The 57,671-nt window shown below is 46.0% G+C and carries 55 protein-coding genes and 1 pseudogene (1 of these 56 only partly in view); 15 read left to right on the forward strand and 41 right to left on the reverse strand.

The genetic code is table 11. The features are described from left to right. Positions 1–432: 432 nt before the first annotated feature. Entirely contained in the window at positions 433–870 is a 438-nt protein-coding gene (locus DW922_RS06035; protein ID WP_118542925.1) for a JAB domain-containing protein, read from the forward strand. 279 nt (positions 871–1,149) lie between these two features. Here the strand turns inward: DW922_RS06035 and DW922_RS06040 are convergent, their stop codons facing one another. Beyond that, a complete protein-coding gene (locus DW922_RS06040) occupies positions 1,150–1,410 on the reverse strand; it encodes a hypothetical protein (RefSeq protein WP_118542924.1) in 261 nt (86 codons plus the stop codon). Between the two features lie 127 nt (positions 1,411–1,537). Between DW922_RS06040 and DW922_RS06045 the strand changes: the two genes are divergently transcribed. Both DW922_RS06045 and DW922_RS06050 read left to right on the forward strand, forming a co-directional pair. Beyond that, positions 1,538–1,765, forward strand: coding sequence for a hypothetical protein (locus DW922_RS06045; RefSeq protein WP_118542923.1), 228 nt, complete (start codon positions 1,538–1,540; stop codon positions 1,763–1,765). A 4-nt stretch (positions 1,766–1,769) separates the two neighbouring features. Then, complete coding sequence (locus DW922_RS06050) at positions 1,770–2,048, forward strand: hypothetical protein (RefSeq protein WP_118542922.1); 279 nt, start codon at positions 1,770–1,772, stop codon at positions 2,046–2,048. Positions 2,049–2,245: 197 nt separating this feature from the next. On the opposite strand, the gene DW922_RS06055 is transcribed toward DW922_RS06050, so the two are convergent. The 8 genes from DW922_RS06055 to DW922_RS06090 form a co-directional block, all read right to left on the reverse strand. After that, a complete protein-coding gene (locus DW922_RS06055) occupies positions 2,246–2,581 on the reverse strand; it encodes a hypothetical protein (protein WP_118542921.1) in 336 nt (111 codons plus the stop codon). 246 nt (positions 2,582–2,827) lie between these two features. Continuing rightward, positions 2,828–3,529 carry an MgtC/SapB family protein gene (locus DW922_RS06060; RefSeq protein WP_243032081.1) on the reverse strand — a complete coding sequence of 234 codons (702 nt, stop codon included), beginning with the start codon at positions 3,527–3,529 and terminating at the stop codon, positions 2,828–2,830. A 10-nt stretch (positions 3,530–3,539) separates the two neighbouring features. Then, positions 3,540–4,610, reverse strand: a complete 1,071-nt coding sequence (locus DW922_RS06065; RefSeq protein WP_118542920.1) for an ABC transporter ATP-binding protein — start codon at positions 4,608–4,610, stop codon at positions 3,540–3,542. A 12-nt stretch (positions 4,611–4,622) separates the two neighbouring features. Next, complete coding sequence (locus DW922_RS06070; RefSeq protein ID WP_118542919.1) at positions 4,623–6,302, reverse strand: iron ABC transporter permease; 1,680 nt, start codon at positions 6,300–6,302, stop codon at positions 4,623–4,625. A gap of 79 nt (positions 6,303–6,381) precedes the next feature. Then, positions 6,382–7,503 carry an ABC transporter substrate-binding protein gene (locus DW922_RS06075; RefSeq protein WP_118542918.1) on the reverse strand — a complete coding sequence of 374 codons (1,122 nt, stop codon included), beginning with the start codon at positions 7,501–7,503 and terminating at the stop codon, positions 6,382–6,384. 126 nt (positions 7,504–7,629) lie between these two features. Further along, positions 7,630–8,403 carry a response regulator gene (locus tag DW922_RS06080; protein ID WP_118542917.1) on the reverse strand — a complete coding sequence of 258 codons (774 nt, stop codon included), beginning with the start codon at positions 8,401–8,403 and terminating at the stop codon, positions 7,630–7,632. Between the two features lie 25 nt (positions 8,404–8,428). Then, positions 8,429–10,144 carry a histidine kinase gene (locus DW922_RS06085; protein ID WP_182431709.1) on the reverse strand — a complete coding sequence of 572 codons (1,716 nt, stop codon included), beginning with the start codon at positions 10,142–10,144 and terminating at the stop codon, positions 8,429–8,431. Next, positions 10,128–11,198 carry an extracellular solute-binding protein gene (locus DW922_RS06090; RefSeq protein ID WP_118542915.1) on the reverse strand — a complete coding sequence of 357 codons (1,071 nt, stop codon included), beginning with the start codon at positions 11,196–11,198 and terminating at the stop codon, positions 10,128–10,130. The genes DW922_RS06085 and DW922_RS06090 overlap by 17 nt, the downstream gene beginning before the upstream one ends. A 733-nt stretch (positions 11,199–11,931) precedes the next feature. Between DW922_RS06090 and DW922_RS17955 the strand changes: the two genes are divergently transcribed. Next, on the forward strand, positions 11,932–12,600 hold the full coding sequence (locus DW922_RS17955) for a hypothetical protein (protein WP_243032082.1): 669 nt from the start codon (positions 11,932–11,934) through the stop codon (positions 12,598–12,600). 122 nt (positions 12,601–12,722) lie between these two features. On the opposite strand, the gene DW922_RS06100 is transcribed toward DW922_RS17955, so the two are convergent. Continuing rightward, the gene (locus DW922_RS06100) at positions 12,723–13,193 is read right to left on the reverse strand and encodes a methylglyoxal synthase (RefSeq protein WP_118542914.1); all 471 of its coding nucleotides are present in this window, start codon (positions 13,191–13,193) and stop codon (positions 12,723–12,725) included. 867 nt (positions 13,194–14,060) lie between these two features. On the opposite strand from DW922_RS06100, the pseudogene DW922_RS17960 reads away from it, so the two are divergent. Continuing rightward, positions 14,061–14,315, forward strand: a pseudogene (locus DW922_RS17960) (Trk family potassium uptake protein); the annotation flags it as partial. A gap of 319 nt (positions 14,316–14,634) precedes the next feature. Here DW922_RS17960 and DW922_RS06120 read toward each other — a convergent pair. Together DW922_RS06120 and DW922_RS06125 are read right to left on the reverse strand one after the other, a co-directional pair. Beyond that, a complete protein-coding gene (locus DW922_RS06120; protein WP_243032083.1) occupies positions 14,635–15,036 on the reverse strand; it encodes a DUF1344 domain-containing protein in 402 nt (133 codons plus the stop codon). Positions 15,037–15,282: 246 nt separating this feature from the next. After that, complete coding sequence (locus DW922_RS06125; RefSeq protein WP_118542912.1) at positions 15,283–16,041, reverse strand: SDR family NAD(P)-dependent oxidoreductase; 759 nt, start codon at positions 16,039–16,041, stop codon at positions 15,283–15,285. 118 nt (positions 16,042–16,159) lie between these two features. On the opposite strand from DW922_RS06125, the gene DW922_RS06130 reads away from it, so the two are divergent. The 3 genes from DW922_RS06130 (at position 16,160) to DW922_RS06140 (ending at position 19,322) form a co-directional block, all read left to right on the forward strand. Next, the gene (locus tag DW922_RS06130; protein ID WP_182431707.1) at positions 16,160–17,326 is read left to right on the forward strand and encodes a helix-turn-helix domain-containing protein; all 1,167 of its coding nucleotides are present in this window, start codon (positions 16,160–16,162) and stop codon (positions 17,324–17,326) included. 116 nt (positions 17,327–17,442) lie between these two features. Beyond that, positions 17,443–18,648 (forward strand): ATP-binding protein, encoded by a 1,206-nt coding sequence (locus DW922_RS06135; RefSeq protein ID WP_118542910.1) that lies wholly within the window; start codon positions 17,443–17,445, stop codon positions 18,646–18,648. Beyond that, positions 18,645–19,322 (forward strand): RloB family protein, encoded by a 678-nt coding sequence (locus DW922_RS06140; RefSeq protein WP_118542909.1) that lies wholly within the window; start codon positions 18,645–18,647, stop codon positions 19,320–19,322. Before DW922_RS06135 ends, DW922_RS06140 begins: the two co-directional genes overlap by 4 nt. A 48-nt stretch (positions 19,323–19,370) precedes the next feature. Here the strand turns inward: DW922_RS06140 and DW922_RS06145 are convergent, their stop codons facing one another. The 3 genes from DW922_RS06145 to tnpA form a co-directional block, all read right to left on the reverse strand. Further along, on the reverse strand, positions 19,371–20,483 hold the full coding sequence (locus DW922_RS06145; RefSeq protein ID WP_118542908.1) for a GGDEF domain-containing protein: 1,113 nt from the start codon (positions 20,481–20,483) through the stop codon (positions 19,371–19,373). A 114-nt stretch (positions 20,484–20,597) separates the two neighbouring features. After that, positions 20,598–21,854: a transposase gene (locus DW922_RS06150; RefSeq protein ID WP_243107315.1), complete on the reverse strand. Its 1,257-nt coding sequence runs from the start codon at positions 21,852–21,854 to the stop codon at positions 20,598–20,600. 54 nt (positions 21,855–21,908) lie between these two features. Continuing rightward, entirely contained in the window at positions 21,909–22,325 is a 417-nt protein-coding gene (tnpA, locus tag DW922_RS06155; RefSeq protein ID WP_118542937.1) for an IS200/IS605 family transposase, read from the reverse strand. A gap of 335 nt (positions 22,326–22,660) precedes the next feature. Here tnpA and DW922_RS06160 point away from each other — a divergent pair, with 335 nt between their 5' ends. Beyond that, the gene (locus DW922_RS06160; protein WP_118542907.1) at positions 22,661–23,422 is read left to right on the forward strand and encodes a P-loop NTPase; all 762 of its coding nucleotides are present in this window, start codon (positions 22,661–22,663) and stop codon (positions 23,420–23,422) included. Further along, the gene (locus tag DW922_RS06165) at positions 23,423–24,025 is read left to right on the forward strand and encodes a hypothetical protein (RefSeq protein WP_118542906.1); all 603 of its coding nucleotides are present in this window, start codon (positions 23,423–23,425) and stop codon (positions 24,023–24,025) included. Positions 24,026–24,080: 55 nt separating this feature from the next. Here the strand turns inward: DW922_RS06165 and DW922_RS06170 are convergent, their stop codons facing one another. Continuing rightward, on the reverse strand, positions 24,081–24,707 hold the full coding sequence (locus tag DW922_RS06170; RefSeq protein ID WP_118542905.1) for an L-2-amino-thiazoline-4-carboxylic acid hydrolase: 627 nt from the start codon (positions 24,705–24,707) through the stop codon (positions 24,081–24,083). A gap of 404 nt (positions 24,708–25,111) precedes the next feature. Between DW922_RS06170 and DW922_RS06175 the strand changes: the two genes are divergently transcribed. After that, positions 25,112–26,005 (forward strand): LysR family transcriptional regulator, encoded by an 894-nt coding sequence (locus DW922_RS06175; RefSeq protein ID WP_118726124.1) that lies wholly within the window; start codon positions 25,112–25,114, stop codon positions 26,003–26,005. Positions 26,006–26,246: 241 nt separating this feature from the next. Further along, positions 26,247–27,134 (forward strand): LysR family transcriptional regulator, encoded by an 888-nt coding sequence (locus DW922_RS06180; protein WP_118542903.1) that lies wholly within the window; start codon positions 26,247–26,249, stop codon positions 27,132–27,134. Positions 27,135–27,137: 3 nt separating this feature from the next. Here the strand turns inward: DW922_RS06180 and DW922_RS06185 are convergent, their stop codons facing one another. The 9 genes from DW922_RS06185 to DW922_RS06225 form a co-directional block, all read right to left on the reverse strand. Next, positions 27,138–28,439 (reverse strand): GntP family permease, encoded by a 1,302-nt coding sequence (locus tag DW922_RS06185; RefSeq protein ID WP_118542902.1) that lies wholly within the window; start codon positions 28,437–28,439, stop codon positions 27,138–27,140. A gap of 27 nt (positions 28,440–28,466) precedes the next feature. Then, positions 28,467–29,759 carry a hypothetical protein gene (locus DW922_RS17965; RefSeq protein ID WP_243032084.1) on the reverse strand — a complete coding sequence of 431 codons (1,293 nt, stop codon included), beginning with the start codon at positions 29,757–29,759 and terminating at the stop codon, positions 28,467–28,469. Between the two features lie 82 nt (positions 29,760–29,841). Beyond that, positions 29,842–30,393 (reverse strand): hypothetical protein, encoded by a 552-nt coding sequence (locus DW922_RS06195; RefSeq protein ID WP_118542935.1) that lies wholly within the window; start codon positions 30,391–30,393, stop codon positions 29,842–29,844. 5 nt (positions 30,394–30,398) lie between these two features. Further along, entirely contained in the window at positions 30,399–32,036 is a 1,638-nt protein-coding gene (gene fadK, locus DW922_RS06200; RefSeq protein WP_118542901.1) for a medium-chain fatty-acid--CoA ligase, read from the reverse strand. A gap of 137 nt (positions 32,037–32,173) precedes the next feature. Further along, on the reverse strand, positions 32,174–33,184 hold the full coding sequence (locus DW922_RS06205; RefSeq protein WP_118542900.1) for an electron transfer flavoprotein subunit alpha/FixB family protein: 1,011 nt from the start codon (positions 33,182–33,184) through the stop codon (positions 32,174–32,176). 21 nt (positions 33,185–33,205) lie between these two features. Continuing rightward, the gene (locus tag DW922_RS06210; RefSeq protein WP_118542899.1) at positions 33,206–33,994 is read right to left on the reverse strand and encodes an electron transfer flavoprotein subunit beta/FixA family protein; all 789 of its coding nucleotides are present in this window, start codon (positions 33,992–33,994) and stop codon (positions 33,206–33,208) included. 24 nt (positions 33,995–34,018) lie between these two features. Next, a complete protein-coding gene (locus DW922_RS06215; RefSeq protein WP_118542898.1) occupies positions 34,019–35,161 on the reverse strand; it encodes an acyl-CoA dehydrogenase family protein in 1,143 nt (380 codons plus the stop codon). A gap of 34 nt (positions 35,162–35,195) precedes the next feature. Then, complete coding sequence (locus DW922_RS06220) at positions 35,196–36,431, reverse strand: CoA transferase (protein WP_118542934.1); 1,236 nt, start codon at positions 36,429–36,431, stop codon at positions 35,196–35,198. A gap of 181 nt (positions 36,432–36,612) precedes the next feature. Beyond that, the gene (locus tag DW922_RS06225; RefSeq protein WP_118542897.1) at positions 36,613–37,797 is read right to left on the reverse strand and encodes an acyl-CoA dehydrogenase family protein; all 1,185 of its coding nucleotides are present in this window, start codon (positions 37,795–37,797) and stop codon (positions 36,613–36,615) included. A gap of 381 nt (positions 37,798–38,178) precedes the next feature. On the opposite strand from DW922_RS06225, the gene DW922_RS06230 reads away from it, so the two are divergent. Next, positions 38,179–38,583: a PaaI family thioesterase gene (locus DW922_RS06230; RefSeq protein WP_118542896.1), complete on the forward strand. Its 405-nt coding sequence runs from the start codon at positions 38,179–38,181 to the stop codon at positions 38,581–38,583. A gap of 525 nt (positions 38,584–39,108) precedes the next feature. On the opposite strand, the gene DW922_RS06235 is transcribed toward DW922_RS06230, so the two are convergent. The 5 genes from DW922_RS06235 to DW922_RS17610 form a co-directional block, all read right to left on the reverse strand. Beyond that, positions 39,109–39,867 carry a tRNA threonylcarbamoyladenosine dehydratase gene (locus tag DW922_RS06235; protein WP_118542895.1) on the reverse strand — a complete coding sequence of 253 codons (759 nt, stop codon included), beginning with the start codon at positions 39,865–39,867 and terminating at the stop codon, positions 39,109–39,111. An 82-nt stretch (positions 39,868–39,949) separates the two neighbouring features. Next, entirely contained in the window at positions 39,950–40,273 is a 324-nt protein-coding gene (locus DW922_RS06240) for an AzlD domain-containing protein (protein WP_118542894.1), read from the reverse strand. A gap of 13 nt (positions 40,274–40,286) precedes the next feature. Beyond that, entirely contained in the window at positions 40,287–41,054 is a 768-nt protein-coding gene (locus tag DW922_RS06245; protein ID WP_118726149.1) for an AzlC family ABC transporter permease, read from the reverse strand. A gap of 138 nt (positions 41,055–41,192) precedes the next feature. Beyond that, positions 41,193–41,378, reverse strand: a complete 186-nt coding sequence (locus DW922_RS06250) for a DUF401 family protein (RefSeq protein ID WP_207664503.1) — start codon at positions 41,376–41,378, stop codon at positions 41,193–41,195. Then, positions 41,366–41,626, reverse strand: a complete 261-nt coding sequence (locus DW922_RS17610; RefSeq protein WP_182431710.1) for a hypothetical protein — start codon at positions 41,624–41,626, stop codon at positions 41,366–41,368. Before DW922_RS17610 ends, DW922_RS06250 begins: the two co-directional genes overlap by 13 nt. Before the next feature lie 257 nt (positions 41,627–41,883). Between DW922_RS17610 and DW922_RS06255 the strand changes: the two genes are divergently transcribed. After that, a complete protein-coding gene (locus DW922_RS06255) occupies positions 41,884–42,441 on the forward strand; it encodes a manganese efflux pump MntP family protein (protein ID WP_118542892.1) in 558 nt (185 codons plus the stop codon). A 121-nt stretch (positions 42,442–42,562) separates the two neighbouring features. Continuing rightward, the gene (locus DW922_RS06260) at positions 42,563–43,960 is read left to right on the forward strand and encodes a sodium:alanine symporter family protein (protein WP_118542891.1); all 1,398 of its coding nucleotides are present in this window, start codon (positions 42,563–42,565) and stop codon (positions 43,958–43,960) included. Between the two features lie 60 nt (positions 43,961–44,020). Here DW922_RS06260 and DW922_RS06265 read toward each other — a convergent pair whose 3' ends face one another. The 11 genes from DW922_RS06265 to DW922_RS06310 form a co-directional block, all read right to left on the reverse strand. After that, entirely contained in the window at positions 44,021–44,836 is an 816-nt protein-coding gene (locus DW922_RS06265) for a histidinol-phosphatase (RefSeq protein ID WP_118542890.1), read from the reverse strand. Between the two features lie 50 nt (positions 44,837–44,886). Then, positions 44,887–46,524, reverse strand: coding sequence for a DUF3298 and DUF4163 domain-containing protein (locus DW922_RS06270; RefSeq protein ID WP_118542889.1), 1,638 nt, complete (start codon positions 46,522–46,524; stop codon positions 44,887–44,889). Positions 46,525–46,664: 140 nt separating this feature from the next. Beyond that, positions 46,665–47,339, reverse strand: coding sequence for a hypothetical protein (locus tag DW922_RS06275; RefSeq protein ID WP_118542888.1), 675 nt, complete (start codon positions 47,337–47,339; stop codon positions 46,665–46,667). Beyond that, entirely contained in the window at positions 47,323–47,484 is a 162-nt protein-coding gene (locus DW922_RS17465; protein WP_154106745.1) for a hypothetical protein, read from the reverse strand. The genes DW922_RS06275 and DW922_RS17465 overlap by 17 nt, the downstream gene beginning before the upstream one ends. A 36-nt stretch (positions 47,485–47,520) precedes the next feature. Then, complete coding sequence (locus DW922_RS06280; RefSeq protein ID WP_118542887.1) at positions 47,521–48,297, reverse strand: HAD family hydrolase; 777 nt, start codon at positions 48,295–48,297, stop codon at positions 47,521–47,523. Between the two features lie 517 nt (positions 48,298–48,814). After that, positions 48,815–51,073 (reverse strand): NlpC/P60 family protein, encoded by a 2,259-nt coding sequence (locus DW922_RS06285; protein ID WP_195715015.1) that lies wholly within the window; start codon positions 51,071–51,073, stop codon positions 48,815–48,817. A gap of 69 nt (positions 51,074–51,142) precedes the next feature. Next, the gene (locus DW922_RS06290) at positions 51,143–51,886 is read right to left on the reverse strand and encodes a class B sortase (RefSeq protein WP_118585064.1); all 744 of its coding nucleotides are present in this window, start codon (positions 51,884–51,886) and stop codon (positions 51,143–51,145) included. Then, complete coding sequence (locus DW922_RS06295; protein ID WP_147353365.1) at positions 51,879–53,819, reverse strand: hypothetical protein; 1,941 nt, start codon at positions 53,817–53,819, stop codon at positions 51,879–51,881. The genes DW922_RS06290 and DW922_RS06295 overlap by 8 nt, the downstream gene beginning before the upstream one ends. A 290-nt stretch (positions 53,820–54,109) precedes the next feature. Beyond that, a complete protein-coding gene (locus DW922_RS06300) occupies positions 54,110–56,320 on the reverse strand; it encodes a hypothetical protein (RefSeq protein ID WP_118726127.1) in 2,211 nt (736 codons plus the stop codon). 23 nt (positions 56,321–56,343) lie between these two features. Further along, positions 56,344–57,375 carry a hypothetical protein gene (locus DW922_RS06305; RefSeq protein ID WP_118726128.1) on the reverse strand — a complete coding sequence of 344 codons (1,032 nt, stop codon included), beginning with the start codon at positions 57,373–57,375 and terminating at the stop codon, positions 56,344–56,346. A gap of 67 nt (positions 57,376–57,442) precedes the next feature. Further along, positions 57,443–57,671 carry the 3' portion of a hypothetical protein gene (locus DW922_RS06310; RefSeq protein WP_118726129.1) on the reverse strand. Its footprint extends 917 nt past the window's final position, so only the last 229 of its 1,146 coding nucleotides appear in the window; its start codon lies off the right edge, out of view; it ends in the stop codon at positions 57,443–57,445.

Here is a 57,671-nt window from a genome sequence, read left to right on the forward strand (position 1 = left end):
CAATAGTTCGTGATATATCGTGTCATCTAAAGAACTGAATGTAAATAATGTTTACGTTTACTTAGTAAACGTAAACATTATATGGAAAATATTCTACGAATACAGAAAAATGACCATAAAGTTAGAAAAAGATTGGAAAAAACATGTAATCTGCCTATAATATAATTATAAGTGAAAGCATACGCATGAATACAAGCAGTTCCATCCATATTCCTGATCATCATTGTTGGAAGATTATTTTCCTACAGATAATAGACAATCACTTATGAAGATGATAAGACATGAGCTATGAAATGCAGAAATAGCTACAGTTGGAAAGAATGATGCTTGCTAAAACATAATGGGGAGAAGAGGCGACGAAGGGGAAAAAGCAAAAAAAATACACAGAGAATCAGTCTATACAGGGTCCGGCTGGAAAAAGATCGTGATTTAATGAAAGAGCGCAGAGTGACCGGCATTGCAGCTCCGGAAGAAATTGTGGAAGTAATAAAGCCGGTTTTTGATGGGCTGGACCGAGAACAGTTTGTGGTTCTGTATCTCAATATGAAGCTGCATCCGATTGGTGTGGAAATTATAGCAATCGGGGGAAGCTATGAATGCAATGTAGAGATCAAGAACGTATTCAAAGGTGCGATTGTGGCCAATGCGGTGGCCATCGCGGTTGCGCATAATCATCCAAGCGGAGTACCAAAACCGTCGGACGGAGATTTTACATTAACACGCCAGATTGCATGGGACGGGGAAATATTAGGAATCTGCTTAATGGATCATGTAATCATCGGTGAGGATACATTTTACAGCATGAAAAAGGAAAACCCAGGTGTATCGTTAATCGACATAGGTTTAGATCAGGAAGAAATGGATGCGTAAAGCAAACTGCAGAAAACTGAAAAGTTGTGAATAACTGTGAAGCCTGGATGAATCAGGATGATCGGAAATCTTTTTGACGGATTTTTGCTGTGTTAGGAAGTTACCTACATTGACATACCCAAAATCACGATAGGATAGTGGTTCATAACTATTCGCTAAACACTGGTTTAACGAATAGTTGGAAGTAGAGAGGGGTTATCCGCATTTAAACTGACCTCTCTATGTGGTGCAATCACTGTGACATCTGGATTTTCACCTTCTCTTGTTTTATCACATGTTCTACTTGGCTTTAAGACTTTCGATTAAGTCTACTGGTTTTGCAACGATACTTTCTGTCACTTCCAGATTATCACTAAGAATATTAATGTGCCAGGAAGAAGTAAATTCATCATATTCAATACCGGTTACATGTTCCGCAAGTATCTGTCGGCGTTCCTCTGCTTTTTTCTTCAGCACACTAAGCATATCTTTTTCTGTTCCACAAAATGAATAGAATGAAACGATGCAGTCACAATCTGCAACGATAATAATATAGTTCATCAAATATTCCTCCTGACATTTAAAATTTAGGATTTCCACCACTTTGGAAATTATAATCATATTCCCGGCAGGTGAATTTCTGCCTGCGACATAAGAATTCAAACATTCAGAAAGAAAGGCGGTAAATATGGCACGTGAAATAAACGCAGAACTGCTGGATACTAAAATTGAAAAAGCACAGCAGGATCTGGTGAAAGCAAAACAGCGATATGATGTTGCGGCAGCAACATTAAAAGATCTGTTAGATAAGCGGGATGCACTTCGTCAGAAAAAGCTATTGGATGCCATAGCACAGAGCGGACGGAGCTATGAAGAAATCATGCAATACCTGCACAGTAAACCTGAAGAGGAGTGATCAAATGTTAGCGGAATACTATTTTGCAGTCAGGTATGGAGATATCATTATTCTTCTCTATCATGAAGATATGATGTCTGTACGGGAATTATTATTTAAGAACAGCCATAAGGAAAAGACAATGAAAAGATTTTTAGAATACTGCTATATGATAGATGTAAAAGTAGCATTCGAAGGTTTGAAAGGAGAAAAAACCAAAGGGTTAAAGGGAGCTCTTAAATTTGCGAAAGAACATGATATGTGTATGACTGAAGCACAGATTCAAGGTGCCAATAACATGTAAATTTCCAGCCTGAGATGCATTTAGGGCTATTTCAGGCTGGAAATTAAGGGATTTTTTCCAGCACCTTTATCTGCGTGATTCCCTAACTCGCCAGAAGCCCAATCATGCCTGCTGTGATTATTTTCACCCTTTTGCAGCACAATCTGTCCTTTGGCAATGTCTTCCCCTGCAAAACAGTAATTCTGGTATTCTTTCAATTATTGAAACACAGCAACGGTATGTACTCCGGTTACCGAAGTATCTTCCTGGCGCACTACACAGTCGGCACCTTCCGGGATCGGCGCTCCAGTCATGATCCGCACCGCCTGTCCGGGCGCTACTGTATATTGCGGTGGGTCACCGGCACATACGCAGCCAATTACCTGCAACACCGCCGGATTGTCTTTCCCCGCCAGTTCCAGATCCTGATGCCGTACCGCGTAGCCATCCAGCGGAGAGCGGGAAAATGGCGGCTGGTTCATCGGCGCAGCGATCGTGTCCGCACTGATTCTGCCCAGTGCTTTTAAAATTGGGATCCATTCTGTTCTCTGCATTTTGGTGGACCGCCTGTTCCAGCGTATGACTGCCTGCCATGTTCTTTCTCTCCTATTTCACAGCTTGGATTTGTCTATTTTTTCATTTTCTCACTCAGCTATATTTTATGAAACCTAGTATAGCACACTTTCTAATCTGTCTCCATTCTTTCACGATAATACTGACAACCATTTTGTCAACGAACACAAAAAAGCCACCGCACTGTAGAAAATACCGCCAGTGCAATGTCTTTTTATTGGTACAGGTCACACCAGCCGGCCTTTCACCTCCAGTGACAGAATCCAGCTTTCCTTAAGTGCCGGAATATCAATCACATTCCTGCCCTTCAGCGGAGTAACCAGAAGGGAAGCCTTAATGGGTTCTCCCTCTTTTTGTGTAAATTCAAAACGCCGAACCTTAAAATTCTGGGCTTCAATTTTTTCTTTCAGGGCAGACAGTTCTGCCTGATCTCCGGAAATTTCCGCGGTAATGCGGGTCACATTCGGTCCTGATGGAGAGAAACGGATACTCCGCCCCAGAAATAGTTCTACGAGTAGGATCATTCCCGTCGCAACGACTCCCAGAAAAAGCTGTCCGGAACCAATGGCCAGACCAACCCCTACGGTGGCCCAGATTCCGGCCGATGTCGTGATACCGCTGACGGTCTTATTCCTGGTAAGAATCACGCCGGATCCGAGAAATCCTACCGCGGTGACCACGCTGGCCGCTACACGGGACGGATCCACGTTGATATGATTCGCCAGAACATCATAAAATCCATATTTTGAAATGATGATCATCAGGGAAGATGCTACGCCAATGATCACATGGGTACGGAGTCCTGCCGGTTTCTGCCGGTTTTCACGTTCATATCCAATCACACCACCGCAAAAACCCGCCAGAAAAAGTCTCAGCACCATCGTCGGGCCGGAAATAGTTCCCAGAGAGCCAAATGTCAAAAATCCCATAGGCGCCTCCTTAGGTCAAGATCTTGTTAAAATCCTCATCTCCATCATCCGGATAAACCAGGAAATCCTGAAGAACCAGGCCCACATCTGCTCCCGCCTGCAGCGTGTCGTAGGTCATGGAATCCGCAGTCACGCGCAGCTCCGTATTGCCAATATCCACACGGCAGTCATTCACATCACCCAGATAGAACATGGACGCAAGCTTTCCTCTCAGGTGTCCTTCTGCCTCTGTCAGCTGGATATTTTCCGGCCGGATTGCCACGATCACATCCCCGGTCAGCGGACCGTTGTAACTTAAGGACTGGTCGATTCCTTTTAAACGCACTATGCCGCGCTCTGCTGTTCCTTTTACAAAATTTACCTTGCCTACAAAGTCTGCCACAAACTGGTTCGCCGGATGACGGTAAATCTCCAGCGGAGTGCCAACCTGCTGAACAATTCCCCGGTTAATGATAAATACCCGGTCTGACATTGTCATGGCCTCGATCTGGTCATGTGTTACATAGACTACCGTAATATGCAGTTTTTTCTGGATTTCCTTAATCTCATAACGCATGCTTTCACGCAGCTTTGCATCCAGGTTGGAAAGCGGCTCATCCAGTAGAAGCAGCTTCGGCTCTGCAACCAGGGCACGACCCAGGGCCACGCGCTGCTGCTGGCCGCCGGAAAGCTGTGCCGGCATCCGGTCTGCATACTGTTTCAGATGCACGGTTTCAAGGACTTTCTCCACTCTGGTTTTTATTTCATCCTTGGGAACCTTCTGGATCTTTAACGGATAAGCCACATTATCAAACACATTCATATGGGGCCATACTGCATAGGACTGGAATACCATGCCGATTCCGCGTTTTTCCGGTGGAACGAATACATCTTTGGAACTGACTACCTTTCCATCAATGCTGACAGATCCGGTGGTCGGTTTTTCAAATCCTGCAATAATGCGCAGCATCGTCGTTTTTCCACAGCCGGACGGGCCAAGGAATGTAATAAATTCTCCATCCCGAAAAACGGAATCAAATTCTTTTAATACCGTTACTTTTCCAAAGGATTTGGATACCTTGTCAATCTTAATTTCAGCCATATGAGAACCTCCTTAAATAGAGAACTTGCCCTTTGTCAGTTTGCCCAACAGGATATTCAGGACAATGACAGCCAGAAGGATTCCTGATGCCAGCGCTGATGCAGTCTGCTGGCTGTGATAAGTCTGATAAAGAAACAGTTCTACGCCAAGCGTCTTGGTATTATTGGAATACAGCAGGTTTGACATCGTCAGCTCATAGAAGCATGGCATGAAGATCAGAAACCAGCCGGCAACAATAGACGGAACAATCAGCGGGAACACGACATCCTTTAACCGGCGCAGCCACTTTGCGCCTGAGATCTGAGCCGCTTCCTCCAGCGACGGGCTGACCTGTGAGAATGCCGAAACCACTGTGCGCATGCCCATCAGCATGTATTTGATCATGTAGGCAATTACCATGATCAGCATAGTATTGTAAATATTGATGCCGAATTTTCCGGACATGGTCATGATCAGCGCCAGCGCGATTACAACGCTGGGTGTTCCGGAACCTACGGTGATCAGGAAATCCGGAATCTTTCTGCCTTTGGCGTTGGTCCGCTTCAGCAGATATGCCATGATCAGACAGACAATCATTCCAAGGGATGCTGCCCAGACTGCAGCAATAATACTATTCCGTCCGGAGCTTAAGATTGACTTTCGTGATGTGATAACATGCCAGTATTTTAAGGTCAGATTGCCCGGCTCAAACAGGGACTTGCCCATATTTACCGTAAAGGAAGTTGCAACCACCGATGCAAACGGGATCACGACCACGATCATTGCAAAACAGCTTACCAGGATTGTAACCGGAATCCGCCAGCGGCCCAGATCCACAATGTTCGGACGGGTGGATTTTCCAGATACGGTAATGTACTCACGTTTCCCAATCACGAAATTGGATATGTACAGGATGATCAGCGCAATAGCCATCAGAAATACCGCCAGGTTCGTCGCATCCGTCAGGCCTTCCTGGGATCCGATGTACACGTAATCCACGATTCGAGTCGTAACGGTGTAAATCTGTCCCGGTGCTCCAATGATGGACGGGATTCCATAGCAGGACGCTGCTGATACAAAAACCAGAAGTGCTGCAGCTACGATACTTGGAAACATCAGCGGCAATGTTACCGTGAAAACAGTCTTCAGCGGTGATGCGCCGGAAATGCGGGATGCCTCTTCCAGAGACGGATCCATCTTCTCCATTGCCCGGGAGATTGTGATAAACGCGTACGGATAATAGAATGTTGTCAGTACCCAGACAAGGCCTCCGATGGAATAAATATTAAAGGGGGCTTTTTCCAGACCCAGAAGATTCTGGATCAGTACATTCAGGGTTCCAACGCTGGGGTTTAACAGACGCAGCCAGGCCATGGCTCCCACATAAGGCGGAACCATATACGTGGTTACGAACAGGGTTCGGAAAATTTTTTTTCCGTAAAGATTCGTGCGGCCCACCAGCCAGGCCAACGGGAATGCCAGAAGCACACCAAACACCATGGACAGACCGGCCGTAATCAGTGTATTTTTCAGGCAGGTCCAGTTTAAGGAATAGGAATAGATCCGCTTAAAGCCTTCCAGGGAAAAATGTCCGTCCGTAAAAAAGGAACGGTAAATCAGATACAGCAGCGGGAAGACCTGAAATACGACCAGAAATGCAACAATGGCCAGAATGATCACCCACTTGATATCAAAATATCTCTCTTTTTTCAAGTGTCACACCTTCTTTCCCTCCAGGTATGACAGAAAGGGCTGATTCAGCCCCTCCCATACCAGATATCCATTCGTGTTGTTACTGTGGAACCGTTACATTTTCCTGGAATAATGTACGGATTTCTTCGCGGTCTTTGTAGCAGCGTTCCCAGTCAATCGGCATGGAATTGGAAACGATCTCGCTTGTCGGAATTGCATCATATGGTGCGTTCGGATAATCGCTGCGAACGGAATGCATCCAGCCTGCTACAATATATTTCTGTCCTTCCAGGGACATGAACCAGTCTTCCACTGCCTCACATGCTTCAATATTGTTGTTGGCACTGTGCTCATCTTTGATGATCATGATCGGAGACGGGATGCAGATTACGCCATCGGTCGGGTAGATGACTTCAAGCTGAGAACCCTCTTCTTCTCGTTTCTTTAAAACGGATTCTTCCAGAATCATGATTTCTTTACACTCACCGGTTTCCAGCTTGGTCAGTGCAACAGAACCAGACTCTACGGTTACTTCCTGTGCAGCCAGCTGTTTGTAGTAATCTTCACCATATTTGTCCAGGAGCGCAACCACTGCTGCGTAGGAGCTTCCAGATGTTAACGGGTTGCCCATGGAAATAGCACCCTTTAAATCACTGTCTTTTGCAAAATCTTCAAAGGAAGTCGGGAGACTGTCCTTGCTGTTTTTCTCCGGGTTATATGCCAGGATCATATTTAAGTTCCGCACTGGATACCAGTAACCGTCCGGATCGTAGTCAAACAGCAGCTTGTCTGCGTCCGGAATCTTATGTGGATGCAGGTAATCCTTTTCCTTTAATTCTAGTGCATAAGACGGTTCTGCAACCATCAGGATATCGCATCCTAACTTTCCGGAATCCATCTCTGCTGCTACCTTTGACTGCAGGGTTCCGGTTCCTCCCTGGAAAAATTCAATGTCCGCATTCGGGAATACTTCTTCCATCTTTTCGTTCATGGCATCAATGATGTCTTCATACATGGATGTGTAAATTACAACCTTTCCGGTTACATCCTCATAAGATGCCGGCGCTTCAGCGGCCTCTGCAGCCTCAGAAGAAGTTTCTCCTGCGCTTTCTGCCTGGGATGCAGGTGCTGCGGTAGTTGCCGGAACAGAATTTCCTCCGCCGCAGGCACTCAGTCCAACTGCCATGGATGCACAGAGAAGTGAAGTGAGTAGTTTTTTCATAGATACGTCCTCCTTTTTCAGTTTTTTTATCACGAGCTTTCTTATAATCAAATTATAGCAAATATGTATAAAAGAAAAACCAAAAATCCATTTCATTTGGATAAAATCCCAAACAGTTTTTCTATTTCACTGAATTGCCTTGGCATATTCACGGGGCGAGCAGCCCATATATTTTCGGAATACCTGGTTAAAATACTTGTAATCCCCAAAACCACAGCACTCTGCCAGGACAGAAGGATTGGTTTCTCCGCCTGCGATCAGATCCAGCGACCGCTGAATGCGGTATCGGTTTAAATATTCATTGAAGGTAATGCCGGTAGACTCCTTAAACCGCTTGTTTAAAAATGTCTCACTGTAATGAAGTTCTGAAACCAGGTCCTGCATCAAGATTTTCCGGCTGTAGTTTTGCTCAATATAGGCCAGCATTTCTGCTGCCACTGCAGTCTCCATCCCATTTTTTCCATAGGAACGAATGGGCGATGCCTCCTTGAGGCGCTCCCTGTTCTCCAGAGTAGAAGTATAAACCTCTGCAATCTTTCTGGCTTCCTTTGCCCGCTTTACCGCATCCTCAATCTCTTCCAGGCAGAGCGGCTTCAGCAAATACGCCGTTACCCTGCACTCTATGGCCTGGCGCGCGTACTCAAAATCGGAATATCCGGTCAGGATAATGGCCGAATAAGAGCAGTCTCTGGTTTCCCGCAGCATCGTCAGTCCATCCATAACCGGCATATTGATATCGACCAGCACGATATCCGGATGCTTTTCCCGGATCAGCTGTGCGCCTTCCATTCCATTGCGTGCTTCTCCAACCACACAGCAATCCATTTTTTTCCAGGGAATCGTGTAAACCAGTCCCCGGCGGATTGGTTCTTCATCCTCCGCAATCATCAGTTTATACATGATGTCCATCTCCTTCTGTCATACTTCACTTCATCTGCTTCCATCCGTCTTCGTCCTCTTTGGGACAGACAATGCGGACCATCACCTGAAGCCCGTCCGTTTTTATATTGCGCAGAGCAATGCCACTTCCCTCTCCATACTGCAAAAACAGCCGGCGCGCGATGCTGCGCAGCCCCTTATGCGCACTATCCGACTGCAGGATTGTTGCATTCAGCTGTTCCAGATCCTGCTCCGCCATACCAGCTCCATCATCCGTCACAGACAAATTCAGCACCTGATCCTGAACATAACCATCTACCCAGACATGCAGTTCCATTTGATTCTGAAACCCATATTTGATGGAATTTTCTATGATAGGCTGTAAAAGCAGCTTCGGTACCAGGCAGTTCAAACACTCATCCTCCAGAAACAGCTCATACTGAAAGCGCTCTCCGAAACGATATTTTAGAATTTCCAGATATCCATTCAGATAAGTCAGATCTTCCGAAAGCAGCACTTCCTCTTTATGGTCATCAATGCTGTAGCGCAAAATCCTGGTTAGACTGAGGATCAGCCGGTCTGCTTTCTGCGGTTCCAGCAGCATGCCGCTCCTGAGACTTTCCAACGTATTGTACAGGAAGTGCGGATTGAACTGAGCCGTAAGCTGGTTGATCTCCGCCGCCTGTTTTAACTGAATCAGTTCTGTGTTCTGCCGGTGCAGTTCCTGGATACTGTCTAACATATGATTGATCTTGCTTCCTACCCGGGCAAATTCCTCGTCGGTATCCAGACTGACCCGGTAAAGCGGATCCTGGTTTTCGATGATATCCATCTCAGAAATCAGCGTTTTTACCGATGCCGCATTTTCTGCGGCCATAACCGCCGTCATACTGCGGGCAATCAAAAACCAGAATGCGCCGGAAAGCAGAATCAGCAGCGTTCCGATCAGAAACAGGCTCCGGTTTGGCGGATCATATACCAGAGAGTACACGACTACCTGCCCGTCCAGCAGACTGCGGGCCGATACTTCATAACGGTTTTCATCCAGCATCACAGTCCAGTGCCCGTTTAAGACAAAACGGTTGATATCCTGAATAAAACTGTGCCTGCTGCTGTAAATGACTCTTCCTGCGTAATCGGTGATTACACCCTCGAAATTTGATACAGACAACAATGTCCCCCAGTCAGCCCCATGCAGATACAGGGATACATAACCCTGAGGTGTCCCATCAATCATAACCGGCGTGGCTAGAACAAGTTCTGATGACATTCCAGATAGATAATAAACACTTAAATAAACATCTTTTTCCGCATGGGCAAATGTATTATCGCAGACTGCCCGGTTAAAACTCTTGCGGTACTGGTTCCATTCCCCATTCTGGAAACTGTTGTAAATCACATTGCGTCCTTTGTCCGTTAAAATCAGATCTGCGTTCACCGGGGAAGACGCATTCTGGTTATACAGCAGATAGCGCAGATTTAACGGTGCCGCATCGTACAACAGGCAGCGGCGGCAGGTTTCCATGAGTTCATTTCCTGTCAGAAAGCTTTTGGAAGAATCATAAACCTGAAGAAACGCGGACTCAAAAAGTTTTCGGTTTTCCTCCAGATTCTTCCGGTTCGACACTTCGATTGTCAGATACATCCCTGTGGCAAACAAAAGGATACCGGTTCCAACCAGAAACAAAAGGCGGTACCAGACCATGCGCTGCAGGCGTTCCTTCAGGCTCATACTGGAGGATGACTTAATTTCCTGGTTCATAGTTTTCCGCCTCTCTTCGAATACGTTCATAATGCATCAGAATTTCCTCCCGGTGCGCATCAAAATCATCTGGATCTGCCTGAATGACAGGAATAGAATCGATATCCGGCAAAAACAGACTGGTCTGGGCATCACGCCGCACCGGACGGCTGGTCAATAGAGTTCCCAGAATATCCTGCATATCTTTTCCCGTCAGAAAATCCACAAAATGCTTTGCATATTCTGCATGGGAGCAGTTTCTTAAAATAGCTACTGTGCGCGGCGTAAACAGCGTCCCCTCTTCCGGATAGATCAGTTTCAGATCCGCGCCTTCCTGAATCAGCTGGGCACAGGAATCCTCCCGGGACAGCCCAATCATGCTACGCCCGGAAGCAATCCGCTGATAGACATCCGCAGTGTTTTCATAAATTCCACGGGGAGCCTGATAAAGCAGCTCCTTTACAAGTTCCCAGGCCTCATCAGACTGGTAACCTCCGTGGGTGTCCAGAATGTTGACCAGCTGCTCAAATCCAGAGGAAGACACTGCAGGATCTGCCAGCGCAATTTCCCCGTAAAACTCCGGGCGCAGCAGATCCGAATAGCTTTTTATCTCTCCGTACCGGCCAGCCAGCGTCTGATTCACTGCAAGACAGTTGCCATGCAGCACATAATTCGTAGCAAAGCCACAGGTATTCCGGTAAGGAGCAAGAAGATATTTATCATTGAAGGAAACATAGGGTAAAAAAAGAGATTTCTGTTCATTGAGATCTGTCAGAGATCCACCAAGAAGAAGATCTGCCTGTGGCACTCCATTGCTTTCTTGGCTTATCATCTTCAACAGCTCTTTGCTTTCCGCAGTAACCGTATAAACGGAAATTCCATATTTTTCTTCGAAAAGCGGGATGGCCGCATCCAGCAGTGATTCTCTCTCACAGGAATAAATGATCAGGGAATCCTTCTGGTCTGCTGCATCTGGCATCTCCAGTATGGGATAACGTCTGATCCAGCAAAAATAAAAGAAACCGGCGAGAAAGCACAGGAACAGGCTGATTCCTGCAATATAATGTTTTTTCACGTTTTATTCCCCTCCTTTTTGTGCAAATATATCACAAAAAGGAAAGAAAGGAAAGAAAAAAAGAGAACTGCGCAATACAGTTCCCTTCGCTGCAATGTTATCAATTCAGTTGACTATACAGTTTGTTCATTTGGAATTAGTTACTAAAACTTCCCACACCGATATGGTGTGTTGAACCTTGAAAATTCAATATTTCAGCCAATAAAAAAGGCATAAATCTGTTCCGTTTGGTATAATGGAATTGACTAGAAACCATCTTTACAAAGGAGATTTATGCCATGTCCAGTATACCACAAAACCATTCTGATGAAAAAGCCCTAATTGACTGCGTTCAGAGATTTTTTTCTAAACACCATGTCGGCAAGCTTCTTGCCAGATGTAATGGCATGAAAGAAAAAGGCGTTTCTCCGATTTCTCTGCTTCGTTACAAACTCAGTAACATTTTTGTCGGAAGAAGTATGTATATGCAGCAACAGACCGGTTCCTTTAAGGAAGCGTTTTCCAAGAACACGTTCTATCGTTTCCTTAATTCCGCAAAAACAAACTGGCTTCGTTTCACTTCTCTTCTTGCTGCAGATATCGTAAATCGCGACATCAAAGGTCTGACGAATGACAGCAGAAAAAATGTCTTCATCATTGATGACAGTCTTTTTAACCGTACTAGCTGCAAGAAAACAGACTGGGATCAAAAGTTTTTGACCACACGGATATGCGTTTCCAAAAAGGATTCCGAATGCTTACTTTAAGCTGGAGTGATGGAAATACATTGATCCCTGTAAACAGCTGTCTGCTGGCATCTGCAAAAGCTACAAATATCATCGGTCCGGTAAAGGACTTTGATAACAGAACCATTGCTGGCAAAAGATGCAGGCTTGCTCAGACAAAAGCTCCAGAAGCAATGATGGACTTGCTGGACACTGCCCTCAGCGTGGGACTGAATGCTGACTATGTTCCGTTTGATTCCTGGTTTTCAAACCCGGCACAGATCACGACCATCCATTCAAAAGGCATGGATGTGATTGCCATGATCAAAAAGAGCAGCCGGATTAAATACTCATACGGCGGTAAACAGCTGAGTATCAAAGAAATCTATTCCAAGAACAAAAAGCGCCGTGGCAGATCAAAATATCTGCTGTCTGTTAATGTTATGGTAGGAAAAGAAACTCCAATTCCGGTGAAAATCATATGCTTAAGGAACAAATCGAACCACAAGGACTGGCTTGCTTTTATTTGTACGGATACGACTCTTTCTGAGGAAGAAAAAGAGGGGATTAACAATTTCTTACATATTTCTATTGATTGGACGGAATATTTAAATTTTTCATATACGGGCATTCGGAAAGCAAAAAGGTGTTGGAATGGGATCCTGCAGGAGCTCTTAAGAAACGGTCGCAGCAGTTAAATGTAAATGTATGGCCAGGCTGCAGCATATTCCAAACAAAGAAAAACATTCAAGTTTGAATGAGCAGAAAAATATAAGACCGGCGTGACGGACCGGTCTTATTTCGTGCTTCAGGCAGACACCTACAGCGTTTCTGCCCGATCTGCAATATGCTGTTTGAAATTGATTACCTCATGCTGGTAATCGCGGTTCATATAACAGGATGTGATCATAAAATCCGCAGTAGATTTATTGACGGCCATTGGAATATCGTAGACTTGGGAAATTCTCATCAGAGCCTTTACATCCGGATCATGAGGCTGCGCTGTCAGTGGATCCGAAAAGAAGATCACGAAGTCAATGACACCCTCCACAATCTTGGCGCCAATCTGCTGGTCTCCACCTAATGGGCCGCTGTTATAACCTTTTACAGTAAGGCCGGTCTGATCTGTGATCATGCGGGCCGTTGTGCCTGTTCCGTAAAGATTATGTTTCTCCAGCTCTGCTTTATGCTCTTTGCACCATGCAATCAGTTTCGGTTTTTCGTTGTCATGAGCGATCAGGGCAATATTCTTTTTTTGCCCGATTGTAAAGGTAATGTATTCCTGGGACATGCGCGCTTCTCCTTTTCTCTTATGTATGGATTATCTACAACGTAACACAGAATGCTTCATGATACAAGAGAATTATTTTCGATGTTGCAATAATAGAAATTTATCTTTTTAAGCGGCCCTTGAAATATATGGGAATGCAGAGCTCAGAAATTTCAGATACGTAGAGAAGTCATAGGATATGGAAATCAGACAAAAAAATTGATCGTCCCCGGTAAAGAGAACGATCAATTTTGAAATAGTATGAAAATTTGTGTGTCGCATTCATTCTACAACAATTGAGCCTGGAAAGCAAGGAAAAGAAGCGTATAAGGAGTAGTTTGAGAAAGTTTTTATCTTAAAATAATACCGATTTATCTAAAAGAGCAGCAGTAACACATAATACGTCATAATTTTCGCCATATGCAATTGGATAACCTCCCTTTTTTCCCTCTCTCCCACTACTTTTTTGACCTCCCGAAAGAAAATTGGCTTCGCTACGTTCCAGCTACCTTGTTCGCACGCCCTCAGGCGTTTGCCGCCATCAGGCGGCGCACTCAATGGATAAAAAGAAAGGAAAATGGAAAGGTAAGTGAAAACGGCGCTGATGCGCCGGCAAACAAGAAAAAGAAGCAAGAGACACCCTATCGGGAGGAGAAAAAAGTCGAGGGAGCAAAGAAAATTTGAGGATATCCGATTGCATATGGCGAAAATTACGACGCATTACGAAAAATTGCTCTTCCATATATAGGATTTGCACCAGAAAATTTATATCTTTATACCGTCTTAACACCGGGCAGAATACTTTTGTACCTTCTTAAATTCAACTTTTCTATAATGATAAGTAAGAAAACCGCAGCAAGGCAGCTTGCAAAGAATGGGAGTTTATCCATGAAATCTCCTGTAAAAAAACCATTAAACTCATTTCAGATTATTGTTCTAGGCTTCGCCGGAGTGATCCTGGCCGGTGCCCTGCTCCTGATGCTTCCTATATCTTCGAGCGGTCACCACGTCACCCCGTTCTTGGATGCCCTTTTTACCTCCACTACCTCTGTCTGCGTTACCAGCCTAGTCGTTGTGGATACCGGAACCTACTGGTCCTTCTTCGGGCAGACGGTGGATCAATCGGTTCTGGCCCTGCTGCGTAAAAATCATCTGCGCATGGAACAGCAGAGGCCAGATCCAGGCCGGAAAAACTGGAATCAGCGCCAGACTCTCCCCCGCAGATTCAAACCCACATCGGAGTTGGATACCGAATGCTGCGGTTATGATGTAATCATAGAAACACCTGTCAGCCAGATTAAAATAAAGAAAAACCGCTGCTACATGGTTTTGACTTCCACGCAGCAGCGGTTCATGCTGTAATCATCTGTCTGTGCCTTTTCACCATAAGCCGACCTGCCAGGCCTTATGAGGAGCTCCGGCAGCCCGTACTATGCTGGATCTTCTTGGGCTAGTATTCCTATTAATCTGCCTTTTCTACTGAAATAATGGTTCCGGTAAAAGCATCTACCTCACTGAGTTCTCCTGTATAGGTTACCGTTACCTGATCCCCTTCCTTTACATCTGCCAGACCTTCCGGTGCAGTATCAAATGTCATGGCATATGTGCCCTGATCATTCTCGATTGTAAACATAAAGTCCTTGATTTCTTCAATCTTTCCTGTAATCACTTCCGTTTTTGCTTCTGCTTCCTGAGATGCAGCCTGTGTTGTCTCTGTCTGGCTTGCTCCCGCCTGAGTTGTTGCTGCCTGGGTCGTTTCTGCCTGAGTTGCCGCAGTTGTGGTTGTATCAGATGCCTTAGCCCCGCATCCGGACGCCAAAGCAGCGGTCATCATTAAAATTGCAATAAGATTTCTTTTCATCATAATTAAGCCTCCAAACTATAGATCTTATTCTATTTTTATTACACTAATTAGACGTGTTAGCACCCGAAAAAGTTTCACAGGATTCAAAATTTTTATTATTTTTTCATATAGATATGAAACCAATGCGTAACGTCACGCATCAGTATACGAACTGCCCTTTTCAGGGTGCAAAAAGATCTGGAAATCCCAGATTGTCTGGGATCCAGATCTTTTCATTTTCATAACCATACAACTAAATCAGGGATACTATACAGATGTCCAACCACCGTCAATATAGATTGTCTGACCTGTAGTATAAGCAGAATTTTCAGATGCAAATAACAGCAGCTGACCACACAATTCTTCTATTTTACCTGGTCTGGCAATCGGACACCTCTTTTTTAATTCTTCCAGAGCTGCATCATCAAATACCATCATTTCAGATGGAAACTCTCCTGGGCCAATGGCATTCACAGTAATACCGTACTGAGCCCATTCCTGCGCTAACCCTCTCGTAAAGTTTGGCACAGCACCCTTGGTAGTATTATAAGCCAAAATTGGATGATGGAAAGATGCAATCCGTCCATACATACTGGCAATGTTGATAATACGTCCGTAGTGATTTTTGATCATGCTCTTTGCACATTCTCTTGCCATTAAAAAATATCCCGTAATGGATAAGCGCACCACCTTATCCCAGGCTTCTAAGGTCAGTTCAGTAGTCGGACAATACGCCATAGAACCTGCATTATTTACAAGAATATCCACTTTTCCATATGTATCAATGACTTTCTGAACTCCTGCAATAATCTGATCTTCCTCCATTACATCACAGGGAACTGGAAGACATTCGCCGCCGGCTTCTTTAATCTCTGCTGCCAGCTTTTCCAGCTTTTCCTTTCTTCTGGCAAAGGCAGCCACTTTTGCACCATTCTCTGCCAATGCTTTGCAATATTCATATCCTAAGCCGGAAGAAGCACCTGTTACTATTGCCACCCGCCCAGTCAGATCCATATAATTTTTCATTCCAGATTACCGCCTTTCTTTTTGTTAAAATCATAACACATTCTCCATGTTTACTATAGAAATATATTTCGTTTTATAGTAATATATTTCTATAATTAAAAAAGGAATGATGATCTTTATGTATAATGAAACACACCTGGAAGAATTCATTCAACTGTTAAAACTTCCTGCCTATATCCTGAAATTACCTCTGGATGATCCAAAACAGGTAAATACAGACTGTCCATTAGAACTGGTAAGCCTCCTTAACCAGTTCTACCAGACCATGGATATTTCTGCCCTCCATGCCTCCCAGACTCCCTGCCATATCTGCTTTCCATTTAAGATTCATAATTTATTACTTCCACGTAAAGAAGATTATCTGCTAATCGGCCCTATCTTTACAGAAACATTATCAGAAACAGATTTTCGCCTTCTTCTGGCCGAATATGGTATAAAGCCCACAAAGGAGCTCCTGATTTATTTCCATTCTCTCACCCATATTGATGAGGAAACATTTAATAAACTGCTCAACTATCTTTCAGAGGAACTTGGAAAACCATTCACACCAATCACACCTGCCCGTATAAAGAAGTCACTGACCAGTTCGGAATCCTTTTTCCTGATTCATGAAGCTGACCAGACCGCCCATAACTATGCGTGCCAGTACATGGACTGTGTCCGGGATTTTTCTCTTCAGGATCCAAAGGCTCTGACTCTCTCTTCCAAAACATGGGAACAGACACTTCTTTTGACTTCTTCTCCATTGTTTTCCTATATGAGGGAACTGGTATTTACAGAATTTCTGCTGCTTTCCTCCGTTCTTCACGAACACCTGAAAGAGCATTCCATACCTTCCATCCTCTATCAACGCCAACAATGGGAACGATGCCGAACATCAAAAGAATTGGCAGAATTCCACCGCGCTTTAATCTCGTCCTTTTTTAACAAGATACATTTGCAGACAGAAACCGGATTTTCTGAAGGAATCGCCACCGCACGCCGTTACATCCGTCTAAATTTTACTTCCAGTCTCCGTCTAAGTGATATTGCCGCCGCATGTCATTTATCCAGAACTTATCTTTGCTCCCGTTTCCATAAAGAATGCGATCAGACTACCTCCGATTATATTCTGTCCTGCCGCATGGAACATGCAAAAAAACTTCTTCAGTACAGTTCTCTTCCGATTTGCGAAATAGCAGATCAATGCGGTTTTGGAGATGCTAGTTATTTTACAAAATGTTTTGTAAAACAAATCGGTATAGGACCTGAAAAATGGAAGGAAACACTTATAAAAAAGAAATAATTCACAAAATACCGTTTTATATTCTGTTTTCGTAAATTTATTTTCTTATATCGAATATATGGCTTGATATTTTGATTTTTTGTGATTATACTATAAGGGAAAGGAGGCTTCTAATCATGTTATGCCAGTTTACTTTTCAAAATTTTAAGTCCTATAAAAATGAAACTACGTTAGATTACCAGGCTGCCGTACTGCCTGAATTCAAAGATACACTGATCACTGAGGCTTCTGCTTCTGATCTTCTGCCGGTTAATGTCGTCTACGGTCCAAATGGCGGCGGAAAGTCAAACCTGCTGCAGGCCCTTGCCTGCGTCATCTCTACGGTGGTAAAACCGGTGAATGAATTAGGAAAAAACAGACAGGGCTTCATTCTTCAGCAGAAAATTGATGCAGTTCCCTTTCTGTTCGATGAAACCTCCAAAAATGAACCGACCGAGTTCCGGATGTTTTTCCGGATCGGAAAAAATGAATACTGCTACTACCTCGCTTTAAAAAATGATGAGGTTATATCGGAATCCCTTTACAGAAAAGCAGTCACCGGAAAAAAAACTGCCATGATTTTTGAACGTGAGGCTGACAGCATTTCCCTTGGCTATACAATCAATAAAAAAAGCCTGAACACCAGCATCAACCCCAAAATGCCGTATCTGTCCTTCCTGGCCATTAACTATGACATTCCGGTCATCAGCGAGGTTATAACCTGGTTTGAAAGCTGCATTATCCGCAGCTATGCAAATCCCGTAGTGGAGCATCAGATCCTGCTGGCCAAAGATGCGCCATATAAGGAGCAGTTCATCCGCGCTTTAAATGATATGGATATTGATATCACCGGGTACCGCTATGATGAAGATACAAAACAGCTCTTTATGCAGCGCACGTTATCTTCCCATGAATATGAATTGCCGTTCTCCCAGGAGTCCGATGGAACCAAAAAGCTTATTGCTGCCCTTCCGGTGATCTTGCTTGCCCTGAGAGAAGGACGCATGGTGATCATTGATGAACTGGATGCAAAGCTTCATCCGAAGCTTTTGCGCTATGTCATTTTCCTGTTCAAAAATAAAGAAATCAACAAATACGGGGCCCAGCTTTTATTCACATCCCATGACATGTATACCTTAAAAAATACCATATTCCGCCGTGATGAGATCTGGTTTGCCGCGGAGAATGCTTCCCATGAAAGCGAGATCTACTCGTTGCATGAAATCCGCGGGGAAGATAACGACCGAATCAAAAATACTGCGGCCTATGATAAGCAGTATCTGGAGGGACGCTATGGAGCTGATCCATACCTTTCCAACATGCTCGGAGGTGATTTTGCATGAGCTTAAAACCTCCAAAGAAAAGCGATCTTGACAAAGGTTGGATGAAGGCCCGCCGCGATAAGCCGAAAAAAATTCAGCCGGAATATCATCTGATCGTTACGGAAGGAACCGATACGGAGCCGGCCTATTTCGGTGCCATGAAGGATATCATCAACAGTGCCTATCCTGATCGCATCCAGCTCAGTATCCACGGAGCCGGTGATAATACCTTAAACCTGTTTCAAAAGGCCCGGCAGCTTGCCAGCACCTCTGCCAATGGGTATAAACACGTTTGGGTCATTTATGATACCGATGACTTCCCGGCTGATCACATCAACAAAACGGCCGAACTTTGTATACAGGAATCTACGGAGGAAACCACCTATCATGCCATATGGTCAAACCAGTGCATTGAATTATGGTTCCTTCTCCATTTCAGTTTCTTGCAGTCCGATCTGCACCAAAGTTCCTACTGGCCGAAACTGACGGAACTTTTATCTTTTCAGGGGTTTGGTTCCTATGAGAAAAACCGCACCGACATGTTCAAAATCCTGGCACCATACCTGGATACCGCTATTGTAAATGCAGAAAAGTTGGAAAAGATCAATGCCGGGAAGCTGCCTTCCGACTCTGCTCCCGGAACCATGGTCCATGTACTGGTTAAGAAACTAAGGCCCTATCTCAAAATGGATTAAAAAAATGAGTAGCAGGTGGTTTTCCCGTCTGCTACTCATCTTTTTTCATCAGGTGGTTGGTAATCCATATTTTTCATCTATAAAAATCCATAATAATTCCTGTGTATCTGCAGTGCTCTGATCATATGCTGTGATCTTAAGTTCAACCCAGCTGTCATCCAGTTTTTCATAAGTCATCGTCACCATGCCTTCAGATGCTAACTTCTCTTGTATATAATGATAATCCAGGATTGTTTCAAACCGGTCATAGTATTCCGGACGGACGAGCGCATGGTAGTATTCTCTCATAGAAGGGATAAACGATCCTTTATTACGGTCCAGCATATCCTGAAAATATGGCGGAACATAAATATAACGGCACTGATCCGTCTTCGGGTTTACCATATAAACACCCTTATATCGTGGAGCAATTACGTCCAGAAAATGATTAGCATCCCGTTTTTTCAGCAGAAGCTGCTCCAGTTTGTAATTTAAAGAGCGCATCTGCCGCAGGCCACCGTTGTTGCGGTAAAAATCCGCTTTATCATAGCGCATGGCATTTTCCGCATAATTGATGATCTCATTTAACGTCTTTGTGTCCGTGCTCTCCCCTATTCCAATGGATACTTCGTAATCCTGCTGCCGAATTGCCTGTCTCAAAGAAGAAACTTTTTCAAGCACCTCTTCCTGTCCATGGTCTGGGCACAAAACGACAAATTCATCGCCGCCAATGCGGTAAGCCAGACTTTTAGGAAAATATTCCCGGATGGCATCCGAAATCATGCACAACATCTTATCTCCAGCCTCATGGCCCAGATGGTTATTCACTTCATGAAGTCCTACCACATCCATGTAAACACAGGTCAGCCGTTCATACCCTGTAGCCTGAAACATACGGATATCCCGTTCATACTTTCCCCGATTATACAGGCCCGTCAACGCATCAATGTTATAATAATCCGGTGTTTTCTCATGGCTTTGAAGAAGTTCCAATTCCTTTTCATCAAAATATACCGTCTGATCATTGTCCGGATATTCTTCCCCATCTTGATTTTTCAAAGAAATTTCTATCTCCAGATCCTCACCTATGAGCGGATATTCCAGACTCTTTTTCTCCATATATTCCGACACTATCTGCAATGCACTTTTTACGTTGCAGCCTTTTTTACATATTATTTTCATTCCATTTCACCTTGTGAACTACTCGGTAACTAAGTTACCAGAGCATCTGAAATCTGGCGGGATACCGCCTTTTTTCAGGGTGCGTCCATGACACCACTACTGCTTGCCTTTCGGCTATACAGCTACTTTTATTATTTCTGGATTTTTTAGTCCGGTTACGGACAGTTCTTTCTGTTTTCCGGATACGGAAAGATATTTTCGCAGGATATTAAATGCTCCTACTGCATCCGCATTATATCTTACTCCATCCGTTATATACATGCCCCGCTCTTTTCGGTTTGATGCTTCTGCATATCTTTTTGATACTTCTGGTGATAACGGACTGCACTGGCTGGTATAGCTTTCTTCCTGTTTTATCAATGGTATTCCATACAGTTTTAGTTTATATTCCAACATGATATAAAGTTTATTATACGGCAGTCCGTGAAACTTCTGGTTTGCCTTGTGGCCTATCTCTTTTCCTTTACGGATATTTCGGATATCTCCTATGATTACACTGCTTATCCCTTCTTTTCTACAGTATTCTGCAAGCCATCTGGTCACCTTATGAAGGTAATCCTTTACTGCGTCCTGCTTTTTTCGGTAAATCCTCTTGATATGTTTCGATGATCGGGGATATTTTATGCCATTTCCCGACTGCTGTGCATACCATATTGATTGAACTCTGCTGATTTCTTTGTGAAAGTATCTTTCCAGTGAAAGATATTTCCTTCCCAGAATAAAAGTCCTTCCATTTCCGGAATCATAACAGGTCATCAGATTATGAATTCCAAGATCCACTGATAAATAATGGCCATTCAGGGAGATCGGTTCTGGTTCTTTGACCTCATAGACAACGATAAGGTCACATTTTCCATCTTCCGGTGGATAGATCCGCAGCTGCTTTATGTGATCCATGTTCCTGAAAATCTTATTTTCAAGATATAGAAATTTTTCATGAATCCCATAAGCTTCTTCCATATAGCTTTTCAGATCATTTGACAGAGACAGCCGCAATTGATCGGAGCCTTTCTCGTGCTGGATTCCCATCTGCATGTAAGTGATCGGTATATTGTCCTGTTTAAATCGCGGCGGATTTGGATCTTTGATCCCAACGGTCTTTTTAAGAACATAAAATGATTTCCAGGCTTTATCCAGCTGCTTGCAGGTCTCCTGCGCTGTCTGGGACGGAAGCTGTCTATACCACAGATCTCCTTTATGCGCTTTCTTCTGATAATACCAGTCAGGATACTTCTCCAGCTCCAATTCTTTATATCGACGGCGTTCATAGTTGCAGACATTCCAGAGTTTGGAAGCAGCATAACACATATGCCCTATAATATTAGAATATTCCGGCCGGATATTGACCGATGTTCTGTGTGACAGCAGCATTCCCCTTCCCCCTTCAGACAGCCATGCATATGAATATTTACAATTCACATTGAATTAATACGACTTGCTCTGATGTTCAATATAACGGCGGATATTTTCCTCAGATACAGATCCGATCGTTTCCACATAATAGGAATGGTTCCACAGTTCTCCCTTCCACAACTGGTTTCTTATTTCCGGAAAACGTTCGAATAATTTCCTGCCTGTGATCCCCTTCAGATACTTGATAATGGCTGTTATTGACAGTTTTGGTGGAGCTGATACAAAACAGTGAACATGATCACCTTCACCACATTCAAATAAATGAACGGTAAAGCCTTTATCGTCAGCTATCTGCTGCACGAGTTCCTGCAGGTATTTCTCAACTTCTGGGGTTAATATCTTCCGTCTGTATTTCACCGACCATACCATATGGTAGTTGATATTGCACACGCAAGTCCTATAATGTATAAGATTTTTTTTCATACATATAGTATAGCATATTGAATTGTAATACACAAGCATTATTCGAACGTATTTTCGTTTTTATTGTATGCCGGTTACGGCATTAATATCAAAGAATGAGGATTATTATATTATTTACTTTGTGCAGATATGCACACTCCTGAGCTTTCATCTCGGTAATTGAATTGCCGAGGATTCCCGCTTATTGTCCTAAATGGCACCGGCCACTTTCATATAGAAAGCATTATACCGCTTTTGAAAAATTTTCACAAGTTGCCTTATGATAAGCAAAACGGGTTTAGGATTAGACAGAACCGGTCTCCTGAGATATAATATCCTTAAGATTTCAAAAGGGGATTTTTATGAATTTAGATAAATATATGAGCCATGCCGTTGTATCACTTATTTCAGCCAAAGGTGGAGTTGGGACCTCCACACTAACCAAAGAGTTGGCCATTGCATTTAGTAAAAACGTTTCCGTCTGTCTGGTCGATATGGCCCTCTCCTGCCCTGCCCAGGAAACATTTTTCCGCATACTTCCAACACGAACAATGGAAGACCTGTTTCAGCACAATGCACGAGATCTATCCCCTCTGTCCTGGCAGGACCTGGACCCCTACCTTACGCCTGTCCCCGATCGGAATATCCATCTTTTATCCTCCAAACAGATGAAAAGAACATATCCTCTGCCCATTAATCGGATCATCCAGCTCATTTCTTCTTTGAAGACTTATTTTGACCTGGTTCTTATCGATACCGATATGGCATCCACGGATACTCCCGCAAAACTCATGGAATTGTCGGACCTAGCCCTGCTGATCACAGATGATACGGAGTGCTCAATTAAAAACAATCAGCGCTTCCGCCGGTTTCTGACCCAAAAGCAGATCAGTTATGATCATATGCATGTAATCGCAAATCAGATCAGGAAAGAACAGCGGATGTACTCGGATCAGGAAATAGAGGAACTTCTTCAGATTCCTGTTCTCGTAACGCTACCTTACTATGACCAGGTCTGGAAATATAACAATTCCTACCTGTCGTTATACGAAGATTCGGAAAATCTGCTCCATCCTTCCCTTTCATCACTGGTGAACCGGCTTTCCAAACTTCTGGAGAAATAAATGATGCTTTTAAATAATGATCACGGTCATCCTCTCCCGGATGTCCCAGTGTTTTACAGTGTTCTTTCCAAAAACAAACAGGAGCTGCGGGCAGCAGCCAGGGCGAACCGTATGATGAAACGCTTCCACCTGACAATCCCCTATATCGTCGCCTGTTTCATAGCTTACTATGGATTTTTTCGCTACTATCCGCAGTTAAAAACCAGTTTTTTAGGCATATGTATCCTTTGTTATGCCGCGGCGTATTTTATCCGCTGGTGTTTGGAGCCACAATATGCCCTGTTCCTTTTGCGGCGCCGGACATACTATCTCTCAGAGTCGGATGCGTATCTCTTTTTCACCCTGTATGGGCTGGAAGATGAGGACGGTAACCTGACTCAGGCCAGAGATTTGGCTGTTCTTTCCTGGATCCAGCGATGTAAAAAGCAAATCCCGGATGACAGCCCGGTTCTGCGTATTATCCAAAACAGAACTTTTAAAGATCCAGAGGAAGAAAAATATATTCCGATCAGTTTATATGAACTGATTCTCCGGCAGCTTGCCTTTCAAAATCCAGATATTTTAAATGGACTGAAATATTACAACCGACAATGTGATAAATAGGAAGAGGATCTCCAACGCCCTAGAAGCGTCCAGAGATCCCCTTTACCTTTAAAATTTATTCTTTATTTCCCGTGATAAAATAGTCACAATATTCGCCGCCGTTCGCCAGCGTCTGTTTTCGGTGCAATATGCCATGCTGGAGTGAAATCATCACCTCATCCAGTTCGCAAAACAGCGGCATTAACTCTGGAATGCCCATTCTTTCCATATAAATACAAATAGGGCAGCGGGTGATGCGGTAGTAGCATGCTCCCTCATACGGCTGCCCATCAAAGTCCACCTTGAAGGAAGTCGGGTACTGCTTCTCCTTTTCCGGCGTATACCACTTTGCGTATCTGACGATACTCTTTTTGTTCTCAGCTTTGCCCTTGTCCGTGTTCAGATCCGTTTTCGCAAAATACCATTTGATGTGGTACAGAGACTGCCGCATCATTTCCTGCACCGTCTCTGGTGGAATTTTCTTCCCGCTTGCCACATACGGCGCCACAAAGGCCAGGGCAAACAGCTCATTGTATGCCATAGGATTATCATCGCCGATGTCATCCGCCTGCTCTACCAGTTCCCGGTAGACCTGCTTGCTCTTTTTCATGACCTCCAAAACATACGCTTTGCCGTATTTCTTTGCAAGAACCTTTTTCATAGGGCCCTTAAACATCCAGAAATAGAAGCCATTATATTTCATTGCCCAGTCCTCCATGCGGTTTAGGAACATGTCAATCATATCCCCATAGCATCAAATCAACACAACAGTTTCTATATCTCACTACAGCCTACTTTTTCTCTTGCATAAATACCCTCGGAACATCCGCGCTTGTCACCCAGCCACATATTATATCTGCCGTTCAATTCTGGATATTTGGCGCATTCAAGCCTGTACGGCGCCACGCACTTAGCTTCATGATCTCCTGACGTTACTGTTCGCACGCTGTGCAAACAGCCATCTGCCTCCTATTTTAGGCAGTTTTGCCCAAATTGTCAAATCCATCCCTCGCTATATTTTGATAATTTTCTAACATTTTCTTAACGATTCCATGGAAATTCTCATCAACATCATGTATAATGAATAGGAAAGAAGGAGAAGCGTTTATGAATTTACAGCAGCTTTATTATTTTCGGAAACTGGCTGAAGTCCAGCATTACACGGAAGCAGCCAAAGCACTCTATATCACCCAGCCCAGCCTCAGCGATTCCATCGCGTCGCTGGAAAGCGAGCTTTCGGTTGCGTTATTCCAAAAAAAAGGCCGCAACGTCCAGCTCACCAAATATGGAGAAGAATTTTCCCAGTATGTCAATCAGTCTCTGGAAATTCTGGAACACGGCATCGCCCTCATGAAGGAAAAATCCGACTCCATGACCGGAACCATCGATATCGGATGTATTCCAACCCTGCTCGGAGACTTTCTTCCGGATGCTCTCGACTTATACCATGAGCATCACCCGCAGGTAAACTTTAACATTTTCCACGAAAAATCCATTCCTGTGGCGGAGGGGGTCTCCGCAGGAACCTACGACATTGGCTTCTGTTCCATGGTGGAGCACATGGACGATCTGTTCTTTGTTCCCATCACCTACCAGGAGCTTATCGTCATCGTGCGAAATGACCATCCGCTGGCGCAGTATGACTCCATCGAGCTGCCTGCCTTAAAAGACTACGCACTCTGCACCTACCGCGACACCATCCCGATCGGCAAAACCGTCCGCGCGATCCTAAAAGAGAAAGGACTTGAGGCTGCCCACTCCTACGACGACGAGATTTCCATTGCCGGGCGCATCAACCGTTCTTCCAAAGCCGCCATTGTCGCGGACACACCGTTCATAAAACAGTTCGACAACCTCAAAAAAATACATTTAACAGACGTCCCGAAGGACACCCGCATGATCTACATGGTCTACAGCAAAAAGAATTTTATCACGGCAGCCGTGGAAGCATTCGCAAACTGTATGGTGGCGCACTGCCTTGACCTGCCGCCGGAATTTTAAATATCGGGATTTTATACAGAATTGTACAGAATATGCGTAAGGGGATTTACGGCTTCTTTTTATGGGAACGACATAAAAGAAGCCGTATCTTCTATAGGTAAAAAACCGGAAGGATGTCTTATCACACCTTCCGGTTTTAGTATAAAACAGTTTTAATCCGTATTCAAATCAATTATTTTCATGTTATAATAGATTTTATCTATCGTATATCATCACACCGTTTAAGAAAGGCAGAATACCTATGAATCTGACTCACCTGCGTTATTTCGCAGAACTGGCACATACGCACCACTATACACGCGCTGCGCAGAACCTGTGTATTACCCAGCCAAGCCTCAGCCATGCGATCTTTAAAATGGAAGAAGAACTCGGTGTTCCATTGTTTGAAAAAAGTGGAAAAAACACCGTCCTGACTGTATTTGGGGAACAGTTTCTGCGCAGTGTTGAAAGTTCCTTAAAAACACTGGATAATGGCATCGATTTTCTTCAGCGCACTGCCCGCGGCGAAGGGCTGATCCGCCTCGGCCTTGTGCGCCCCCTGGGTGTGGATTTCATTCCCTCCCTGGCGCGCCGTTTCCTCGACCTGCATCCGGACCACGATATTCATTTTTCCTTCCAGACCGATGTGACCCAGAATCTGGTAAATGACTTAAATGCCCATCATTACGACCTGATCTTCTGCTCACATCCGCAAAAAGAAAACGGACTGACATTCAAAACCGTACACCGTGAGAACCTGGTGCTGATCGTACCCCAAAATCACGAACTGGCAGGATTTGACTCCGTAAACCTGGAGCAAACCCTGCCATATCCGTATGTTTATTTTGCCGAATCATCCGGCATCCGCTATGAAGTTGATAAAATGTTCCAGGTACTGGGAAAACGCCCCCGTATCGCGTATGAGATCGTGGAGGACCAGGTTACGGCCGGCCTCGTTGCCCACGGTTTTGGCATTGCCATCGTCCCCGAAATGGAACTGCTCTCCAGCCTGAATGTCAAAGTCATCGAAATTTTACACCCGGTCGTAAAGCGCAACATCTATATGGTAAGCAGTGACCAGTTTTATATGCCGCCGGTTGTCCGGAATTTCCATGACTTTGTACTGGAAGCTGTATCGCAAAACCTTTAAATTTTAAAAGATGATTCCGACCGTTGCCATGATCGTAATAATGAATCCTGCGATCACACATGGAATCGTGGAACCCAGCACGATGTGCTTATAGCTTTCTGCCAGGGTACACTCACAAACAGAAGTCTCCATAACGACCGGAGATGCATTCGGAAGTTTGTTCAGGGTAATACCAGCTTCTACTACGATTCTGTGAAGCGCGTTGATGTTTGCGCCCGCTGCAAGGAACTGTTTTCCAAAACTCTCCAAAAACAGGGTTTCCGCTGTGATCGCGGAACCAGTCATAGCACCGCAGATCATGGTTCCCAGCCAGGTCTTTAAGTAAATCGGAAGTGTGATATTTAATACAAACTCCTGTACCGCATGGAAAGCCGGAGCCTGAGTCAGGACTTTGGAAAGGCCAATGACTGCGGCTACTGTCAGCATTGTACTTAAGCCGGACATTGCGCCCCCTTTCAGAGAGCCTTTCAGGTTTTTGATCTTTTTAAACTGCGTCACAATAATTACAAGAACACCGATCAGAAGCGCGCAGCTCAAGCTGGTGGAAGTTCCCATACTTGAAGTTGCCACTACCGCTACCAGAACCAGGATAAACGGCAGCAGAGACATAAAGAGGCCCGGAAGCTCATCATCTCCCATGACGCTCTTCTCTGTTTTGTACATTGCCATCAGTTCTGCTTCTGACAGTTTTCCCATGCTCTTCTTCTGCGCATAGTTAAAATACATCACATACCAGGTGCAGGTGATCACTGAGAAAATCACAGCCAGAACCGGCGCTACACCCAGTGAAGTTCCAAGGAAATTACTCGGGATCACATTACAGATATCCATGGAAAACGCAAATCCATTCGCATTCGCACCTCCCGCGATCATCAAAAACGGAAGCAGCCGGCGGTCCATCTTATTTTCACGAAGCAGGCTGTCTGCGATCGGATAAAGAACAAATACCATAATATAGCCGTTAATACCCAGCAGTGTGATAAAGAATGTACAGATCATAATGATCAGCCCCACCCTTTTGGCTCCAAGTGCAGCAGATAAAGATTTTGCGACCTTGGTAGCCAGCCCTGTCTGATTGACCAGTTCACCAAAAATGCCACCCAGCGCAAGGATCAAAAACCAGGAACTGCAGAACGAGCCAGCTCCTTCCGAAAACGTTTTCAGTAAACCTTCCCAAAAATCAAGTCCGCTTGTTACCAGAATGATCGCGGCTGTTACTACCGATGCCGTGATCATATCAACACCTTTCACGATCATAACGATCAGCAGCGCGATTGCTATGATTAATCCAATAGCAGATAACATATCGATTCCCCCTTCGTGATGATTTCATTATTTTTCTTTTGTCATGTGCGCATAATCTGCATCCGGCCACTTCCGGATCACATTGATGATGGTCGGTATGATCAGGGTAAACAATGTGATGATCGATGCAAATGTCAACCCTTTGGATACCAGCGCAGTCAGTCCCATCTGGGACACTGCCCATGTGATCACAATATAGACCAGCGTTAATACCGCGCCCCGCTTATTTCTCTTTGCCGCGGAAACTTCCGGGTCTTCCTGTTTTCTTTTCTGATACCAGTTTAAAATGCGGTCATTGAATCCCTGCGCGTAATTGATCGCTGTTGAAATGGTTGCAAAGAATATGGCCACCGTGATCAGCGTAAGAAGGATGGTCTTTACCGCCCCGCTTCCGACGCCATTTTGTACAACAAGAATAGTATATACCGCACGTCCATTCGACCATCCTTCATAAACAGCCGAATAATTTGCAGCCAGATTGATCACATTCATTTCCAGAAATGCCCAGTTTGCAATCACAGACAGCACAACAGCCCATCTGAGTGTTTTTTTATTGGTAAAAAGCTGCGCATGATTAACATAGGCTCCAAAACCTGCCAGATTCTGTCCTGAAAAAATATACGCCCAGCAAAAAGCGACCAGAAGATACTTTAAAAAGCTTCCTGCACCTGCGGCAACATCGCTGTGGATCTGCCGGGACATGCTGCCAAGTTCCGCAGATAACCGGCCAGACACTACATTATAAAGGATATTAGGTACATGAACTGAGATCAGCGCAATGAAAATAACGGCACTCATAAACACCGCGTTCTTCCGGACCAGGTCTGTGCCTTTCATACACAGAACAAACATCAGGACACCAATGATAAGCGTAGAATACAGATATGGAATTCCCGTCAGTTCTTTTAATGCTGAACCAGAGGTGGAGTACGCAAGCGCCATACATACGATCAGAAGCCAGTTAAAATTAAACTCATAAATGTACTGCATCGGTCTGGCAAAAATCCCGCCGCAGAAACGCGAACCATACTGCCTCAGAAAATTGCTGTAATCAAACGTGCGGAAATCCATAGCGAATTTCATAAAGAAATAAATAATAAAACAGTTGATCGCCGCTACAATAAACGGCATAAACAGACAAAAATACGGCTGCACAACAACCGGCAGCATCCCATAAAACCCCGTATTTCTAAAAAAATAAGTCCATGGCGTAGATCCGGACGCGAATCCGCCGCCACACTGCGAACTAAATGCTATCGACACAAAAACAAGAACGGTTTTCCAGTCTACTTTGCATTCCGCATTTGTTGTTTTTCCCATAGAATATCCCCCATTATCTGTATATCCCCATATACAGATTTCGTTATTAATTTAACACATTATTGTCAAAAATTACAGTATCTCACATCTTATTTGCTCCACTCTGCCACTGGGCATTCATCTTATCCAGGGGTACCGCAACGAGTCCGGTCTGTCTATCATAAACATAAATGATAAATCCTCTCTTACACCGAAATACACATTCCAGGCAGGGATCTTCATCACAGTAACAAAAAGCATCGGTATCCGCCAGGGCAAATACCATTGGCGAATGTTTTCCTTCCATTACATATTTTAAATATCCCCCCGTAAATGTTTTCAGATAAATCCACTCTGGATGACGTCCATACGGCTTCATCTTCCACGATACGCGGACAGCATTATCATTATAGCCGCCTGTGATCTGATAAGTAATATCCATCACATCCCGCACGGAATCCGCTTCTCCGGGAACCAGTCTTTCCGCTTTTTTTCCACAACACAGAATCTCTTTCTCCTCCAGGTTCGTTCCTCCTGTCACCGGATAAAGAGCCCCGCATTCTGGACAGCGGTAAAACACAACATCCGGACACTGTTTTTCCAGTGGTTTTCTCGTATCCCTGCATCTGCGCGGTCCAAATTTCTGTTCAATCATAGCGGTCATCCCTTCAAACGCTTTTCCAGCTCTTCCTTCAGCAGATATTTTTTCACCTTTCCGCTTCCTGTATGGGGAATGCGGTCGATAAGTTCCAGACGCTCCGGCCAGAAACGCTTCGGAACTTTTTTGGAGTGCAAATAGTCCAGCACATCCTCCAGCTTCAGGTCTTCATGTCCCGGAAGCGGAACCGCAAACGCGCAGATTCGTTCTCCGAGACGGTCATCCGGCATTCCGATAATGGTATGATCCCCCATTCCGGGGCATCCCTCCAGGGCATCATTGATCTCATTGGTATTTAAGTTCTCGCCACCCCGGACGATCATGTCTTTTTTGCGCCCGATAATGTGGATATTTCCATGCTCATCCATGATACAAAGGTCACCACTGTGGAACCAGCCATCGTTGTCCAGAGCTCCATCCGTGATCTCCCGTGCTTTTAAATACCCGACAAACACGCTGGGGCCTCTTGACAGCTCTTCTCCCGGAACGCCCACGCCTACGTCGTTTCCATCTTCGTCCACCACCCGGATCTCCACACCTTCCATTGCCCTTCCGGATGTCGTTCCATTCAGCGCAAGCGCCTCATCCGGACGGACAAATGCGTGCGGCACGCTCTCCGTGGATCCATAAACCTCGCAGAGAAGTATTCCATACTGTTTTGCCCTCTGCACCAGATATCCCGGCACCGGCGCTCCGCCGCACAGATAGAACTTCAAAGTCGGAACTGCTCCTCCATTGGTTTCCAGCTCTCTTAAAATATCATAGATAAACGGGGTCGCTCCCATAGAGTAGGTGACTTTTTCCCGGTTCATAAGCTCGATTGCCGATCTGCATTGGTATTTCTGCTGCAGTACCACTTTAGCGCCATGAAGCATCGGCGCGATGATCGCATGATGGAAACCGGTCGCGTGATGGAGCGGCGCCGGCATGAACATGATGTCTTCCTCGGTAAGGCCAAGTTCCCGGTTGAATGTATCTTCACTGTAACGCACATTATCGTGCGTCAGCAGAACCCCCTTCGTACCTCCGGTCGTACCGGAGGTACAGAGGATCACAGCGATATCCTGTCCGTTTTTTGTGTGCACACACCGTTCCTTCGGAAGCGGCTCGCAGGAAGCGAGGATTTCCCGAAGCAGTGGAACGTTGCTCTTCCGTTCTCTGACACTGTCGATCAGCACAACATCTTTTAACAGCGGCACCTGGTCCCGCACTGCAAGGATCCGCTCTTCATAATCGGTTTTGTAGAAGAATGTCGGTCCGAAATAGCAGCGGGACTCCGTTACATTTAAGCTCCTCGCCAGTTCCTTCTCCTCATAGGACATGGCAATCGGATGCGCCACCGCTCCGATCTTGTAACAGGCGATCGTCAGCATGGCAAACTCACTCCAGATCGGAAGCTGGTAGGAAACCACCTCGCCCGGGCGGATCCCAAGCCATAACAGGTATGATGCCACCCGTCCTGCTGCCTCATCCATCTCCCGGTATGTGTAGCGGTAACCGCGGTCATCCACCACATATTCCCGGTCCGGATACTTCTCTACCGTCCGGTCCCAGCAGTCTAAGAGCGTCTCATCCTTCCAGTATCCTTTTTCCCTGTACTGTTTTCTTAGCTCCGGGCTGATCTTCCTCTCTTCAAACATAACGTGCCTCCTTACATCCGGCAGCATGCCGTGATTCCGCCGAACGTCCGCCCTGTGCGCGGGAGGCTGCTGCAAAAGGTACTATATTCATTCTTACAGCCCGTTTGCGGCAGCCTCATGTTTTTGTCCTATGGTATTTATGCCTGCTGCTTTGCTTTTAATTCTTTTACCAGAGCCGGAACGATTTCAAAAACATCGCCCACGATTCCGTAATCCGCAACCTCAAAGATCGGCGCGGTCTCATCTTTGTTGATCGCTACGATGGTGCCGGATCCGCTCATGCCCGCTACGTGCTGCACTGCACCGGAAATGGCGCATGCAAAGTAGATTTTCGGGGTTACGGTGGAGCCGGTCTGTCCAACCTGCTTGGTCTGCGGCATCCAGCCTGCGTCAACCGCTGCTCTGGAGCATCCTACGGTTCCTCCAAGCACATCTGCCAGCTCTTTTAAGATACCGAAGTTCTCAGCACTCTTCATACCGCGGCCGCCGGATACAATGACATCTGCCTCATCGAGACGCATATCGTTGTCCTCACATGCCTTGATGAAATCCAGCACTTTGGTGCGGATCTCGCTCTCCGGGGTATGAATATCCTCTTTGATGATCTCCGGCTGATTGTTCTCGTTGCGCTCCGGCTTCTTGAACGCGCCCGGACGGCAGGTACCCATCTGCGGTCTGGTCTCGCTGCAGAGAATCTGCGCGTATAAGTTTCCGCCGAATGCCGGACGCTCCCAGACTACATTGCCGGTGTCCTCATCGACACTCAGTGCGGTACAGTCGGCAGTCAGGCCGGTACGGAGGCTGACTGCGATCTTGGATCCCAGGTCTCTTCCGTTTACGGTTGCGCCTACTAAAATGGTGTTCGGATCATATTTCTCGCAGAGCTTTAAGAATACGTTTCCGTAAGCATCTGCGGAATAGTTCTCATACTCGTCGCCCTGGATCACATAGATCTTGTCGGCGCCGTACGCTGCGGATTCCTTCACGGCTGCGTCTACATCCTTGCCGATAACAATGGCGCAGAGTTTCTGTTTCAGTCCGTCCGCCAGCTTTCTTCCCTGTCCTAACAGCTCCAGGCCGACACTCTTCGGCTGACCCTGGAAGCTCTCGATAAATACCCATACGTCCTTGCATGTATCAAAACTCATCTTGACGACCTCCTCTGTTTATTAAAGTACTTTTGCCTCAACCAGCTTTCCGATCAGGTTGTCCGCGATCTCCACCGGGCTTACGCCTTCGATGTTCACACAGTTTGCGGTTCTCTTCGGAGTGAATGTTGCTTTTACCTTGGTCGGGGATCCCTTCAGGCCCATCTTGGTGGTGTCTGCGTCCGGCAGGTCTGCCAGGGTGATCTGACCGATCTCGGTGTTGAAGGATCTCATAACGCCCTTTACGGTTGCGTAACGCGGTTTGTTGCTCTCTTTGGTTGCGGTGCAAAGTACCGGGAACTTCGTCTCGATAACTTCCACGCCCTCTTCTACCTGGCGCTCTGCAATGACCTTATCGCCCTCAACCTTTAAGCTCAGAACGTAAGTCAGACGGGTTGCGCCCAGATGCTCTGCGATACTCGGTGCGGTCTGGCCGGTATCTCCGTCGATTGCCTGCTTGCCGCCCAGGATGACATCGTAAGCGCCCAGTTTCTTGATTGCCTGGGATAAGATGTAGCTGGTAGCGTAGGTATCGGATCCGCCGAATGCGCGGTCCGTTACCAGATAAGCCTCATCAGCACCCATAGCCAGTGCCTCTCTCAAAACAGCTTTTGCCTGCGGCGGTCCCATGGAAATAACCGTTACTTTGCCGCCATACTGGTCTTTTAAGGAAAGTCCGGTCTCCAGAGCGTTCTTGTCGAACGGATTCATGATGCTCGGCACGCCGGTACGGATCAGTGTATTTTTAACCGGATCGATCTTGATCTCTGTGGTATCCGGAACCTGTTTGATACAAACAACGATATTCATCTTCAATCCTCCTGTCAATTTTTCCTATTTGTATTCTTTATTTAATACGTTGGCGATGGTCAGTCTCTGCACCTGGTTTGCGCCCTCAAAGATCTGGAATACTTTGACATCGCGCATCAGCTTCTCAACCGGGTACTCTTTGCTGTAGCCGTATCCGCCGAAGATCTGGACTGCGTTGGAGGTAACTTCCTGCGCACAGTCGGAAACGAAGGTCTTACAGATGGAACCCTCTTTCTGAACCATGATGCCTGCATCCATCATCTTCATGGTATTGTTGACCAGGCATCTGGATGCCTCGATCTTGATCGCCATGTCAGCTAACATCTGCTGTACCATCTGGAATTTGATGATCGGGGTATTGAACTGTTTTCTCTCTTTTGCGTACTTCACGGACTCATCGAGTGCGCGCTGCATGATGCCGACTGCCAGGGTTGCCACGAATGCGCGTGATAAGTTCAGGGCGTTCATAGCCAGCTTAAATCCGCTGCCTTCCGGTCCTACCATTGCGGATGCCTTTACGCGGACATTCTCAAAGATCAGGTCGGTGGTGTTGGAGAGGCGCAGGCCCATCTTGTTCTCGTGAGCGCCTACGGTTACGCCAGGAGCGTCCGCATCAATGATGAAAGCGGAAATTCCTTTGTGTCCTGCTGCCGGGTTGGTCTTGAAGAAACCTACGAAAACGCTTGCTACAGCACCGTTGGTGATAAAGGTCTTGGTTCCGTTTAAGATGTACTCGTCGCCATCTTTGACTGCGGTCGCACGCATTGCTGCCGGATCGGAACCGGCGTTCGGCTCAGTCAGGGCGAAACCAGCAAATGTGCCCGGCGCTACTTTATCTGCGAAATACTGGCCCTGCTCCTTGGTGCCTGCCAGGATTACGTTTCTTAATGCTACGAAAGAAGTGACAAAGGTGATGGCATAACCGGCATCGACCTTAGCCAGTTCCTCGAAGATCATTGCGGTGGTCTCATAGCTTAAACCAGCTCCGCCGTACTCGGCCGGAACCTCCAGCATATGAAGTCCCATGTCAAATCCCCATTTATAAAGTTCTTTCGGACACTCGCCTTTTTCATCCGCATCTTTCACATAAGGCTTGATCTCGTTCTCTGCCATCTCTTTTACAAGAGCAATCAGCGCTTTCTGTTCCTCGGTGTACATTAAGCTCATATCTGTGTCACCTTCCCCTTTCTTATTTTTAAACCTATAATTTTTTCAGTTTTGTCTCGCCGGTTGCGGCTCCGGAAGCAATGGCTTCCTCGATCTCCTCGTTGCTGTAGCCCACATGCTTCATCAGCTCTACGGTGTGCGCGCCCTGGGATCCGCCGATCACATATTCCGGCTCGCCCATGCTGCCGAAGCGGATCGGGTTGGTCGGCATAAAGCGCTCGCCAGACGGATACGGGATCTTTGCCAGGATGTGGTTGGCTGCTGCCTGCTCATCCTTGTAAATATCCTCCGGCTCCATGCAGGCCTCACACGGCATGTCGTTCGCTTTCAGGCGCTCCATCAGTTCCTCTCTGGTAAACTTCGCGATCGCGCGGTCTAACGCTGCGACAACTTCCTGGTTCAGTCCGTTTGCGTTGATGCTCTCGCAGCGGCGGTACTTCTCTTTCGCTTCCTCCGTTAACATCTCCGGAGCGTCCAGAACGGTGAACATCTTCTCGTAGTCACGGTCATACTCCGGACAGCAGATGCATACCCATTTGCCATCGCTGGTACGGAATACATCATTGAACGGGTTTACGACCTCCGTACGGTTCTTCGGATACTGGTTGCCGTACTGTGCGGAGATCAGGCCGGTGCTGAGGGCATAGACAGCTGCGTGATGCAGGCTGACGGTTACTTTGTCGCCCTTGCCGGATTTTTCTCTTCCATATAAAGCAGCGCAGATACCGGAAGCCAGAGCCAGGGAAACCTGGAAATCACCAAAGCCGTTGGTCGGGATCATCGGCGCGTCACCGCGGTTTACCGTGGTTCCGAATACGCCGCCTCTTGCCATGTAACAGGTTACATCAAATCCTGCAGTATCTTTTTCCGGTCCGTTCTCGCCGTAACCTAATACCTGTGCGAAAACCAGACGCGGGAATTTTTCTTTTAAGGTGTCATAATCCAGACCCAGTTTCTTTAAAGATTTGGTTCTGGTATTGGTAACAAAGACATCTGCCTCCGCTAACAGGCGGTAGGCAATCTCAAGACCCTTCGGGTCTTTTAAGTTCAGAGTAATAAATTTCTTATTTAAATTGGCTACATCAAAAGCCAGATTTTCTTCATCGTTATAAGGCATGTTAAACACTGCCCCCTGGGTTCTCGCCGGATCGCCTTTTGCGGATTCAATCTTCACGCAGTCAGCGCCCCACTCACCCAGTACACGCACCGTAGTCGGTGCTGCCAGATAAGTTGTCAGGTCTACAACCTTAATTCCTTCCAAAGGTTTCATATTATATTCCTCCATTTCGGTCCGGTCAGGTTCTCCTCCGGACCGGTATAAAGGGGAACAGGGCCCCAGGTCCAAGTAAGAACCTGATGACCCTGTTTTAGGCAATTCTATATTCTTTCTGGTTATCGTATGAGTGATTCCGCGTTTTCACGCGGTTTTGGAAACGTTTTGTTTTCCGAAATTACAGCACGTACTCCATATGAGCGCCGTGTTTGATGGTGTTTCTGGAAATGGTGATTCTCTGAACGGTCGGAGCGCCCTCCTCAAGCCACATTGCGCGGCAGTCGCGGTAGAGTCTCTCAACCGGGCCGTACTTGCAATCCTCGAAGTAGCCTACGCCGCCGAAGATCTCCAGCATCTCATCGCTGACTTTTCTGGTAGTATCGATACTGAACAGCTTACACATAGCAGCTTTCTCCTCGATGTACTCGCCAGTCGGGTTCTCCATGTAAGCCTTTGCGAAATCGTAAACCATGCAGCGCAGTGCGTGTACCATCATGGACATATCTGCGATCTTTACGCGGATAGCCTGACGGGTTCCGATCGGTTTGCCGAAGGTTACACGGTCATGAGCGTATGCTAAGGACAGCTCTAACATTCTCTGTGCCATACCCAGGTTACTTGCTGCGATATGAGCGCGGGATACGGATAAGGAGTGCATTGCGATCTCAAGTCCCTGTCCCTCACGGCCTAACAGATATTTCTTGTCGATGCGGCAGTTGGTGAATTTCAGATCGCCATGTCCTGCACCGCGGCAGCCCATCATGTGCGGCATGTTGATAACTTCGAATCCCGGTGCATCCATCGGTACGAAGAATGCGGACAGTCTGTCATCTTTGTCGGAATCCGGGTTGGTTACTGCAATCACATATGCGAACTCGCAGCAGTCGGTGTGGGAGATCAGAGTCTTTTCACCGTTTAATACATAGCTGTCGCCATCTTTTACTGCGGTAGTATGTAAGTCAGCGCCGGTACCGCCGGTAGCCTCAGTCAGTGCGAAGCAGGTGAACACTTCCTTGTTCTGGAACTTGGACATGTACTCTGCTTTCAGCTCCGGGCTGCCGTAATCATCGAGGATTCTCCAGTTCAGATCCATTGCGTAGTGCAGATGCATTCTCATTCCGCCCGGGCCTCTGGAGAACTCTTCCTGTACCTGTAAGATCTCAAGCTCGTTTAAGCCCCATCCGCCGTACTCTTCCGGTAAGGAACAACGGTATAAGTTGTTCTCGATTGCAAGATCGTAGAACTCCTGCGGGAATTTGTTGGTTACCTCGACTTCTTTCTGGATCTCTTCAAGTGGTCCCTCTGCCAGCTCGCGGATCTGCTTTAAGTAAGCCTGGAACTCTTCCTTTGTTAACTTGCTCATGTGATATCCTCCTTATATGAGTTGTTCATTTTGATTGTTTTCTTTTTATCTTATGTTGCGATTTCTTTAACAATCTTGATGACGTTATTATACTGTGTGGAACAGGAAATATCCAATCGGCTGTATCCGAATAAATACATCTGATTCATCGGAAAAAACTATTAATCGTTTTTTTGCTTGTAAATGGACTTTCCGGGTGCTATAGTCTAGCGTGTGAAGGTGTAAATAGCATTTTTGAAGCTTATTTTTTCTGTTTTTAGTGTTATTTTTCTGATTTGTGCAGTTAATTTCGCTATTTTTAACGTCAGAAGATTTCACTCCTGCTTCTACAGTGTTTTTTATCTTACTTCAAATATTGTTTTTTAACGAATGGAGGATTTTATGATCACAAGACCGGAAATATTAGAAGGGATCCGGCGGCACATTCAGCCGATCCGGGGACAGGAAAATCTGAAGCTGCTGGAGATTGAGCCGGGACATGCCCGTCTTTCTATAGAAATAACAGAGGAATGTTTAAACCTGTACGGCAACGCGCACGGAGGGTTTCTCTTCTCCCTCTGCGACATTGCCGCCGGGATGTCTACCTATGCTTATGAGGTTGTAAACGTAACCCAATGCGCCGGGATCAATTTCGTGAAGGGAGTCAATTCCGGAACTGTGTATGTAGAAGCGAACGCCGTTCATAAAGGAAGAAAGACCGTGGTGACACGCGTGGATATTACAGACGCGAGCGGAGAAGTGCTCGTGACGGGAAACTTTACGATGTTTCTGGGAAAGGAAATATAATACCAAAAGGTCCGAAAGAAGGCAGACCGGCATACTGCTACGCATAAATATCGATCCACTGTGTTCGGACGCTGCAAGCTGACAGTTGTTTGTGGATAGTCGGACTAATCGTCCGCCTCCCTCAAACACCAGTCGCTGCAGAGCCGGACACAGCGGTCGTATTTCTGCTTCACAGTATGCCGGTCTGCCTTCTTTCTACTATACTGGTTATTCCACAATTATAAATCACACAACCAGAACAGTACTAATAAAAACTAAAGCGTTTATCACAACAATTATGGCTTTATCAATACAGTTCTGGCTGTGTTTTATTTATCTCGCAGCGAAGCCAATACAGTAGAAGGCGGTCGGTGCGGTATCCTGCGTAGCATAAAGACAGGTATGACGTTTTCGGGAGGCGGACGATCAGTCCGAACTATCCGTAAACGGCTGTCAGCTACATCGTCCGACCACAATACCTGTCTTTTGCGTAGCGGGATACCGCACCGACCGCCTTCAGACCTATATTAATTTCGCCCTTAATTTTTATTTCGCTTTTACGAGGTCTTTGATAACTTCTGACGCAATGATGAGTCCTACTACGGACGGAACGAATGCGTTGGAGCCTGGGATGTCCCGGCGTTCAGTGCACTTGTGGGCTGCTCCCGGCGGGCAGATGCAGTGATTGCGGCAGCTGATGGACATATCTTCGATCGGTCTGGTCGGCTGCTCCTTGGAGTAAACCACTTTTAACTTCTTCACGCCACGCTTCTTTAACTCCCGGCGCATAACCTTTGCCAGCGGGCATACGGAAGTTTTGTAGATGTCTGCCACCTCAAACATAGCCGGGTTTAACTTGTTTCCGGCACCCATGCTGCTGATGATCGGCACTTTTTTCTCCTGCGCTTCTATTACAAGCTGAAGCTTTGCGGTTACGGTATCGACTGCGTCAATCACGTAGGAATACTGGGAAAAATCAAAATCATCTTTCGTTTCCGGCAGGTAAAAGCACTTATGGGTGGTTACTTTGCAGTCCGGATTGATATCGTGGATGCGCTCTTCCATCACGTCTACTTTGTATTTTCCAACGGTCTTTCTGGTTGCGATGATCTGACGGTTTAAGTTCGTCAGGCATACCTTGTCGTCGTCGATTAAGTCAATGGCTCCAACGCCGCTTCGCACCAGCGCCTCCACCGCATAGCCGCCTACACCGCCTACGCCAAACACGGCTACTCTGGACTGCGCCAGGCGCTCCATCGCCTCTTTTCCAAATAATAATTCTGTTCTTGAAAACTGATTTAACATCGTATCTACCTTTCTTTTGTTACATATCCCTGCTCTGTTCAGGACAGCCAACGCTGCTGTCCTGTGCTGCCCGGTCCGTGACTCAGGCAAGGTGCACCAGCACCATATACACCACAGTCCCTACGGTAATGCTCAGAATGGAACTTTTTTTCCAGATATGGACTGCTGCCGTCACCGCCACGCCCGCAAACAGGATCAGATTATCCTGCAGGGCAGATGCCGGGACACTCTTTAAGCAGTATACCACAAGAGTTGCCATAATTGCCATAGGAAATACATTTCCCAGATACTCGATTCGTTTCGGAAGTTCTCTTTTATTCAGCAGTAGGAACGGAAGCGCCCGCAGGCCGAATGTCAGCACTGCCGGAACCAGGATTGATAACAAAATATGCCATGGTCTCATCATTTTCTCCCCCTTCTCATACAGATTTTCCGGAAATCGTTTTTCCGATAGCAGCTTTTCCAGAAACAGGCTTTGTGGAAATCGTTTTCCCAGAAACCGCCTCTTCCATTTTCCTTTTTCCTGGTGTAAAAATCAGCAGAAATGCCGTTGTCACCATCAGAGACGGCAGCATAAACCGCGATGCCCCAAAGGCCAGAAGAAATACCACTGCGCTGATCCCGCCGATCACTGCAGGCGCATGATTCCAGCTCTTTCTCCACTGATCGATCAGAATGGTAACAAATAATGCTGTCATGCAGAAATCCACACCCTCAAAATCGAACGGGATGATCTGCCCCAGCAGCGCGCCGACCAGAGTTCCAATGAGCCAGTAGGCACGGCTGAGCCACGCAATATCAAACATCACCTGATGATGGTCCAGTTCTTTCGGATACTCCAGGGAACAGTACAGCGCGTAAGTCTCATCCGTCAGGGAAAAGATCATGTACGGATAGCACTTTCCCATACTTTTGAACTCTTTTAAGAACGTGACTCCATAAAACATATGGCGGCAGTTCATGGCCAGCGCCGTAAACGCAATCGTGGCAATGCCCGCCCCCGCAGAAAGGAACGATACGATGACAAACTGAAACGCACCGGTATAGACCGTGAGACTGACCAGATAAGCCCAGTAAAAGGGAAATCCGGCCTGGTTCATCATGATTCCGAATGCCATGCTTAAAAATAAATAACTGAACATGATCGGAATGGTCTTTCCCAGTGCGTATTTCAATTCTCGGTTCATCGGCAGGTTCCTCATCTTTCATTCTCTTGCAATACTTCTGTTCTGCGTGGTTCTTCCGGCATTCACCCGAAACCCCCACGTTTTTACAGGTATTTGAACGAAATTATAAAGCAATTCACCTACCATGTCAATATGTGTTTATAGGATCAAACTCAGTACGTTATAATAAATCGTCATAAACAGAATAAAGGTGATCGATGCCGGCAATGTTTTTTTCACCAGGTCACCAAGCGTTACATGAAAATAATCTGATGCCACCACCAGGCACACATGGGTCGGTGAAATCTGACTGGCTGCATGAGCCACGCACATCAGATATACCATAAGCGGCGCTCCTCCCGGGATTCCAGAATTCTCTGTAAAAATGTAATGAGATACAGCGATAACAGCACAGAAAACGAGGACCATGTTGTAAGCGTTTTCAAGGTCCGCTGTACAATTTCCATCGGCGGAATCCGATAGAACAAAATGGTTGCGAGAAGTCCGCCCAGAATCGCCTGGTATAACGGCCTCTTACACGCCAGCAAAATAATAATTACCGCAAATACAATCCCAAGATACACAATCTGCATGAAGGTTCCTCCTGTTTCGTAACTGTATCAGTGATCTGATTCCTTCATATTAACGGATCTGCTCCTGTTTTGAAATATACCAGCAAATTTGTAAGTCACTATCAATTTTCATAGTGAAAACGAAGCATGCCACCGGCTTTTTCTCCCGCCCCATAATGCTGACTGCGATTGATGCTGTCTGTAACCTGATTTACGTTTTCTGCTTGTAAAATCCCGCATTTCTTCATATACTTAATAGAATATACGGAGGTATCCTTATGTCTCTCATTGAACTTTTTCTTCTTGCTGTCGGACTGTCTATGGACGCGTTTGCCGTTTCTGTGTGCAAAGGACTTTCCATGCAGACGATGCGTCTCAAACACGCGTTTGTCATCGGTCTCTATTTCGGCGGTTTTCAGGCACTTATGCCATGGCTTGGCTACCTGCTTGGCATCCGCTTTCAGGGTGCCATCAAAACCTATGACCACTGGATTGCGTTCATCCTGCTTGGCATCATTGGCTTTAACATGGTCAAAGAATCCCTGGAACAGGACACCGAATCCTGCGACGCGTCTGTGGATGTGAGGACCATGCTGCTGCTCGCCATCGCAACAAGCATCGACGCGCTGGCGGTCGGCGTCACCTTCGCATTTCTGGAAGTACGGATTTTTCCGGCAATTGCCTTTATCGGATGCACCACCTTTTTTATTTCCGTGATCGGAGTCAAGGTCGGCACCGCGTTTGGAGCACGCTACAAATCCAGGGCAGAACGGACCGGCGGCATCATTCTGATTCTGATCGGCTTCAAAATCCTCATGGAGCACCTGTTCTTCTAAAAGAGCCGGTGCTTTTTTTCACTTTATTTTTTTCGTTTCTCAGCACAGACCGCGTTTTTTGTGTACATTTCTTCTATATTATGGTATGATTTTTTTATTCTGACAAAAGAAAGGTATCCCTATGTTAAACACGATCGAATCCATTAATAATGTGATCAACAACTTCATCTGGGGAGTTCCTGCCATGATCTGTATCATTGGTGTTGGCCTTTACTTAAGCTTTGGCCTGCGCTTTCTGCAGATCCGCAAATTCCCTTATGCCATCCGTGTGACCATCGGACGCATTTTCCGCAAACGCGATGCTTCCGACGGTGCCATGACTCCGTTCCAGGCAGTCTGCACAGCTCTGGCTGCTACCGTTGGAACCGGAAACATTGCCGGTGTCGCAGGCGCGATCGCCATTGGCGGCCCGGGTGCCGTCTTCTGGATGTGGGTTTCCGCGGCTCTTGGCATGTGCACCAAATTCGCTGAGGTGACACTCGCTGTCCACTTCCGTGAGAGAAACAAAAACGGAGATCTGGTCGGCGGACCGATGTACTACATCAAGAATGGTCTCGGACCAAAATGGAACTGGCTTGCTGTTCTGTTTTCCACTTTCGGTGTTCTGACCGTATTCGGAACCGGAAACGCAACCCAGGTTAACACCATCACCACTGCAATCAACTCTGCGTTAGAGAACTACCAGCTCATCAACGACCAGACAAAGCCGGTTGTCTGCCTTGTGATCGGCATCATTCTTGCCTTTCTGGTAGGCCTTGTGCTTCTTGGCGGCGTTAAGCGTATCGGAAACGTGGCTGAGAAACTGGTTCCGTTCATGGCGCTTCTCTACATCCTGCTTGCTCTCGGCGTGGTACTGCTCCACGCAAGCCGCATCCCGCTCGTGTTCTCCATGATCTTTGAGGGCGCGTTCAACCCGCAGGCGGTAACCGGAGGCATCATCGGAAGCTTCTTCACAAGTATGAAGCGCGGCGTATCCCGCGGCATCTTCTCCAACGAGGCCGGTCTTGGTACCGGATCCATCGCCCATGCCTGCGCAGATACCAAAAAACCGGTCAAGCAGGGCTTCTTCGGTATCTTTGAGGTGTTCACCGATACCATCGTCATCTGTACGCTGACTGCTCTGGTTATCCTGTGCAGCGGCGTTCCGGTAACCTACGGACAGGCTGCCGGCGCAGAACTGACCATCTCCGGCTTTACCTCCACCTACGGAAGCTGGGTATCCATCTTCACCGCAGTGTCCATGTGCTGCTTCGCCTTCTCCACCATTATCGGATGGGGTCTTTACGGCGCGCGGTGTATTGAGTTCATCTTCGATGAGAAGGTCATCAAACCATTCATGGTAGCTTACTCCCTGGTTGCGATCTTAGGCGCGACCGTAGATCTGGGACTGTTATGGAGCATCGCGGATACCTTCAATGGACTGATGGCGATCCCGAACCTGATTGGTGTGTTCCTGCTGTCCGGAACAGTATTTAAACTGACAAAAGAATATTTTGAAACGGAAGGCAAGAATGCCTAGCTGAAATAAAAACGAGAGCAGATTCTATCGATCATATCAAATAGAATCTGCTCTTATTTTTTATTCTAACGGAATCTCCTGAAATCCTTGTGGAGTTAATACCGTTACCTTGCGGAAGCCGCAGTCATAGGCAAGTTTCTGAGCCTGATCGAAGGCGTAGGCGATGGTGTCTGCGCTGTGGCTGTCGGAATTGATTATGATGCGACCGCCCATGGCGTGAAGTTCTTTTAACAGAACCGGGTTCGGGTACGGCGCGGTGCGGTAGCCGCGGGACATGGCTCCGGTGTTGATTTCAAACGGGAGTCCCTGGCTGTTTAACTTTTTCATGGCAGCGAGCGCTGGTTCGAGGTAGGCATCTTTCGTTTCATTGAAATGCTTATAGCCCTCATTGAATTTGGTGAGCAGGTCAAAATGGCCGACCCAGTCGCAGTGAAGTTTATCGTAAACCGTTGCTTCCAGCTCATAGTAATCTCTCGCGAACGCATACCAGTCGCCGTTCCAGAGTGTTTCCACCGCACAGACCAGCTTTTCCTCCGTATCATCCACCGTTACCAGATGCCCGTCTTTTAAGACACTGTGCGTGGATCCGATGGCGTATTCCGCCTGCTGCACCGGTCCCAGCGTGTCGAGTTCAATCCCGATATAAAGATTGATTTTTCCGGCATACTCTTCCCGCAGTGCTTCGAGTTCCTGCTTATACGCGGCAAGCGCCTCATCGGACATGCCAAACCCCGGTTCCCACATGGAATAATCCGCATGGCCGGAAATCCCAAGATCCGTCAGTCCCATGCGGTACGCCGCCTCCACCATCTGGCGCGGTGTGCTCTTTCCGTCACAGTAAGTTGTGTGTGTATGAAAATCTGCGCGTAATTTCATCGTATTCTCTGTCCTTTCGCTCTTTTTTGTTACGGTGCGCCTTTCCTCCTCTATCCGGCATAAGGAATCTGTTCAAAACAGTCGTACTCACTGACACCGTTAATCTTCCACTCCCATTCGCCATCCCCTTTTCGTACCGGGATCCGGCAGGTGCGTCCATCATCCAGCTCTGCTTCCACGAAGCTCATGCCATCCGTACCGGTAATGGTAAAGGAACTGCCAGACGGAATGGTTTCCGGTTTTTCCGCGTTTTTCTCCACTACCGTCACCTCAAGATCGCGGGTAGATACCAGCACGATCGGATTTTCCCGGCTGACCGGGCCAAGACGGAAGAGCGTGCCATCGCTTGCAGGTACGCCATCCTCTCCCACATGGTAGATCCGGTATGCGCTGTAGGTTCCAAGAACATCTTCCCAATCCCACAAAATGAAATGCTCCGGGTCCGTGATCGGAGAATCATACCACGCACGGCCGCAGTATGTCAGATAGACCGGCGTTCCGGTGCTCAGGTCAAAAAGATTCAGATAGCGGATGTCATTATCGTCCTGATGCTGCAGATACAGATACGTTTTCCCTTCTTCCGTATGAAGGATACAGCCTTCCGAGGAATAGCCGCCGGAAGCGCCGTAATCCTGCTCCATCAGGAAAGCGGTACTGTAAGAAGTATCACCGCAGGTCACCGTGATGGCTCCTCCGTTTCCATATTCATCGCGATCCACCGTATAGCTCACAGATTCTTTTTTTCCGTCGCCATCCACATCCACGTCTGCGGTTCCATTCTCCGGAAGTTCTTTTACATAGGAGGTTTTCTGTGTGCCATACTGCTGTTTTACCAGTCCTTCCGCAAAAGGAATTTCTACGCTGACTGGTCCTGCCGCATATGGCGCAATGTCATACTGGTTAAACCAGATGGTTACCCCTTCGTCGGTAAGGAACCAGCGTATCGAACTGTAATCCGCGTTTTCACCGTAAAACATGGCTTTTACAGTGTCCTCATACCCTTCAAAAAACATATCCGGGTCGTTCTCTTCCGGCAGTTTTGTGCAGACATAATCATAAATTCCATCGTAATCAGCCGCAATATCCTCCAGAGACAATTCTTCTCCCGTTTTTGTATCATACGTGATTCCTGTGATATAAGTATATGGATGCGCGCCGCCAAGCCAGGTATATTCCGTCTGCATCAGGCAGAGAACCCTTTCAGCTGCCCGGACCGCCGTTACGGTGAGTTCCGACTCCCAGCCATTGTTTTCCATCATCTCCGGATTGGTCTGGTACATCATGCGGGCATCTTCCCGGTTCTCCTCCAGAAATGCCTTCTGTGCATCCAGATTCTTCTGATTCAGCGCATCCAGGGATTTCTGCAATTCCGGGTGGTTCTCATCCAGAAGATGCACCTGAGATGTTTTCACGGAAATCAGGGATTTTCCATCCTCCCACTCTCCGTCGTACTCTGCCGGAATCTCTAAGAGGATTGTCCCGGAAGTTTCGTTCTGTCTGTCAGATTCTGACTCCGGCACTTCCTCTGCATCCGTCCCGGATTCCGGTTCCTGCGCAGCCGGATCCGCATCATGATTCCGTTCCTCGCCGGAGATCCGCTCCACACTCGCTGCTTTTTTTCCGCATCCTCCTGCCATGCAGGATGCCGCCATCACCGCTGCCGCCATCATCAATATCTGTTTTTTCATACTCTGATCTCCTCCATTTCCAATAGATATCTTTCTGTGTAAGACTGCCGCCAAACAGATTCATACAGAAAATGCCCTGCCGCAATCATCGCTTGCGCACAGGACATTTCATTCTGTTTTCCGGTCAAATCCGTTCCCTTCTATCTCGCGAACAATACCAGCTTCTGTGCCTGGTTCTCGGCATTGCTCCAGACAAGCAGGTTACTGCCCTGTGCCACATCTTCCAGGGAAACAATCTGTCTGGTCAGGTATGGCATGATGCGGCAGTCTGCTGCTACCGCGTACTCTGTACCTGCAGTGGAAACCAGCTTCCAGTTTCCGTCCGCGTCTGCTGTCATGGATTTTACAGTGATGTACTCCGGCGCTTTCATATCCGCCGGAATCTTTGCAATAAGGACCTCACCGCTTGTCTGCGGCGGCAGGCTCATGGTCATGGCCGGTCCGATGTAGGCGTATACGGTATCGCCTTCCTGAAGATCTTTTAAGTCAACCGGATAGCCGTTCTCCCCATCGAGGATCAGCGTATCACCGGAAATCTGTACAATGACATCGCCCTCGATCATGCTGCCGGACGGGCAGTTTAAGTCAATGCTGCTTCCATTCACACTCGTAATGCTGCCCCAGATCGGTGCCTGCGCGCTCTCCTCCTGGCTTCCTGCTGTTCCTGGTCCCGGCTGTTCTGCTTCGGCCTGCGCCGTGCTGCTTCCTGCAACAATGGTCGGGGACTGCGCCGCGCAGGCAGTGATCACGCCTGCTGCTGTCAGCAGTGCAGCCATGCCGATCGCGGTAATGGTTTTATTATTTTTCTTTCTCATAGAATCTATCTCCTGCAGGCACATTCTTATATCTTTCCTTATCATTCTCCCGGGCGAAAGGAAAATGTGTAACACGGATGATCGCCTTATCGCCAGGTTCCAGCCTTGCAAGCGGCTGATCGCTTTCATACTTTATATTTTTCATTCTTTTCCTCTACGATGCTGTCAAAATCATATATTATCAAATCAGACTATGTTTCACACAATAGCGGTACACTCCGTCTTCAGCCACATGGTCACAGGTATCTGCTGCCACTGCTTTCAGGTCATCGGATGCATTCTCCATGGCAACGCCCATATCTACCGCCTGGAACATTTCAATGTCGTTGTTTCCATCCCCAAAAGCCATGGCCTGTGACCGGTCAATGCCATAATACTCCAGCATCTTCGAAATGCCGGTTCCTTTTCCTCCGCCTGCCGGGATGATATCCACCGCGCGATCCCACCAGGACGTAATCTTAGCTTCTTGGGTATTCTGCAGCACCTGCGCATATTCTTCCTTGCGACAGGCCATTAAAAGCTGATAGACCTCTCCTCTGGAGACTTCATCAAACTCATCTGAAATCGTGACCTTCTGGTTTCCAAACGCATAGTACTCCTCCAGATCTGGATCCGTTCCATTGGAAATGAGCCTGTCCTTTGTTGCCACCGACAACGCCCGCTCCATGGAAGCCGCATTCTGTATGATTGTCTGAACATCTTCCAGAGACATTGGATTGCTGTAAATCGTTTTGCTGCCCTCATAGCAGTAACATCCGTTATAGGTCAGGTATGCATCAAATTCTACACCCTCAAACTTTGGCACTGCAAGAGGAGATCTTCCTGTGGCGATGCAGATACGGATGCCGTTTGCCCTTAGTTTCAACAAAGCTTCACGGGTTTTCGGTGAAAGATCTTTTTTCCCAAAATCCAGAAGCGTGCCGTCTATATCAAAAAAGATGATTGCCGGTCTGTTCATGTAATTTCCTCTTTTTTGCTTTATATGATTTCTGCTCTTATTATTTGATATACGATCAAAATCTTCCTTTAATGACCTGGTTTCTTCTAAAATAAGCACAGTTCATCCCCTCTATCAGTCCTGCTCCAGGAAAGATCAGCAGCGCAAACATAACTGTCATGGCTATTAGAATTTTACTGATTGCAGATCTCCCTTACCATTACTTTTTTATAAATCGCTCATATATGTATAATGCAATAATGATTGCGGGGGTGTATACAAAGACATTTGCAATAGCTTGAATAATTACTCCACCAAGATAAGTCAATATAAAACCTGATGTCATTCTTATCACCTCTCCTGTTTTTATAATTTCCGAGTATCTCTTTCGTTAAATAGCCTGTCTCAATGATTGCATTACTACATAAATGACAAATTCTTTTTATACAACAATTATATCATATACTCATTAATAATGTCATAAAAAGCATGGCTTTCATGAATGTTTAAGAATATTTACAAGACCCTAAATTTATTATTACGGCAATTCCCAATCACCTATGCTCAGCTCAAAATTCCCGCTATAAATAATAGGATTTCCCATCGCTGCCCTTTGATTGTACACCTCATAACGGCTCAGTGCTTCGGTTCCGCCCGGCATATACTTTGCCAGTGTATGAAACCGGTCAAAATTATAATACCGCGTGAGTGCAGCCGGTATCCCCTCATAGCGTTCGTTCTGATAGGTTTCAGCGATCCCGTTTATCTCACCTCCTGAATAAGTATATGCCAGGTCAGAATAGCCGGAAGAAACGCTGCGAAGCAGGCTGTTCGGATAATACCAGGTATATCTTCCACTGGTTGTGTCCGGGTCTCCGTAAATTTCGGTCTTATGCGGCAGGCTCTGGCAAGTTGCAAAATCATAATCGGATTTTTCGTCTGTCATCACATTAAAAGCATAATCATATTTCATCGCGATCTGATCAAATGCCGCATCCACATCTTTTACCGTGATCTCCCAGTCCCATACTCCCTCTGTTTCCCTGCGGTCTTCTCTTCCCATGGATGCCAGAATGGAATACATATAGAGCATCTGCCAGTCCAGCCGGAGCATACACTCCGTATCTTCGTTGCTGACCAGTATCTGCTTACTCACATATTCCTCAGCATCTTCATACCAACTTCCTTCTTCATCTTCATGCTCGATCTGGTACTCCCGTAATCCGTATACGGTGATAGAGCGTTGCAACATATACTGGGTCTCATAGTCATATGCTTTCTGCAGCAGGTACAGAAGCGTATCCCGGTCTATCTTTAAAATCCGGTAATCGCTCTCGGTCAAAACCACATCGTTTTTGATGGCATTCAACATCATGGCATTGGAAACACCGCCTGCTGCCGCACTCGTATTAAGTGAACCAATAAATGCACCGTCATAGTTTCCATCCAGGCCGCCCAGATGTGTGGCCCCATTCATAAATGCAAAGCAGGCCGCCAGCTGCTCCGTTTCCCAGCGGTTTCTCTGGGAAGGGTGCCGCCTCGCCTCTGCCTCATATATTTTGCTAAGCCATTCCCGCTCATCAATCCCTGGAGAATATGTACTCGTTGCGGACCGTAAACCATTCTTTGTATTATCCTTACTGACGGTTGCTCCGTTTCGGATGGCCAGGGACCAAATAGTACCCCGAAGGGCCGGGCTGTATTCTTTTATATTGATGCCATAATTGGATAGCATTCCACGCTGCGCCGGCAGATAATAAGCCTCGTAGGCAGTCCGGCTCTGCAGCCCTGCAAATTCATCCGGATAGTTCATATAAGCGGCGTGCCATGCATTAATCAGGGATGCACGGTTGGAATATAACGGCGGGTTTATCATACTCGGCTTTGTATCCGTCTCCTTTCGGTAGCCACTTTCAATGGAAGACATATCAATAAACTGCTGGAACGCTCCATAGTGCGCCTGATTATAGGAAACGCAAAATTTCAGGAAATCCACCAGGGAATACCCGATATCGAACTGGTAGCAGCCATATGCATATCCGCCATCGCTTCCTGCAAGGTTAAACCGTTCCCTTCCAGACTCAAATACCGTCCAGCCGGTCCAAACCGTTCCTCCCGGCACCTGCATGACGATCCCATTATCAGGTCCATACCCGGACGAATCTGCAAAATAAGCATCATCTGAGGAATCATCGGTACTTTCATCAAGCAAATTCAAATATGGCCGGAAAAAGTAAACCTGTCTCGCCGACCGGTAGCCGGTATTTGCCAATGGTTCATATACGGTGCCGTATTTTTCCCCTTTTGCATGGATTACCTGCCCATTTCCCGCATACATCATCATGTGATTACCAGATGGTCTCCCATACCAGATTACATCTCCAGGCTGAAGATCCGCTTCCTCTATAAACTGTTTGTTTCTAGTCGCAAAATCCTTCCACCCAACCGTTGTCATGCACCACTGCGCTCCCATGATAGCTTTTAAGTCAAAGCCAGCCTCCTGATAACAGCGCGCAACCATGGATGAACAGTCCCAGGATCCTTCCAAGGTTCTCTTTGCCTGGCTGTAAGACCAGTTCAAACGTGACCTCGCTATCGCAACCGCCCGTTCCCCGATTTTATTATAGAATGAGATGTCTCCAAAGGCCCACGAATCATTTCCCGTGTTGAACTCCATATTGAACAGACTCTTCAGTGCATATTTCATGTGGTATACCGATGCAATACCAATTCCAACCGTTCCTAATGCAACAAGCACCACACTGATTATCACAAGCCACTTTAATTTTTTTATCATTCGTCCGAATATCCGTTTTTTCATAACCGTTTCCTACCTCTAACGCGCAGGAACATCACCTCCTGTCCTTCATTTTTCGATCATCGCAAAGCAGATTGTCCTTTCATCCCTGCTTCCATAACTGCAAGTCACCAGTGCAAGCATTTTCTTTTGAATTTCTTCTTCCGGCAATCCTTTCCATGAATTACGGCACCATTCTTTAAAAAGCAGTTTCTTTTCCACCATTTGCGATGGTTCAAAATTTTTTGCTGAACAAACGATGGTTCCGATCACGCTGTATCGCTCTTGCCTGTCTGGGAAAAATAAAGAGATTGATTTATGGGCATTCAGAAAATCGGCATCCGTATACCTGACGATATCTTTAAACATCGTCCCATTGCGCATATGATGGCCATAGAGAACGACCAGATGCTCCTCTGCAGCAGAGGAATTGGCACCATCCAGCATAATGGCACCAAATGCCCGCTTCTCACCTTCTGCCGAATGTTTCATATAGTATTCGTTATCACCGGCCCGCCAGCAAATGGGATAATCGATCGCTGTTCCAGGAATCTGTATCCAGCCAACAATATCCGGGTTGATACTCTTTAAGACTTCAAAATCTATCGGTGAAGTATAAAGCACCGTTTCTTCCCTGGTTGGTCCATTCCCCTTACGCCCCTCCTCTTCTGATAGGTTTCCTTCATTTCCGGGAAATGCTGCCTGTTTCAAATGCTCCTGTTCCATGCGCGCCTCTATATAAGGAGACGATCCCTGATAAACACAGATACCTGCTGCCAGGATCAGCAATAGGACAACGGTCTTTCTAATCATTGCATAATCCTCTCCAGTCAATCGGCGTGCACCGCTTTTCTGTATGGAATGGAACTTTATATGTTTCCCCTTCCTGATGTTCTCCTGTACGGTATATAAGGAATGGGATATACTGCACCTTGCTTTGTTCCTTCACATACAGGTCCATTCGTATCCAGGGCCGTACCGGTCTCTGAAGTGCCTGAAGGAATTCTGAATAGTGAAGCATGATATAATCCTGTGTAGAGTTCATCAGAAAGGGAACCGACTCAAAAGCATACCCGGTACCGAGTGCTGTCATTGCCGGTGCCACCTTTTTTGCAAGTAAGGCCATTCCCATGGCTGCCTGATCCGTGATGTGCTCCTCACTGCCCCACTGGTTATATAAAGTCCCTTCTTTCAGATAGCTCCCGTCAGCCAGTTCCTCCCTGTCATTCATCAGCATAATCATAATGGTATTCTCTCTGGCGGTCGGCGGAAGCCGTACATAATCTCTTGCCCGGATAAGGCCGCCCATATCAGAACTCAAATTTTCAATCAGGACCGTAAGCTCACCAACCATAAATACGCATCGGTAAACTGTTCCAATTCCTTCAACATCCTGTTCTTCAAACAGCGGAAGGGCATACACGGATGAAACTTTTACATTTTCCATGGTAATACCCAAATGATAAAGAAAGACTCCAAACTGATCCCGGAAGTATAGCTCCGGGAATAAGTACGGAATTTCCTTTTCAAAATCCTGATGGGAATTGCAGGAGAGGCTCATTCCATTCCTCAGCCCCGCCAACGCATACGAATTATTCTTTCTGATCTGTTCAAACAGATCCATTCTCTTTTTCAGAGCATACTGCCTGCTGTATTCTGTTCTGGATGTTTCCAAATGATTTCTGCAGAAATCCGATATTTCTGCCATACAAGCTAAGATTTCTTTCTCTCCGGCCTGTTCCCGATTACTGCACTGCTCCTTTAAAACATGCAAAAAGAATTCTGCATCTCGATAAAACTGTTTCTTTTCATAGCCAAACGCCTCACATTCTTTTACCTTTACCAGGGCCTGTTCCATTTTTTTCAAAGTTACAGAAGCATCCGGATCCTGTTGCCTGCAGATAAAGGACAGAAATGGCAGCAGCGGCTGTTGATAACGTTTTATGGATTCAAATTTTAAAAGATCTGTCTGCTGAAGATCATCCGCAGGATCATTGCTGAAAACAAACATCACATTAATTGCCTGATGCAGGGAGATTTGCCGCATTCGGCGGTTTACCTGTGCATACGCATTGCATTTAAAAAGTAATCCACCATGCGTACTTACCCGCTCTGTTCCCATATCAATCTCTATACAAAGTGGACGTTCTTCTAAGTGATCCGTGCATCGGTATGACAATTTTAGATCTGCAAAGATATCTCCACGCTTCTTCGCCTGGCCGCCATACTCCCGCATCATTTCAACTGAATACGGAACTTCAAACTCCAGCTGCGTCCATTTCTCTCTATAATTAGAGAGTACCATTTTCAGCGCCGCTGCGATCTCTGCTTCCTTATGCGGGGATAATTCCATATTTGTCCTGCCTGCAGCATACGTATCCAGAACCGAAACCATGTTTTGAACGGTTTCTCCTTGGAAATATTCGTTTATCAATTCGTAAAGATGCTTCTTTCCAGCCTGAGTAATGGAATACAGCCCTTTCTTCCGCGCTCCCCTTTGTTCCTGCATTTTTATCCAGCCCCGTTCAATGCACGTTTTGACCGTCCGCTGCCCCATACTTCCAGTTTCCTGAATGCACGGATCAATATGCTGAATCAGGAATAGAATCATCTTCCGCCTGAGGCGCTTATATTTTAAAAGCAGAGCCAGAATTAAAATCACCCTTGCATCTGTCCGGCCGGGCCTGGAACTTGCAAATACACTGTTTTTTAAAATCTCATCGTAAATCATTCGAAGATGTAACATGTACCACCTCATCTACTCTCATTTATTTTTAATTTTTTCTCATACATATTTCATTGTGTCTGACCTCTGAGTTTTCGGCTCTAAAAATATCTTTTATATGTATCCTTTTACAATGATCAAAAACCCTTTGTTTCAGCATTTTATATGGTTTTCCCGCCCGCATAAGCCCCATGTGCATGGCACAGTTTCTTCTGTTGTACATGGCACAACATAGTTATGCCATGCACGGGCCGCTGCGTTTCACACCTGGGTTATGCCACGCACATGGCACAAAATCCGCCCTATATCTTTCAAATCCAGTATCGTTTTATCACTGGCATCCTGCATCCACTTTCAGACAGCAAATGCGCATACCGGCTCATTAATATCTGATCCATTTCATCAATGATATGACGGTTTCTGGTATCAACTATCAACGAAAAACTGCTTGTATTCAGCGCCACCAACTTTGCATTAGAACGTATAAAAATCGGTTCTGTTAATGCCTGCACAATGGTATATCTTGTTATCAGAAGTATGTCTTGTAGTGCATTTTGTGGGATCAAATCCGGAGAAATTTCGTAACACATAAAGGTCTGATCCTTCTTCTTTTCTTCTAAATCAAATGGCGAAAACTCGCATGACAGGAAGGTCTTTCGGCACAAAAAATCTCCATTCTGACATTCGCGTGATGTGCCAAAAGCATATTCTACATTCACATAATGTCGGTACAGCTTTCTTATATCTTCCGATAACAGCAGAGGTTCTTTGCTTGTGATATAGCGCTTATATAGTGCTGTCACGGAATACACATTACTGTTATCGGGAGCAGTTTCTTTCACTATATCTGCCATTGGCTGTAACTGGTCTGTCCCCTGGACAGCATTATAAAGAGCCGATAACGAATAAACTTTTACCTTTGGCCGGATATATCCAAGTCCGTTCATGGAAAGGATACGCCACACAAGGTATACCGAATATGTATAAATTGGCCGCCGGATCACATGAAGCAGATACTCAAACACAAGTGGTTTAATCATCTTTTTGTTCAGAAAATAGGCACATCTTCGTGACGCAACCGTTATGAATAACCCTTCCTGCCTTCCCCGCTTCGCATAATCCATGGTCAGCCATTCTTCCAAAGATACTACGGCGCAAAACGGCAAAAAGTCTTCACTGTGTATGTCTATCACATCCCCGTCTTCCACAATCAGCGCGCCTTCATCTGTCATAAATACCACCGAAACCTTTTGAATTTTCACTATTTGCGCTGTATTTTTATCCGATCCTGCTTCTGTCCCGCTCTCTGATGCCTGACTTGTATGGTCAGAACCTGGCAAAAAATCCAGCATATGTTCCGCATTTTCTGGCATAGTTTCTGCTGTTTTCAGTAATTTCATTGGAACTTTTTCTCCTGGAAATGTCTGCTTTTCTCGGATTTCCAAATGCGCCTGAGAATTATTTTTTACCAAATCCAACGGCAATTTATGATGATTTTTTTGAACGTCTGGAGCGGATTTACTGGAATTTTCCGGGCAATTTGGTCCCGAAGTTTTCTCTTCTTTCTTCGCTTCATGCCCTAAAAAGCCTGCACTCATACTCGCCTGACTCATCAGTTCCTCCAGTGATAAAGTCGGCCTGTCGCTGTATGTGGGAACCAATATTTTCTTTTTATGAGCAGATTGTGCTTCTTCAGGACATAGCTGTTTATCATCTTTCCGACCAAATTCCACCGCTACTGACGTAAAAAACAGATAGGGAATTTCATCATATATACAGATATCTTCAAAGAATTGCTGTCGTTCACGCCCCTGATAAGCAGGTGCAGCACGAAGTTTTTTCAGACAATCCTCATACCTTTTTGCTGAACATACCTCATTCTCTATTAAAATGGCATCCAGTAAATTCCGCAGAATTTTCCTGGCTGCAAAGGCATGTTGCTCTGGCAGTATTCCCCCATTTTCATTTAATATATGATCCAGCAGCTTTTCTTTGTCATATAGGAATGAAGCAGAGGTACGCTTCCTGACATCTTTGAACGCTTTATATAATTGTTCTCCAACCGGTAATACATACCCTCTTATGTGCCCCATCTGTTCTAAAATGATGCAAACCTGCATGTGAAATACATTTTTCCGTATCATTGAAACAGTCGGATTATGAAACATATAGCGCAGCACTTGCAGTTCCGCGTTAAGCTGACAATTGCAAAAATCTTTCGAGAATTCACATATTTTGCAAAAATCTACTTCCTGACATTCCGGTTCAAAGTGAAAGTTTGTATCCACTTCTTCGCAATGAAATGACAGTTCCCCATATGTCTGGTATAAATCAGAAATGTAGGCTACTTTTGGCTTTGTGTCTACTATTTTCATATTCTTTAACTCTTCAAACACATAATCACACTGCTCCTTCGTGTATCCGCATGAAGCGCATTTCTGAATTACATAGATATTTTTTAGTGCATGATCTGCTATCCACGCCACCTTAAACAGGCATGGGCATCCTTTGATGTAGTGCATTTATTTTCCTTCCTGCTGCATTCTTAAAACACATAATACTTTGGAATTTTGTCACATCCTGGTACCGGGTAATATGGCTTGATCACATGCTTCCCCTTCCGCATCAATTCACTCACCTCTGCCAGTTCCTCCTCTTTTCCACCAATCAGACCATATTCATTCAGATAAAAGAGGGTGAAGCTTGCAAATTCAAGGACACGTTTTGCATCCTGCTTTCCTGCAGTTGAGGTCTTCGTAATTTTGTCATAATGTCCCTTCTTATATGGAATAATTTCTTTCTCCCGAACAAACCCGGTAATGCAGCAGACCACACAATTGCTGTGGCACATAGCAGAAGTAAGCTTCTCCCACTTCACGCGAGGAAGCGAAATATTAAAGTTCCCATAATCATTTTCACAGATTAAATATATCCTGGCACCATACTGATCGCTGATTTTACGCACCTTTCCACAAAAGAATGCCGTTTCTCCAATCTTTGCCCTACGGGTAAGTACAAGTGAACTATTGATCGAGATCGGCGCACCATCTAGGTCCTCATACTGATATAAGCCATATTCATACTCCATCTGGGAAAGCACAGCATCCGCCGTCATTTGCCCTGTCTGCACACACATTTCGAATGCTCTGGCGGCAATGATCGCGTTTAGGGCTGTTAGATCAAATCGCTTCCACTTGCACAGGTCAAGCGCTTCTCCAGAGTATATGCCTGCTTCCTTTCTGGCCCCTTTTTTGCACTTAAAGGCAACCGGTATGGAAAATCCACGCCCATAGATGAACGGAATGACACCGGCGGCTTTTGAATACTTAGCAAGCTGCCGAACGTATTCTACGCATGCTGCTGCATGTCTGCCGCGTAAAAATTGAAGTTCCAAATTTTCATTGACTGTCACTTCCGTTTCATCCTCTCTGCAGCAGCATCGCAGCACTTTTCCTGTTTCTAATTCTCTTTTGATCCTGGAGCGAAGCGCTAAATGATATAATACTGTTGGATATAAATAGCGCGCTTCTTCGTTTCCACCTGATTTCAATACTAAAAAACCGATTTTCTGCTTCAACACAACCCTCCTTAAATTCTTCTTTTTAAAAAACTGCGTATGGCTGTGACACCACACGCAGCTAGATCTACCTTCTTCTGCCGCGTTTCGGACCGCGATGCCACCGCCTTGAAACATGCTCCGGCTCTTCGGCATCTTTTGTTCTGCGTCTGACAGCAAGGTATAATATGATTGCGATAAACAATAGGAAAAATACAACCGCCGTAATGTACGGATGCTTTTTTACAGTTTCTGCTATCTTTTTCAGAAACTTTATCATCTCTTCCCATAGGTTTTTAAGCCAATCCCAGTGATTG

Origin of the sequence: Clostridium sp. AM42-4 (genome assembly GCF_003480105.1) — a bacterium.
Taxonomy (GTDB): domain Bacteria; phylum Bacillota; class Clostridia; order Lachnospirales; family Lachnospiraceae; genus Brotaphodocola.

Coding starts and splice junctions, on each gene's coding strand:
- DW922_RS06175 (WP_118726124.1), top strand. CDS start 25,112: ATGAATTTACAGCAGCTTTATTATTTTCGGAAACTGGCTGAAGTCCAG.
- DW922_RS17955 (WP_243032082.1), top strand. CDS start 11,932: ATGCTTACTTTAAGCTGGAGTGATGGAAATACATTGATCCCTGTAAAC.
- DW922_RS06055 (WP_118542921.1), bottom strand. CDS start 2,581: ATGCAGAGAACAGAATGGATCCCAATTTTAAAAGCACTGGGCAGAATC.
- DW922_RS17465 (WP_154106745.1), bottom strand. CDS start 47,484: ATGAAAAATATAAAGTATGAAAGCGATCAGCCGCTTGCAAGGCTGGAA.
- DW922_RS06225 (WP_118542897.1), bottom strand. CDS start 37,797: ATGAGCAAGTTAACAAAGGAAGAGTTCCAGGCTTACTTAAAGCAGATC.
- DW922_RS06245 (WP_118726149.1), bottom strand. CDS start 41,054: ATGAACCGAGAATTGAAATACGCACTGGGAAAGACCATTCCGATCATG.
- DW922_RS06290 (WP_118585064.1), bottom strand. CDS start 51,886: ATGATTAGAAAGACCGTTGTCCTATTGCTGATCCTGGCAGCAGGTATC.
- DW922_RS06085 (WP_182431709.1), bottom strand. CDS start 10,144: ATGAACCAGGAAATTAAGTCATCCTCCAGTATGAGCCTGAAGGAACGC.
- DW922_RS06060 (WP_243032081.1), bottom strand. CDS start 3,529: ATGGGATTTTTGACATTTGGCTCTCTGGGAACTATTTCCGGCCCGACG.
- DW922_RS06230 (WP_118542896.1), top strand. CDS start 38,179: ATGATCACAAGACCGGAAATATTAGAAGGGATCCGGCGGCACATTCAG.
- DW922_RS06185 (WP_118542902.1), bottom strand. CDS start 28,439: ATGTTATCTGCTATTGGATTAATCATAGCAATCGCGCTGCTGATCGTT.
- DW922_RS06295 (WP_147353365.1), bottom strand. CDS start 53,819: ATGTTACATCTTCGAATGATTTACGATGAGATTTTAAAAAACAGTGTA.
- DW922_RS06170 (WP_118542905.1), bottom strand. CDS start 24,707: ATGAAATATAATGGCTTCTATTTCTGGATGTTTAAGGGCCCTATGAAA.
- DW922_RS06160 (WP_118542907.1), top strand. CDS start 22,661: ATGAATTTAGATAAATATATGAGCCATGCCGTTGTATCACTTATTTCA.
- DW922_RS06285 (WP_195715015.1), bottom strand. CDS start 51,073: ATGATAAAAAAATTAAAGTGGCTTGTGATAATCAGTGTGGTGCTTGTT.
- DW922_RS06240 (WP_118542894.1), bottom strand. CDS start 40,273: ATGATGAGACCATGGCATATTTTGTTATCAATCCTGGTTCCGGCAGTG.
- DW922_RS06135 (WP_118542910.1), top strand. CDS start 17,443: ATGTTATGCCAGTTTACTTTTCAAAATTTTAAGTCCTATAAAAATGAA.
- DW922_RS06250 (WP_207664503.1), bottom strand. CDS start 41,378: ATGGTATATCTGATGTGCGTGGCTCATGCAGCCAGTCAGATTTCACCG.
- DW922_RS06120 (WP_243032083.1), bottom strand. CDS start 15,036: ATGATGAAAAGAAATCTTATTGCAATTTTAATGATGACCGCTGCTTTG.
- DW922_RS06275 (WP_118542888.1), bottom strand. CDS start 47,339: ATGAGAAAGAAAAATAATAAAACCATTACCGCGATCGGCATGGCTGCA.
- DW922_RS06145 (WP_118542908.1), bottom strand. CDS start 20,483: ATGAAAATAATATGTAAAAAAGGCTGCAACGTAAAAAGTGCATTGCAG.
- DW922_RS06035 (WP_118542925.1), top strand. CDS start 433: ATGAAAGAGCGCAGAGTGACCGGCATTGCAGCTCCGGAAGAAATTGTG.
- DW922_RS06195 (WP_118542935.1), bottom strand. CDS start 30,393: ATGATTGAACAGAAATTTGGACCGCGCAGATGCAGGGATACGAGAAAA.
- DW922_RS06045 (WP_118542923.1), top strand. CDS start 1,538: ATGGCACGTGAAATAAACGCAGAACTGCTGGATACTAAAATTGAAAAA.
- DW922_RS17610 (WP_182431710.1), bottom strand. CDS start 41,626: ATGCAGATTGTGTATCTTGGGATTGTATTTGCGGTAATTATTATTTTG.
- DW922_RS06140 (WP_118542909.1), top strand. CDS start 18,645: ATGAGCTTAAAACCTCCAAAGAAAAGCGATCTTGACAAAGGTTGGATG.
- DW922_RS06210 (WP_118542899.1), bottom strand. CDS start 33,994: ATGAATATCGTTGTTTGTATCAAACAGGTTCCGGATACCACAGAGATC.
- DW922_RS06065 (WP_118542920.1), bottom strand. CDS start 4,610: ATGGCTGAAATTAAGATTGACAAGGTATCCAAATCCTTTGGAAAAGTA.
- DW922_RS06255 (WP_118542892.1), top strand. CDS start 41,884: ATGTCTCTCATTGAACTTTTTCTTCTTGCTGTCGGACTGTCTATGGAC.
- DW922_RS06300 (WP_118726127.1), bottom strand. CDS start 56,320: ATGCACTACATCAAAGGATGCCCATGCCTGTTTAAGGTGGCGTGGATA.
- DW922_RS06280 (WP_118542887.1), bottom strand. CDS start 48,297: ATGAACAGACCGGCAATCATCTTTTTTGATATAGACGGCACGCTTCTG.
- fadK (WP_118542901.1), bottom strand. CDS start 32,036: ATGTTTGAAGAGAGGAAGATCAGCCCGGAGCTAAGAAAACAGTACAGG.
- DW922_RS06205 (WP_118542900.1), bottom strand. CDS start 33,184: ATGAGTTTTGATACATGCAAGGACGTATGGGTATTTATCGAGAGCTTC.
- DW922_RS06270 (WP_118542889.1), bottom strand. CDS start 46,524: ATGAAAAAACAGATATTGATGATGGCGGCAGCGGTGATGGCGGCATCC.
- DW922_RS06180 (WP_118542903.1), top strand. CDS start 26,247: ATGAATCTGACTCACCTGCGTTATTTCGCAGAACTGGCACATACGCAC.
- DW922_RS06075 (WP_118542918.1), bottom strand. CDS start 7,503: ATGAAAAAACTACTCACTTCACTTCTCTGTGCATCCATGGCAGTTGGA.
- DW922_RS06215 (WP_118542898.1), bottom strand. CDS start 35,161: ATGAGCTTAATGTACACCGAGGAACAGAAAGCGCTGATTGCTCTTGTA.
- DW922_RS06050 (WP_118542922.1), top strand. CDS start 1,770: ATGTTAGCGGAATACTATTTTGCAGTCAGGTATGGAGATATCATTATT.
- DW922_RS06040 (WP_118542924.1), bottom strand. CDS start 1,410: ATGAACTATATTATTATCGTTGCAGATTGTGACTGCATCGTTTCATTC.
- DW922_RS17965 (WP_243032084.1), bottom strand. CDS start 29,759: ATGGGAAAAACAACAAATGCGGAATGCAAAGTAGACTGGAAAACCGTT.
- DW922_RS06150 (WP_243107315.1), bottom strand. CDS start 21,854: ATGCTGCTGTCACACAGAACATCGGTCAATATCCGGCCGGAATATTCT.
- DW922_RS06080 (WP_118542917.1), bottom strand. CDS start 8,403: ATGTATAAACTGATGATTGCGGAGGATGAAGAACCAATCCGCCGGGGA.
- DW922_RS06125 (WP_118542912.1), bottom strand. CDS start 16,041: ATGAAAAATTATATGGATCTGACTGGGCGGGTGGCAATAGTAACAGGT.
- DW922_RS06235 (WP_118542895.1), bottom strand. CDS start 39,867: ATGTTAAATCAGTTTTCAAGAACAGAATTATTATTTGGAAAAGAGGCG.
- DW922_RS06130 (WP_182431707.1), top strand. CDS start 16,160: ATGTATAATGAAACACACCTGGAAGAATTCATTCAACTGTTAAAACTT.
- DW922_RS06265 (WP_118542890.1), bottom strand. CDS start 44,836: ATGAAATTACGCGCAGATTTTCATACACACACAACTTACTGTGACGGA.
- DW922_RS06260 (WP_118542891.1), top strand. CDS start 42,563: ATGTTAAACACGATCGAATCCATTAATAATGTGATCAACAACTTCATC.
- DW922_RS06100 (WP_118542914.1), bottom strand. CDS start 13,193: ATGTCCCAGGAATACATTACCTTTACAATCGGGCAAAAAAAGAATATT.
- DW922_RS06220 (WP_118542934.1), bottom strand. CDS start 36,431: ATGAAACCTTTGGAAGGAATTAAGGTTGTAGACCTGACAACTTATCTG.
- DW922_RS06165 (WP_118542906.1), top strand. CDS start 23,423: ATGATGCTTTTAAATAATGATCACGGTCATCCTCTCCCGGATGTCCCA.